Here is a 57,671-nt window from a genome sequence, read left to right on the forward strand (position 1 = left end):
GTACTAGCATTACGTACTGAAGTACAACCGCTTATCGCACAAGGCGATTACACGGCAGTATTAGATAAATTAGCGAACTTACGCGCACCGGTAGACAGTTTCTTTGATAATGTGATGGTAAATGCTGAAGATCCAGCATTACGCCAAAATCGCTTAGCGATTTTAAATACGTTACAAGGGTTATTCTTACAAGTGGCGGATATTTCTGTTTTACAATAAAAACATAAAGGGCAATGAAAATTGCCCTTTCATTTACCCCAAAATAAGAAGGAAAGCACAATGTCAAAAACTGAAATTTTATTTAGCAATAACTGGAATGTTCGCGTGAGTGATCCAGGTGAGGAAGGCAATGTAAACCACTTTTTTGAAACTGTTTATCTTACGCTTGAAGCCAAAATGGAGAACGGCAAAGCAACTTATGAATTCGTGCGTAAAGTGGAAGATGATGTGAAAGTACAACGCCAATTCACTGATTTAGATGAGCTGTTTGAGTTCTTAGGTCAATATTTAAGCCCTATTGCCTTGGGTAATGTGGGCGTGAAGATTGGGCAGTTAAATCTTGCCTAATTTCATGTAGGGTGTGTGAATGAAATTCCACGCACGCAAGCGGTCTATTTTTTCTAAACCTTTGCAAAACGTGGGTAGAATTGCATTTCACAGATCCTACAAGTTGGTAAAATTTCTAAAAAATAAACCGCTTGTATGCTCCATTCTGATAATCCTCTCTTCCAACAAACCTCCCCTTACTGGGACTATCTCCGCCTTGAAAAACAGGTCAGTCCGCATACGCTTAAAAATTACCAACGCCAATTATTCGCTGTTTGTGAGTTTCTTGATTATCAACAAGTGCAATCTTGGTTGGATGTCGATAGTTCAACTGTGCGTTGGGTGTTAAGCCAAAGCCATAAACAGGGCTTAAGTGCAAAAAGTATTGGTTTGCGATTGGTCGTATTGCGGCAATGGTTTGCTTATCTTTTGAAGATGGGCGAAATTAGCGTGAACCCTGCGGTAGGTATAAAAGCACCAAAGCAGCCAAAGCATTTGCCGAAAAATGTGGAAGCGGAACAGCTTTCCCAATTGCTAAATGTCGAGGCAAATTCACCGCTTGAAAAACGCGATTTAGCGATGATGGAACTGATGTATAGCTCCGGTTTGCGTTTGTCTGAATTGCAAGGCTTAGATTTAGATAAGTTAGATTTACAAGCGGGCGAGGTACGTTTGTTGGGAAAAGGAAACAAAGAGCGAATCGTGCCTGTGGGTTCGAAAGCAAAACAAGCGTTAGAAGCTTGGCTTGCTGTACGTGGTGGATTTTCACCTAAAGATAATGCCATTTTTCTGAACCAACGCGGCGGGCGGTTATCGCACCGTTCCATTCAGCTGATTATGGAAAAATGGGGCAAAAAACAGGGGCTAGAAGCCCATCTTAATCCGCATAAACTCCGCCACTCATTTGCAACGCATATGTTGGAAGGCTCAGGCGATTTACGTGCAGTACAAGAACTACTCGGACACAGTAGCCTTTCAACGACCCAAATTTATACCCATTTGGATTTCCAACATCTGGCTCATGTGTATGACCAAGCCCATCCGCGAGCACATCGAAAAAAATCTTAATTTTTTTGAGCAATCTTGCCGTCAATTTCCACAACAAGCGGTATAATTTTCAGCAAAGATTGCTAAATTTGAGACCGCTATGACCGCCTTTATCGAAAACATTTCCAACCATTTTCCACCTCTTTACTTCGTGTTAGCCCTGCTTGGCATGGCGATTGCCTTGTTTATTCAGAATAAATTGCGGATGGACACCGTAGCACTCCTTGTAATGCTCGGCTTTGGTTTAAGCGGTATTTTGACCACCGAAGAAATTTTTGCAGGCTTGGGCGATCCAAATATCGTCTTGCTTGCCTTGCTCTATATTATTGGCGAGGGGCTAGCTCGGACAGGTGTGGCAAATATGATCAGCGATTGGCTGATGAGGGTGGCAGGTGCAAGCGAGACCAAACTATTGGTGCTGTTAATGCTTTCAATTGGCTTGCTTGGATCATTTATGAGCTCAACGGGTATTGTGGCGATATTTATTCCTGTGGTATTGGCAATTTGTGCAAGCATGAACATTTCTCCGCGTCGCCTGATGATGCCACTCAGTATGGCAGGTTTGATTAGCGGTATGATGACCTTAATTGCCACTGCACCGAATCTTGTTACCCATTCCGAGCTAATCAAAGAGGGCTACAAAGGTTTTCACTTTTTCAGTTTTACGCCGATTGGGATTATGGTGCTGATTTTGGCGATTGCTTATATGCTCGTGACTCGTCATTGGTTAAATGATGACAAAATCGCCCCTAGCTCTCCCAATCATAGCGATGATTCTATGGCAAAACTGATTGAGGAATATCAGCTTAACGGGCGTGCCAAGATGGTGATTTTAGCGGCAGATTCGCCTTTCATCGGTAAAACAATTGATGAACTTAAACTGCGTTCGCTCTATCAAATGAATGTGATTGCGGTGCAACGTTTTAAGAATTTTAGCCACCTTACACTTGCCGCCTTCGGTAATACGCAGTTGCAGAAAAAAGATATTCTACTAATGGATATTGGCATCAGTGAGGAGGAATTTGAAGCATTATGCGAAAAGTTAAAACTGCAACATATTGAGTTAAAAGGTAGCTATTTTTCTACTCATGCAAAATCGGTTGGCATGGCAGAGTTGGCAATTAAACCTGAAACCGAAAGTGTGGGACGGAGTATTAACGAGCTTGGTTTTCGCTCACGTTATGGCGTAAGTATTATCGGGATTAAACGCGATAAAGCCATTTTGCAAGATAACCTGCTGACCGAAACAATTAAACCTGGCGATATTCTGCTCGTGATCGGCATTTGGTCGAAAATTGAAATACTGATGCAAAACCGCAAAGATTTCTTCTTGCTCACACTGCCCAAAGAGAGCAAACAAGCCGTACCAGCAGCCAGTCAAGCACCGCATGCGATTTTTTCTGTATTCGTAATGGTTCTGCTAATGGTAACGGGTATTGTGCCAAACGTAATTGCAGCCCTAATTGGCTGTCTATTGCTCGGTAAATTCCGCTGTATTGATATGAAATCGGCGTATGCTTCGATTCATATCCCAAGCCTGATCCTAATTGTCGGAATGATGCCATTTTCGATTGCAATGCAAAAAACGGGAGGGGTAAGTTTGATGGTGGAAGAGTTTATCCGAATGACTGGGGGCGAGAGCACCAGCTCATTCTTTATTTTGCTTGGCTTATTCGCCTTAACCACAGTAGTTGGGCTCTTTATCTCCAACACCGCCACTGCGATTTTAATGGCACCAATTGCAATTGAAATTGCTAAACAGCTCAGCTATTCACCAACTGCTTTAGTGATGGTGGTGGCAATTGCTTCTTCTGCTGCATTTATGACCCCGATTTCCTCACCTGTGAATACGATGGTGATTGGTCCCGCGGGCTACCGATTCGGCGATTTTGTGAAAATTGGCGTGCCATTTACAATTATCGTAATGTTCGCCACAGTGTTGTTGGTGCCAGTGTTGTTTCCATTGCAATAAAACTCCACAGCAGACAAAGCATAATAAATAAAAAGGCAGTTTCTCTAATGAAAAACTGCCGTTTTTTCTATCTAATTGTTAGCTAAAAGCAAAGATTACAACAATCCACCTTGTCCTAAAGCAGGATCAGTATCACGAGCTTTTAACGCATCTTCCACCGTTAAACCTAATGCTTTTGCGATACCTGCACCGTATGCTGGATCGCACCAGTGGCAGTTACGGATGTGGCGATATTTGATAAAATCAGGTGCGTCGCCCATTGCAGCTGCAGTGTTGTTGAATAACGCTTGTTTTTGCTCTGCGCTCATTAAGTTAAATAATGCACGCGGTTGGCTGAAGTAATCGTTATCGTCGTTGCGATAATCCCAATGTGCCGCATCGCCATTGATACGAAGTGGTGGCTCAGCAAAATCTGGTTGTTGTTGCCATTGGCTGAAGCTGTTTGGCTCGTAGTGCGGTAGGCTACCGTAGTTGCCATCTACACGGCCTTGACCATCACGTTGGTTGCTATGCACTGGACAACGTGGGCGGTTTACAGGGATTTGACGATAGTTCACGCCTAAACGGTAACGTTGTGCATCCGCATAGTTGAATAAACGAGCTTGTAACATTTTATCTGGGCTTGCGCCGATACCTGGAACTAAATTGCTTGGTGCAAATGCAGATTGTTCTACATCAGCAAAGAAGTTTTCTGGGTTACGGTTAAGTTCAAACTCACCCACTTCAATTAACGGATAATCTTTTTTCGGCCATACTTTTGTCAAGTCGAATGGATGATAAGCTACTTTTTCCGCATCTGCTTCTGGCATAATTTGTACGAATAGCGTCCATTTCGGGAAGTCGCCACGTTCAATTGCTTCATATAAATCACGTTGGTGACTTTCGCGGTCGTTTGCAATCACAGCTGCCGCTTCCGCATCGGTTAAGTTTTTGATGCCTTGTTGTGTATGGAAGTGGAATTTTACCCAGAAACGTTCGCCTGCTTCGTTCCAGAAGCTGTAAGTGTGTGAACCGTAACCATGCATATGACGATAGCTTGCAGGAATACCACGATCACTCATTACAACGGTTACTTGGTGTAATGCCTCAGGTAATAATGTCCAGAAATCCCAGTTATTGGTTGCTGAACGCATATTAGTGCGAGGATCACGTTTTACCGCTTTGTTTAAATCTGGGAATTTACGTGGATCACGTAAGAAGAACACAGGGGTATTGTTACCCACTAAGTCCCAGTTACCTTCTTCGGTATAGAATTTTAATGCGAAACCGCGAATATCACGCTCTGCATCAGCCGCACCACGTTCACCCGCAACAGTGGTAAAGCGTGCGAACATTTCTGTTTTTTTACCCACTTCACTGAAGATTTTTGCACGCGTATATTTCGTAATATCGTGTGTAACGGTAAAGGTACCAAATGCACCAGAACCTTTCGCGTGCATACGACGCTCAGGAATCACTTCACGCACGAAATCGGCTAATTTTTCATTAAGCCACAAATCTTGTGCAAGTAATGGACCACGCGAACCAGCGGTTAAGCTATTTTGGTTATCTGCAACAGGTGCACCATTGCCCATGGTAAGATTGGTATGCGCAAAAGGGCATTTTGAAGAACTCATAGGAAACTCCTTGTAAAATAAATAGGTAATCGTTAGGTTGAAATAAATTTCGTAAACATCTTACAAAAAGGTTTTAACGATTGAAAGCTATCAAATCAATTCAAGAAAACTATTTTTACCTATTCTTTTAAAGGAAAAACAATTTCCGATTCGCACTATCACTCATAACGTTTCACCAACATCGCCATCATCCTCATCACATAAGCAACGCCAACCAAAATCGCAAAATAATCCATAAAACAATCAATTAAACAACATTAAAAATATTCATAATGAATTAGAAAATTATGAAGTTGCATAATGTATAAAAAAGTTAGAAGATGTGTACCAAGCAGTTTAGACGGCTAAACGTCTAAATAAACTCAATTTAAAATAGCAGGAGTACATTATGACAACAGCACATATCTTAGGCTTTCCTCGTGTAGGGGCAAAACGTGAATTAAAATTTGCACAAGAACGTTATTGGCGTAAAGAATTAGCAGAGCAAGATTTATTAGATTTAGCGAAAGCGTTGCGTGAAAAAAACTGGAAACATCAAGCTGCGGCGAATGCAGATTTCGTTGCAGTGGGCGATTTCACGTTCTACGATCATATTTTAGATTTACAAGTGGCAACAGGGGCAATTCCTGCTCGTTTTGGTTTTGATAGCCAAAACTTAACCCTTGATCAATATTTCCAACTTGCACGTGGTAACAAAGATCAATTTGCGATTGAAATGACCAAATGGTTTGATACGAACTATCACTATCTTGTGCCTGAGTTCCAAAAATCGACCGCTTTCAAAGCAAATCCAGCTCATTACGTGAATCAAATTCGTGAAGCAAAAGATTTAGGCTTAAACTTCAAACCGGTGATTGTTGGCCCATTAACATTCTTATGGTTAGGTAAAGAAAAAGGCGAAGCATTTAACCGTTTCGATTTATTAAATCAATTAGTGCCTGTTTATGTTGAAATCTTAAACGCATTAGTGGCTGAAGGTGCAGAGTGGATTCAAATTGATGAACCGGCATTAGCATTAGATTTACCTGCAGAATGGGTCGAAGCCTATAAATCTGTGTATGCTGAATTAAGCAAAGTGAACGCAAAATTATTATTAGCCACTTATTTTGGTTCCGTTGCACAACACGCTGAGTTATTAAAAGCCTTACCTGTTGCGGGCTTGCATTTAGATTTAGTGCGTGCACCAGAACAACTTACAGCATTTGAAGATTACAGCAAAGTGCTTTCAGCTGGCGTGATTGAAGGCCGTAATATCTGGCGTGCAAACTTAAACAAAGTGTTAGATGTATTAGAGCCATTAAAAGCAAAATTAGGCGAGCGTTTATGGATTGCACCAAGCTGTTCATTATTGCACACCCCATTTGACTTAGAAGTGGAAGTGCAATTAAAAGAGAAAAATCCTGCACTTTATAGCTGGTTATCTTTCACGCTACAAAAAGTAGAAGAATTAAATGTATTAAAACAAGCCTTAAATCATGGTAGAGCGCCTGTACAAGCAGCATTAGATGCAAGCCAAGCGGCAGCAGATGCACGCTCAACCTCAAAAGAAATTCATCGCCCAGAAGTAGCAGAACGTTTAGCAAACTTACCAAAAGGTGCGGATCAACGTAAATCGCCATTTGCAGAACGTATTGTTAAGCAAAATGCTTGGTTAAATTTACCGCTTCTGCCAACTACAAACATTGGTTCATTCCCACAAACGACTGAAATTCGTCATGCTCGTGCAAGTTTCAAAAAAGGCGAGTTATCTCTTGCAGATTACGAAGCAGCAATGAAAAAAGAAATTGAATACGTCGTGCGTCGCCAAGAAGAATTAGATTTAGATGTATTAGTTCACGGCGAAGCAGAACGCAACGACATGGTGGAATATTTTGGGGAATTATTAGACGGTTTCGCCTTCACTAAATTTGGTTGGGTACAAAGTTACGGTTCACGTTGTGTTAAACCACCAGTGATTTACGGTGATGTGACCCGCCCAGAGCCAATGACAGTACGTTGGTCTCAATATGCACAAAGCCTCACAAACCGTGTAATGAAAGGAATGCTCACAGGCCCTGTGACTATTTTACAATGGTCATTCGTGCGTAACGATATTCCACGTTCAACCGTATGTAAACAAATCGGCGTGGCATTATCTGATGAAGTGTTAGATTTAGAAGCGGCAGGCATTAAAGTTATCCAAATTGATGAGCCAGCCATTCGTGAAGGTTTACCACTTAAACGTGCAGATTGGGATGCGTACTTACAATGGGCAGGCGAAGCATTCCGTTTAAGCTCAATGGGCGTGCAAGATGATACACAAATTCACACTCACATGTGTTATTCCGAGTTTAACGACATCTTACCTGCCATTGCGGCATTAGATGCGGACGTGATTACCATCGAAACCTCTCGTTCAGATATGGAATTATTAGATGCCTTCGTAAAATTCAACTACCCGAATGACATCGGTCCAGGTGTGTATGATATCCACAGCCCTCGTGTACCAACCGCAGGTGAAATTGAACACTTATTACGCAAAGCGTTAAATGTCATTCCAAAAGAACGCTTATGGGTAAACCCAGACTGTGGCTTAAAAACACGCGGCTGGACAGAAACTATCGATCAATTAAAAGTGATGGTGGATGTAACCAAAAAATTACGTGCGGAATTAGCGTAAATTTTAAGTTTATTACTTAACTGTAACTTAAGGACTGAGGTTGTATTTTACCATTTCAGTCCTTTATATTTATGGTGAAACATAAAATAGATGATTGTTATAATTATGTTGTTGTGTATAATCCGCGTTCAATTTTTTAATGTAACTATCTAAAGAGGAAAATTATGAATAAAATTTTTAGAATTGTATGGAACGAAGCAGCTCAAGCCTGGGGCGCAGTATCTGAACTGACTAAAAAACACAAAAAACGTGCTTCTGTAACCGCCGTTGCAGCTGCTCTTGTTGCTGGTCTGCTTTCTCCCTTCGCGCAGGCGTCTGTTGGTGCGTCGAGTGGAAAAAATGAGCGTGAGAATGTAGGCCCTGATAATTTGAATACAGACTACTATTTTCGTGTTACGACTACTAACACTGGTGAGCCAGAGGATCTTGAGCATTATAATGGATGCCGCAATGGAAATGCAGATGCTGCGGCCCAAATACAGAGATGAATATAGGCACAGTAGATACAACTAAAGCTGATTCTATAACAGAAGAGAATAGCGATAATTCCAGATTGGTTTTAGAAGGGAATAAAGGGATTAGACTTACAAGAAAGAACGATGAATATACGGCTCATAAAATCACCTTTGATGCGCCAGTTGAGGCTGCACAGGGTAGCAATGCGATATCAATAGAACAGCCTGTGGAAGGTGAAAAAGCAGGTCATACAATTATTAAATCTGAGATCATATCCGGTACTCCAGATAAAATAGGAGTGGAATCTAAAGATGGTATAACCAAAATTACCTGGGTAGGTGGTGATACTGCTGGTGGTGGTGCGGGCGACAAAGGCCCTCAAGGTGACAAAGGTCTTCAAGGCGACAAGGGTCTTCAAGGCGACAAAGGTCTTCAAGGCGACAAAGGTCTTCAAGGCGATAAAGGTCTTCAAGGCGATAAAGGTCTTCAAGGCGATAAAGGTCTTCAAGGCGACAAAGGTCTTCAAGGCGACAAAGGTATTCAAGGCGACAAAGGTATTCAAGGCGATAAAGGTCTTCAAGGCGATAAAGGTCTTCAAGGCGACAAAGGTCTTAAAGGCGACAAAGGTGAAAAAGGTGATACTGGCCGTCGAGTAATTGAGGGTAACGGTATTACTGCTACAGTAGATAGTGTAAATGATACATTAACGATTGCAGCAAAAACCAAACCAAACGGTGGTATTAGCGCGAAAAGCGAAGGTCTTTCTATCGATACTGATAACGCAACGATCAAGGTGGATGATGCAGGCAAAGTCGCCGCGGTAACGGGTACGATCACAGCTGGAGAGACTCCATCTGTTGCTACAGCTGATGCGAATAAACTGGCGAAAGCTGGCGAAGTAGCGGAAGCGATTAAGGCTGCGAAAACTAAAGTAGTTGCTGGTAGTGGCATTAAAGTCACATCTAGTGGCAATGAATATACTGTTTCTGCCGACTTACCGTTTACTAAAAATGCAGATAAGTCAATTAGCTTAAATGAGGAAGGTGTAATCCGTAATGTGGCTAATGGGCGTGTTGCTAAAGACAGTAAAGATGCTGTGAATGGTAGTCAGTTACATGCTGTTGAACGCCGTTTGAGTGGCAATATGGATAAATTAAACCATCGCATCGATAAAGTGGGCAGACGTGCAGATGCTGGTACGGCAAGTGCAATTGCTACAGCAAACTTGCTCCAATCTTATCGGCCTGGTTTGTCAGCTGCTACTGCTGCAGTAGGTGAATATCGTGGCCAATCTGCGGTTGCTGTTGGTTATAGCCGCCTTTCTGATAATGGAAAATATGGGGTTAAACTCTCATTAGGTGCTAATACACAAGGTAATGTTGGTGCTGGTGCTGGTGTAGCATATTTCTGGTAATAACCTGATTTTCCTTTAACTTTCGAATGAAAGGTTGATATTAAAATGTGATGATTGCGTTGTGATCATCACATTTTTTATTATTTGCACATTATTCCTGTTCCTCGTAGAATACGAGCAATCTTACCTTTAAAGTGCGGTGAAAATTGACTGCACTTTTCTTACAGTCAACTATCCTGAGAGAGTTTGAACAAAGCCTATAACTACGCTGGTTACATTACGGTGAATATTTCATCACCAAATACACCAGATTTACGTCAGTTACAATATGGTGACTATTTCGATGGTTTATTGCGAAGCATTAGCATAGATTTGGTTATTTTTAAGTCTTTTTGTCTTATACAGCGACATTTCCACAGTTTTTCAAGCTGTTAAATCCTTGTATGATAGTAATACACATTTCTTATTAGATGATCATTCTCATTAAAGTAAAAAATTGCTTGAGGAAATAATGAAAATTAACGAATTAAGTAAATCTACGCATACTAATATTGAAACTATCCGCTACTATGAAAAGCAAGGAGTATTGCAGCCACCTACGCTATTGGCTAATGGTTATAGATATTATGATGAAGAAAGTGTAGAACAATTAAAATTCATCAAAAAATGTAGAACGTTGGGTTTCTCTTTAGATAATATTAAGGCACTCAATCGTATTAAATTCAGTATGGAAGATCATTATTAAGCGGATCAATTAGTATTGAATCAACTTATTCAAGTGGAAAATAAAATATTTCAATTATTAGAAATTAAAGATTTTTTACAGTCAATTGTTACCGAAAGTGAACATAATGAAGAAGAATGTAAAGCAATAGAAGGATTGAAAAGCGAATGCAACTTGTAAAATAAAGAAGATAGATTAATAAAAATACTTAAAAATTTGATCGCTCTTTGGGAAGAAAAGATGCCGCATAAATTTGATCAGCCCCCAAAAGTTAGACTAATTTAGTTCAAGGACTGAGTTCTGTCATTCACGGGGCTCAGTCCTTTTAGTTTCTCTTGAATTCGCTCATGGTTGTAATAATGAATGTACTCGTGGATCGTTTTTTTCCAGTTGTTCGAACGTTTCAAATCGTTTGCCGTAATAACATTCCATTTTTAATCGTCCAAAGAAGCTTTCCATCTTACTATTATCTAAACCATTCCCCTTCCTTGACATACTTTGTTGAATGCCATTCTCCCTGAGTATGTGCAGCAAGTATTCTAGTAAACAAATTACGTGAAGGAATTGGTGAGAACTTAAGATATACACGTAAAATGGGGTGCAACTTCTGGTTAGGGGCAACCTATAACTGATAATCCTCAACAAGCGGTGAAATTTCTCAAAGCATTTGCAAATATCTGCTAAAATTTCACCGCTTATATTTCTCCTCTCGTTTGGTTAATAAATTCAGGCAAGAGGCTTTTCTTTTTAGGCAAAAACATAAGGAAAAATCATGCGTTTTGCTCTCACAACTTTAGCGTTGTTAATCGCTTCAAATTTTGCGGTAGCGGAAAAATCTGCTCCCGTTCAAGGTCAATTAGATAATGGTTTGAAATACACCATTCTTCCTCTGCACGATGAAAAAGGGCATATCGAAATCAGAATGCGGGTGAATGCAGGATCAGTCGATGAAAATAACGATCAGGCGGGTGTGGCACATATGGTTGAGCGCCTTGTTTTCCGTGGTACAAACGCTCACCCGAATGGCTTAATTCCCTATTTACACGAACAAAAATGGGTGCGTGGTAAAAACTATAATGCGATAACTACTTCCGATAGCACCACTTATATGATGACTCCACCGAACACGGCGGGGTTGTCGAAAAGTTTTGATGCTTTGTCTCAAATGCTGTTTGGGGCAAAATTAACCCAAACAGATTTAGATGATGAACGCAAAATTATCTTAGAAGAGTGGCGTCAAGGTTTAAGCGTTGGGGCAACGATGAACGAACAACGTACCGCCTCCGTACGTGCGAATTCGCGTTATGCCCGCCATCGCGTGATTGGCACAGAGCAGAGCATCAACTCAATGCCTGCCACCCAGTTACAGCAGTTCTACCAAACGTGGTACACACCGAACAATATGAATTTGTTGGTGGTAGGCGATGTGGATCCTAGCAAAGCAAAGGAAGAAATCGACCTCTATTTTGGCAAAGTAGAGAAGAAAAACACGCCTGTGAGGGATTATTTAAACCCAACCTTAGCGGATCGTTTACAGATCAACAAACTGCAAGACCCTCGTAGTAGCGTAAGCCAAGTAGCTTATATTTTGCGTTTTGACGATGGTGCAAGCCGTGCTCAAACGGATGATGGACGTTATCAACGCTTGTTAGATCGTTTGGCACTTGCTAGCATTGTGCAACGTTTACGCAACCAATCGGAAATATTACCGAAAGGCGTTTCAGCGGTAGTACCAAGAAAATCTGACATCGGTACGCAAACTACGGCTCTTGGTTTATTTGCAACCGTTGAACCGACTGGGCATCCGCAAGGGTTGAAACAGATTTTCGAAGAAATCGAACGCCTAAAACGCTTCCCTATTACAGAAGAGGAATTAGCAAAACAGAAAGCACCGATTCAAGCTCAAATTGAGAATGCCAAAAAACACGATGGTGACCGTGAGTTTTCCCGCTGGGTGCAAGCGATGATAGACACTACATTGCTCGATAAACCTTTCCTGACTCAGCCTGAAATTGCTAATTTATCTGAACCGATACTGAAAAAAATCACAGCAGCGGAAGTAAACGCTCGTATTCAGCAATGGCTTGAGGCGAAAGATCGCATTGTGCAATATCAGCCACCGCGTGATACCAAGCTAGAAATCAGCGAAACTCAAGTGGTTCAGTTGCAAGCAGAGGCACAAAAAGCGGAAATTTCTGCACCACAACAAGAGAAAGAGATTGTGCCGATGTCGCTTGAACACGTGCAAGCCAAAGGCTCAATCACTTCGGTAGAGAAATTTGACGCTCAAAACGTGCAGCAGTGGACGCTCTCAAACGGTGATAAAGTGGTTTGGTTAAAATCTCCGCTTGCGAAAGATAAAACTTACTTCCAAGCTCAAAGTTCAGCAGGCTTTAAAGCGAAGGGGCTGGGCGAATGGCAGAGCCAAGTAGCATTGCAATTAATTGCACAAAATGCACCGCTTGATTGGGAACCTGAACAGTTGAAACATTGGAAAGAACTGAACAAAGTCAGTATTTCTCTCAAGCAGACGGCGACTAAATTGATCTTTGATGGTTCGGTCGAAAATGCGAAATTGGCGGATTTCTTGCGCCTGTTCTACGCTTATCAAGCGGAAACCAAAGTGAAAGACGGTTTGGATGAAACCAAAGAAACGCTTGGAAAAATGATAGCAACACAAAATGGTAAAAACAGCGAAAATGAACGCTTAAAAGCAATTTCAATATTGCGTTACAACCAAGAGAAAGTGGATGATATTCTGCCAAACAAAGATTCGCTGGAACAATTAACCGACAAATCTCTTAATGAAGAGTGGGCAAAAATGCTTCAAGCTCCAACCACTTATTATTTCATGAATGATATGAATGAAGACGAAATGAAAGGCTTAGTAACGCAATTTTTAAGCGATTTCCCACGCAGCAAGCGGTTCGATTCTGTCCAAGTTTTACCAACGGAAGGCAAGGCAATTGCCAGCTTTGCGATGAATCCTGAGCCGAAATCAGACGTAAAAATGTGGGCGTTTAGCTCGCATCAATGGCAAGGAAAAGACGCAGTTTTAGTCTCAATCTTACGCAATATTGCGACAAATAAGCTCAAAATGGCGTTAAGAGATAAGGAGTTGGGTATTTACAGCTTGCACTTTGAAAGCTCGCTCAATCCTGAAACTGATCGTATCGAAAGTGAGCTCTCTTTTGTCGCGAATCCTGATAATGCGGATAAGCTCATTGGGCAAGCCCGTGCGGTGTTTTATGCTTTGCCAGAGCAGATCACTGAAGAAGATGTAAAAATTGCGAAGGCACAGTTTGTCACGGCAGAAAAAGACCACTTGCAAGAACCAAGAACGTGGTTGGCACGTTTAATTTTAAGCGAAAACCACACAGGCAATCCGCAATATCTCACAGAGATGCAAAGCCTTGCTGATGGCATCACACTTGATAATGTGAAAGCGATGGCAAAAGAGATATATAACACCAATAATGAGAAGGTGTTTATTACAACGCCGAAGAGATAACTCAGATTAGTGTAGAAAAAACTAATTTCTTCGTTAATTACTACTGCCAAATCTCCCCCACCCCTCTTTGCTAAAGAGAGGGAATTTCCTTTCTGTAAACACGCACATTGGATATTTTGCTCTCAATGTGAAGTTAGATAATTACAATTTGATTTTTAAAGCCCCCCTCTTTAGCAAAGAGGGATAGGGAAGATTTGACAGAATAAAAAACGGAGGAATTCGGAATACAAACCCTAAAATTTTAATATGAAACAATTCCTCAAAAACTTTTATTCCCTTAGCAAACCCTATTGGGGCAGAAAATCGAACTGGTTGGCGTGGTTGATTGTAGGTGTCGTGATCGGCATCGGCTCAGTGATTACTTACCTCAACGTACAAATTTCCGACTGGTCGAAAGGCTTTTATGATGCCCTTTCTAACTTTGAAATCGAGAAATCCTACACGCTTTTGAACGAGTATTTTATTTACATCTCAATTTTTATCGTGATTAACGTTTACCGCACTTGGTTGCGGAAGTTGTTGATTATTCGCTGGCGTGAATTTATGACCAAGCAGTTCTTGGAAAAATGGTTTTCTAAACAGATCTATTACCGCTTGGCACATCGCAAGAAAATGGACAACCCCGACCAACGTATTGCGGAAGACATTAGCATTTTTATTGAGTACACCATTGAACTGACACTTTCGTTGATTTTCAATATTATCCAGCTTTGGGCGTTCTTTATGGTGTTGTGGAATTTAGCAAAATCGCCTGAATTTACCCTATTTGGCAAGAGTTTTGTTGTAGAAGGTTACTTAGTTTGGGTAGCAATGATTTATGCCGTATTAGGCACGATTATTACCCATTTAATCGGGCGAAAATTACACAATTTGAATTACCATCAACAACAATTCGAGGCGAACTTCCGTGCTAGCCTTGTACGTAAGCAGGAAAATGCCGAGCAGATTGCGTTGTATAAAGGGGAAGCGGTCGAAAAAGCCTCTCTTTTTGCTGAATTTAAAGCAATTGTAACCAACTGGCGTGCTTTGATGGATAAAGAAAAACAGCTAGGTTTCTTTACCGTAGGCTACGACCGCTTTTCACTTTTGTTGCCCGTGATTTTTTCAATCCCGCTTTTAGCCACTAAGGCGATTACCTTTGGGGGCATTATGCAAATTCGCACCGCATTTAGCGTGGTGATTGACGCTTTTAGCTGGTTTATTTTTGCCTATTCTAGCTTGCCAAAATGGTCGGCTTCGATTAGCCGTTTGAGCCAATTGCAACGTGAAATGAATGAGCTTGAACAGCTGATCAAATCAGAAGTAGAAAGCTCAGATAAATTGCTGGATATGCAAGAACTTGCAATTTATACCCCAGAAAATAACCGCTTGTTTAGCCATTTATCGCTTGCTATTGATGGACAAAAATGGGTTCGCTTGAAAGGAAAAAGCGGTTTGGGTAAATCGACTTTCCTACGTTTACTCAGTGGTATTTGGGACTATTTTGATGGCGGATATAAAGTGCCACAAGGTAAGAGTTTACTTGTGCCACAACGTAGTTACTTAAATGAAGGCACGCTTGCAGATGTATTGAGTTATCCAGAGCATCAAATTTATTCTGATGACGAGATGAATCAGGTGTTAGCAGATGTAGGATTGAAGCAGTGGCAAAATCGTTTGCAAGAGCAGCAGGCTTGGCATCACGTTTTCTCAGGCGGCGAGCAACAACGTATTGCTTTTGCTCGTATTTTACTCAATAAGCCTGAAGTGATTTATCTAGACGAAGCGACTTCTAGCCTTGACAGCGAATCGGCTCAAGCGATGTTTGGCTTGATTAAGCAACATTTACCGCAATCGTCAGTGGTTTATATTAGTCACCAAGCCGAATTAGAAAAATTTGCAGATCAAGAGATAGATTTAACCGCTTACAAAGAGTAAGATGCTGTTACTTACAACAAGGAAAAACAGAGAGGTAACGATGTTTGTTGAAATTTATGGGCGTTTAACTTGTCCATATTGCATTCGTGCAAAAGCATTAGCAGAAAAAATGAAATCAGAATTAGCCGATTTCGATTTTAAATTTGTGAATATGCCTGAAGAAGGGATTACCAAAGAAGATTTAGTGCCACGTGTTGGCAAGCCAGTTGAAACTGTGCCACAAATTTTCTTAGATAACATTCATGTTGGCGGTTGCACCGATTTCCAAGCGTTAGTGAAAGAGAAGTTTGGGATTGAGGTGTAATTAAACCAAAAGAAAAAGTCTAGCGTTTGCTAGACTTTTTTGTTATGCATCAACTTTTAGTATTATCAAAATCCATCGCAATCGTTTGCGTAAAGCGGTATAATTTGCTCAATTTTTTACATTCACTTCAAATAGGACCTCAAAATGCAAATCAGCTTAAAAAAAATCTACTCTGGCAAAGTGCGTGATTTATACGAGATTGACGACAAACGTATGCTTATGGTGGCAACGGATCGTCTGTCTGCCTTTGATGTTATCTTAGATGAGCCGATTCCGCACAAAGGCGAAATCTTGACCCAAATTTCGAATTTCTGGTTTAATAAATTAGCCGATATTATGCCAAATCACTTCACGGGCGATTCTGTATTTGATGTGTTACCAAAAGAAGAAGCGGAAGCAATCCAACATCGTGCGGTAGTGTGTAAGCGCTTAACTCCTGTGAAAATTGAGTCTATCGTGCGTGGTTATTTAACCGGTTCTGGCTTAAAAGATTATAAAAAAACGGGGACGATTTGCGGTTTAGCCTTGCCTGAAGGCTTGGTGGAAGCAAGCAAATTACCAGAACCGATTTTCACACCATCAAGCAAAGCGGAAGTGGGCGATCACGACATCAATATCAGCTATGAAGAATGCGAACATCAAATCGGAAAAGCATTAGCTAAACAAGTGAAAGAGGCAGCACTTGCACTTTACACTAAAGCGGCTGAATATGCGTTAACAAAAGGCATTATTATCTGCGACACAAAATTTGAATTTGGATTAGATGAGAATGGCGTACTCACTTTGATGGACGAAGTGCTCACGCCAGATTCAAGTCGTTTCTGGGCAGTAAAAAACTACAAAGAGGGCACAAACCCGCCATCTTTCGATAAGCAATTTGTGCGTGACTGGCTAGAAAACAGCGGTTGGAACAAACAAGCTCCTGCACCGAAAATTCCACAAGAAGTGATTGAAAAAACCGTGGCAAAATATCAAGAAGCGTTGGATTTATTGACTAAATAAAACGAAGGACGTGAACTTAAATTCACGTCCTGATTTTACCTTACTTAAATTCCACACGCCCAGAAGCCGTTGCTGAAATAGTCTCTTTGCCTGCTTCCAATGGCATCTCTTCTGTCGCATAACTTGCTGATTTTGCCATTGCCATCATTGGGTGAATATCATCGCGGTTACCCACTCCATTTGGCGTATTCAATTGCACATCTACAAGCTGATAGCTTTTGGCATTCAAGCCTTTTTGTACCACTTCCGCTTTGTGTTGAAATTGTTTAATGACCGCTAATGTCATCTCATCTTCTAACGCTTTCATCGTTTCTGGTGAAACGCTAAAGCCGATATTGTTAATCGCCACATTGTTACCTAAGTTTTCCAACACTTTTTCGATAGAAGCAAAATTTTTGCTTTTAAGGTTGATGTAACCTTCTGCCACCCAGCCATCCACTTTACCTTTATCGTTGTAGTTCACTCGGTTTAAAATACCATCTGCTTGCACCTCAATGTCAGGATATTGTTTTGCAACGTCTAATACTTTGTTTAAATTCGCTGATACTTCATTTTTAAGGCTATTCAGCGAATTACCTAGCTTACGACTGTAAAGGCTGACTTCCATTAAATCTTTTTGCACCGTGCGGCTCACTTCCGTTGTGAATTGGAAAGTCGTTGCTTGCTTGATTTCACTTAATCCTTCTGCTGAAACGCTAAAGCTTGCACCTACAAGCGGTAAAATAATAAAGAGTTTTTTCAAATTCATTTTTAAATCCTGCTTATATTTAAAGTCCAAGTTAGAAAATCATCGTTCTCAAAAGTTCCCTTCATCCATGCCAATTACTACAGCTTTCGTGAAATCTTGCTCATCAATTTCCCATCGCACGTTATAGCCCGCCAAATTCATCCCATAAATCCGATCTGATTTTTTCCCTTGTTGATAAGCAGGGCGTGGGTCTTGCGCAATTACCTCGTGAATAAACGCAAGCGGTTGATTTATACCAAACTTTGCAAAATTTTTAGCTTTTTTGACCGCTTGTTCCGCTTCAGGCAGAAATGTAACGCTTAATTTTGCTTGCGGTTTTTCTTGGGCAAAGCCAGAAATGGCTTCAGGTTCGCTGTCGGCGTAGTGAATATAGGGCTTGATGTCGAAGATAGGCGTGCCATTTACCAAATCAACGCTGCCCAGATGTAACAACACTTCGCCATCTTTGCATTCAACCCGTTCTAATTTTACTTTAGACAACCCAAGAGGATTAGGGCGATGCGTGGCACGAGACGCAAACACACCCACACGTTCATTACCGCCTAAACGCGGTGGGCGAACAGTCGCGTGCCATTCACGTTCGGGGATCTGGTGAAATTGAAAAATCAGCCATAAATGGCTAAATTGCTCAATTCCTCGCACTGCATCGGGCGTGTTGTAAGGCGGAAGTAGGCGTAAAATGCCCTTACCTTCTTGCACTAAATTAGGCTGGCGAGGCACGGAAAATTTCTCGTCATACGGGCTTTCAACCACCGCTACAGGGCTTAAACTGATTGGATTACACATCATTTCTCTTTTTTGCTAAACTACGTTTTTCTTTTATCTATTCTAAACGAAACCACCAAAATGAACAAAAATTCCACCTTTGCCATCTGGTTTAGCACGGCTCGTCCGAAAACGTTACCACTTGCGTTAGCTTCTATTATTATCGGCTCAGCGCTTGCCTATTGGGCAGGCAAATTTGATTTAATCACCACCCTACTTGCCTTTATCACGACCATTTTATTGCAAGTACTCTCTAATTTTGCAAACGACTACGGCGACCATGTAAAAGGCTCTGATACCGCTGAGCGAATTGGTCCACTGCGTGCGATTCAGCACGGAGCAATTACGGGCGAACAGCTCAAAATAGCGGTCATTGTGCTGAGTGCACTCTCCTTTATTTCGGGAGCAGCATTAAGTTTCTATGCGTATGAAGGAATTGAGGATCTGCTGGTATTTCTAGGCTTAGGCGTGATTTCGATTGTTGCCGCAATTACCTACACGGTTGGCAAGAAAGCTTATGGCTATTTAGGTTTAGGCGATTTATTCGTGCTGATTTTCTTTGGTTTTGTGGCGGTAATTGGTGTGTTCTATTTGCAAGCCCACAGCTTGCCACTAATAATTTTTATCCCGGCATTTGGCTGCGGTTTGCTCTCGGTTGCCGTGCTTAACATCAATAATCTCCGTGATATTAACCAAGATCGTAAAGCGGGGAAAAACACCCTTATCGTACGCATTGGCTCGAAAAACGGACGCATTTACCACACGATTCTATTAGCACTAGCGGTCGTTTCTTACCTGATTTTTGCGATTCTCAATTTCGAGCATTGGTATAACTACCTATTCTTGCTTGCCGTACCACTTTTAGTCAAACATGGCTTATTTGTTTATCGCCATCAAGATCCGATTGAGCTTCGCCCAATTTTAGGGCAGATGGCAGGCTTAGCGTTAATCACCAATTTGCTATTTAGTTTGGGGATTTTCTTAGGATAGAAATTCGCCATACAATAAGCAAGATTCCTCTGAATATAGGCTAAAACCTCAATATATAAGGTTCTAGCCTTTTTCATTTCTGGATGAGCTCTACACTATATTTTATTGCTTCGGGTATCGAGTTCCCGTGATTTTTATTTAAAATCCAAAGAAAGTGAACATTATTGCCCTGCGATTTTAATTTTTCGCTCAACTGCTCTGCATTAAATGGGCGTATTTGTTGGCGCTGCTGAATGCGTTGTTTCTGTTCAGATGTTATTTGCGGATCTTTTTCTGGAAACTCTTCATACTCACCAAGAGTAATTAAAATATGCTCCGGTTTATGTGCAATCCAATCACTCTTTTTAGGTAAAAATTCACCCTTTCCCCACCAAAGCGATGGGCTGGCAAGAGTGTAATACTGAAATAAATTAGGTTGATGGAATAGAATATAAAGCCCAAAAAGTCCGCCAAAAGAGTGCCCAAAGAAGTGCTGTTTTTTGTTATGAATACGATAATGTTGTTCAATATAAGGCTTTACTTCGGTTTGAATAAAACGTAAAAAATCGGCAGCACCTCCGCCATTTTTGAAGGTTTCGTCTTGAACCGAGAAAGTGTAATCTCTGCGACGTTCATTAATCGAATAAGCATTATCGGAAACATAGCCGATGCCTACAATCAGCGGAAGCGGTAAATCAGGATTTACCGCATTTACCGCCAATGGAAAATGTGCATTGCCATCAAGCAGGTAAAGCACGGGTAAAGGCTTAGGTTGCTGCTTCGGCTTGGCAATAAATAAGCGATAAGCCTTATTTTCAAAGTGCATATCTTGTTGGTGGATATGATAATAAGCGGTCATTTTAGAGCTAAGTTTTGCAATGGTGAAATCAGGCTCGGCATAACTTTTTGCTATTAATAACAAGCCCAACCAAAAGTAAAGAAAATATCGTGACATAAAATGCTCAGCAACATTTAGAAAGCCTAAATGTTGCTAATTCCCAACTGATTAAAAGGTAACGTTAAGGTTAGTCCATAAACGGCGTCCATCTTCTACTGTCCAGCTGCCCCCATTGGTGTTCACACGCTCTCCAATGTGATTGCCGATATTTAACACTGCCATAGTAAGAGCAACATTCGGGTTAAATTGGTAAGTTGCACCTAAATCAACAGTAGTATAAGCCTTGCGGGTACGGAATGGATTTTTATTATCGCCATTACGTGGATTTGCCCAAATTTGTTTGCCTTTATATGCCACACGAGTATAGGCTGTGAAGGCATCGCTCATATCCCAATTTAGCTTCGCACTAGCAGAATGTTTTGGTGTGTTATCCAACGGTAAACCGCGCAAACTGACTTTAGAGGCAGAGACATCTTCATCAGATTGGCGTTTAGAGTGTTGGTAAGTGTAGCTTAAATCCGCATTCCAATGTTCGTTGAAAGGAATATGAGCAGCCATTTCCACCCCTTTCACATTCGCACGTCCTACATTGGCATATTCATACAATTTAGCTCCTGTTACAGGATCAGCCTTACCTGTGTAGTGGCTAGTTAATTTATTTCTGAAATCAGTATTAAACAAGGTAATGCTTGAACTATAGCCGTTATTATTGCTGTAAGCGAAAGTAACCTCTTGGTTTACACTCGTTTCAGGTTTGAGATTTTTATTCCCATAAATGACACCTGCACCGGCTTCGGTAGAGGTTACATAGCTTTCGCTGATTTCACGAATGCTTGGTGCTTTAAAGGCTTTAGCTACCCCAGCTTTAAAGGTAAAGTTATCATTGAAGTGGTAGATCGCATAAGCTCTAGGCGTCCAATGTGTGCCATATTTTTCGTGGTTTTCAAAGCGAGAGCCGAGAGTAAGCAACAGATGTTCACCAATATCAATGCGATCTTCTAAGAAGAATGCCGATTGCTTGATGCTATTTTTGCTGTTTTCAAACATCGCTTGTGATGCCTTTTTGCCATTTGATAATGTTCTAGTTTGCACTTTTGTCACAGAATCATCTTGTAATTTTGCTTGTTGTGCTTGTCCACCAAAGACGAAGAAATGGTTAGAAAGTGGCAACATAAATTTCGCATCAAATACATTGTTTTTGATTTCTGGCTTACGGCTGTTCATCACATCATTCACCATCACCTCACGTTTAGCCACTTCTTGCGAGAAGCTAAGTTCCGAGGTCATAAAATCCCAATCTGCTTGGTGAGTGAAAGACCAATGGTTGCGGGTTGCACGGGTAGTGCTTGGGCTGTTTTTTGTTACTGAAGCCCCACGTGTTGTGGTTAAATCAATGGTTTTTCCTGGGGTTTCATCTTTAGATAGGCGATGACGACCTGCTTCAAAGATAAAGGTTTGTTTATCCACAGGGGTAAAGGTTAATTTGGCGTTAAGGTTGCCATCTTTGTTTTTGTTTGATGCTCCAATCAGGCGATCTTCTTGACGATAGTTACCGCCACCATAAACTTGCAACCCCAATACATTGCTAATTAGCGGACCTGAAACAAAGAAATCGCCGTGATAGCCATCACCAAATTCAGATTTATCGTGAACGGTAAAACCGCTAGAAAATGAGCCAGTCCATTCTTTTGTCGCATTTTTAGTAATGATATTGACGACACCACCCATTGCATCAGAACCATAAAGTGAAGACATTGGTCCACGCACGACCTCAATACGTTCAATTGCACTCACAGGCGGAATGAATGCCCCTTCAAATCCACCATTACCATTTGGACGAGATTCACGCGTATTTTGGCGGTGTCCATCCACCATAATTAAAGTGTAATCGGCAGGTAGACCACGAATAGAAATGTCTGATTTATTCGCATTACTGCCACTTACATTTACCCCTGGAATATCTTGGAGTGCATTTTCTAAACGATTGGAAGGGTGTTTTTTTAGCTGGGCTTGGCTGATTACACTAATGCTTGCAGGTGCATCACGCAATTCTTGTACAGCTCCTGAAGCGGTTACTACAATCGGGGCAAGTTCGAGTGATTGCTCTTCTGCCATTGCATTGCTTACTAATGCTGTAAGCATAGCAAGGCGTAAAGGTGAAAGTTTCATTTTTATAGATTTCATACATTATCCTTAACCAATTTGGTCAAAATTTGAGAAAAGCTGACCGCTTGTAAGCTATTATGCTAATTAAAACGTTCAGTTGAATTTTATGATCACCGTACAAGGGCGAGTTTAGATGCTATGTGTTTCATAAGTGTGATTGTTTTCGTGTGAAGGAATGTTAGATTATAAAAACTAAAATATCCGAATAAGAAAGTAGGAGATATAGGAAATGATAATAACTCTTATACTCAATGTAAAGAGTTAGTAAAAAAATTTGGGGAGCTGTACTAGATAACCAGCCCCCTTAACTAATTGTTTTAAAATTGAAATTTGAGATTTTATTTCACTGTTGTTAAAACGTCATTCACATTCCTTTAAATACAGCTCAAAATGCTCCTTAGAAATGCCATTAAGCTTACGTAAATGACGTTTTACTTGATTCCCAAAATGCTCAATTCCGTTTATGTAGTTATGATTTTCAGCAAAATTTTCCAAAACGTGGGCTTGTTTGATAGATGAGTAAGCGTAATCGATAAAAGTAATAAGCGGCTGTATTTTTGTTTACATTAACCAATTCACTGGCTGTTCTTGCTGTGACACCTACGACAAACAGTTCAATGAGTTTATTTTGTTTATGCTGACTTAAGCGACTTTTTCTCATTGGTTTATTCTAACCTAAATGGGATTTTTAGTCGTTATCTAGTACAGACCCTTGTTTTTTAGCACCAAATGCTGCGCCAAAATGGTTATCGTGAGATTCAGCAATACCGCCTAACTCTTTAGCGTTTTCACCAAAGAATTTACCTTGCACTTCAACTTTTGCATCAGCTTTAAAGTGGTTTGATGTTGCTGATCCAACGAATGCATTGTTGATAATATCAGCATTGATATTAATCACTTTTTGGTTCGGTGTTGTTAACGAGCCTGAGAGTTTTTTCTCTCCGAAATTGACAGTAAATTCTGATTTTCCTACTGGGTATCCAATTTTATTATCATCCTTACCATCAAAATCGCCCATAAAGATCACATCCCCCGAATATATTGCTTTTCTTGTTGGCATTACTTGAGTTGGATTACCGTTATAGAACATATAGGTTGGGATATCCTCCGAATCAACAGAACTAATAATACCAAAACGGACATCTGAGTTTTTTTCACAACAGACGTTTACTTCTCTATCTTTATCTTTTGTTTCCCCTTTTTTAGAAAAACTTGCCCAAGTATTGTTTAGGTATTCATCAGACGGAATTTCAATTTTTATGCCATCAATATCAATCGTATTCATATTGAAACTGGTTAAAGAATAGATAGGAATGTCTTTTTCAAAACCTGAAACATTGCCTTCTATTTCATTAATGAAACTATAAGCTCCTGTGCCACTTGTATTTACTTTGGGTTTCTCTGGTTTTGGTTCAATTTTAGGCTGAACTGGTTTTTGAGTTTCTGTAGATTGCTGAGATTTTACTGTTTGAGCAGGTTGATTTGATTGTTGCTGTTTAGAAGGCTGTTGTACTTGTGGTGCTGGATTTTCAGCAGGTGCTGAACTATTATTTCCGCCACCACTACTTTGCTGAGGTTTTACTGTTTGAGCAGGTTGATTTGATTGTTGCTGTTTAGAAGGCTGTTGTACTTGTGGTGCTAGATTTTCAGCAGGTGCTGAACTATTATTTCCGCCACCACTACTTCCACAAGCGGTTAAAATAAATGCCGATAATGCAGTTAAGCCAAACTTGGCGAGAGATTGTGTAGTCAATGCCATATTTTTCTCCTTTTTAATGTTTTATACCTTTATACCGATAAAAGCGTAACAAAAAGTGTCCATAAAAGATAGAGGCTGATATACTGAAAACCTTAGAAAAATTAAGCAAAATCAAACAATGAAGAAAAATACCGAAAATCAATCAGATAACGAAGTGCGCCTTGATAAATGGCTTTGGGCAGCACGTTTTTACAAAACGCGTTCGATTGCCAAAGCAATGATTGAGGGCGGAAAGGTGCACTACAACGGTCAACGAGCCAAAGTCAGCAAAGCGGTTGAAATCGGTGCGACAATCAAACTACGTCAAGGTAATGAAGAAAAAGAGATTATTGTTACCGCCTTAAGCACTCAACGCCGAGGTGCACCAGAAACACAACTGCTTTATCAAGAAACTGAAAAAAGCGTGAAACAGCGTGAAGCGATTACGTTTGCTCGCAAGGCAAATGCCCTCTCAATGCCGCATCCTGAGCGTCGCCCGAATAAGAAAGAGCGTCGAGAGTTAGTCAAATTTAAAGAGCACATCTTGTAATTTGCAAAAGTACCTCCATATTGTGTGCAACATACATTCCCCTTTATGTAAGGGGCTTTTTTATTTTAAGGAACATTATGTACAAACAAGACAACGATAAACTCTATCGCTACTTATTCCAAAACCGTGCTGTGCGTGGCGAATGGGTACGCTTAAATGATACTTTTACCGAAACATTAAATACCCATCACTACCCAATCGTAGTGCAAAATTTATTGGGCGAAATGTTGGTCGCAACCAGCCTTTTAACCGCAACAATGAAATTTGAAGGCACCATTACCGTACAAATTCAGGGCGATGGTCCGTTAAAATTAGCGGTGGTAAATGGCAATGAGCAACAGCAATTACGTGCATTAGCGCGCGTAGAAGGTGAAGTAGCAGAAACCGCCACTTTACACGAAATGATCGGCAATGGTGTGTTAGTGATTTCTATCATTCCAACCGATGGCGAACGCTATCAAGGCGTGATCGGCTTAGATAAACCGACAATTCGCAAATGTTTAGAAGATTATTTCGTGCGTTCCGAGCAGTTGCAAACGCATTTAGTGATTCGCACTGGCGAATATGAAGGCAAAGCGGTGGCTGGCGGAATGTTGCTCCAAATTATGCCAGACGGCACAGGAACGCCTGAAGATTTTGAGCATTTAGCCACTTTAACTGAAACCGTGAAAGATGAAGAGCTATTCGGCTTAACCGCAGAAGAACTACTCTATCGCTTATACCACGAAGAGCACGTGCAAGTTTATGAACCGAAAAATACCGAGTTCAAATGTGGTTGTTCACGCGAACGCTCTGGTAATGCCATTTTATTATTGCCAACGGAAGAAATTGAAGAAATGTTAGCCGAAAAGAATGGCGTGATTGATATGCAATGCGAATGTTGTGGCACACAATATTTCTTCGATAAAAAAGCGATTGAAGAGTTTAAAGCGGAAGCGGATAAATTAAACCAATTAGGGCTATAAAACAAAAATAGGGCGGATCATTTCCGCCCATTTTTATGCTTATCGGTAAGATTATCTAATCACACCACACGCCATACGCGCACCGCCACCGCCAAGAGCTGCAGGGTGATCGGAATGGTTATCGCCGCCTGCGTGAATCATAATCGCGTGATTTTTCACTTCATCTAATTTTTTCAAGCGTGGGGCAAGTACAGGTTGTGTTGCTGTGCCATCATGTAACACAGTTAAGGCTGGAAGGTCGCCTAAGTGTGCATCGTCAGACCACGGGAAACCGTGACCTTTCGCATTGGTTGGGTTCCAGTGACCGCCTGCTGCTAAACCAGCGGTAAGTTTGCCGTCTTTCTCTTTTGGCTCACAGCTTGGGTTTTCGTGAATATGGAAACCATGTAAACCTTCTGCTAAACCAGTTAGATTTGGAGTGAACACTAAACCGTAAGGAGACTCGGTAATTTCAACCGTACCCACATCTTTGTTGCCGTGTTGTACATCCAATTGTTGCACTTTCACCACTAATTTTGCAGGCTCATTTGCGTTTGCCACAGAAGTTGCAAATAATCCGCCTAAAATGACCGCTAATGCTGTTTTGATTTTCATCCTAATTTCCTCTTAAAAAAGCACCGTTATCGGTGGTTATATTCTAACCACTTTTATTTTATTTTATCTAGAATAAAGTAATCGGCAAAAACATTGCATTTTTGCATTGCATTTTCATCAAAAATCTTGTATTTATGCAAGCTATCACTCAAAACAACATTATTTAATTATTCAGGAGCAACACAATGCAAAATGTCGGTTTTATCGGTTGGCGTGGAATGGTAGGGTCTGTGTTAATGGATCGTATGGTTCAAGAAAATGACTTTGCAAACATCAACCCCGTTTTCTTCACTACTTCACAAGCGGGGCAAAAAGCTCCTGTGTTTGCAGGTAAAGATGCAGGCGAGTTAAAAAACGCTTTCGATATTGAAGACTTAGCCAAATTAGACATTATCGTAACCTGCCAAGGTGGCGATTACACCAATGAAGTTTATCCAAAATTACGTGCAGCAGGCTGGAATGGCTATTGGATTGATGCGGCCTCTGCCCTTCGTATGGAAAAAGATGCCATCATCGTATTAGACCCAGTGAACCAACACGTGATTTCTGAAGGCTTGAAAAACGGCGTGAAAACCTTTGTGGGTGGTAACTGCACAGTGAGCTTGATGTTAATGGCAATCGGTGGTTTATTCGAAAAAGATTTAGTGGAATGGATTTCGGTGGCAACCTACCAAGCCGCTTCAGGTGCGGGTGCGAAAAATATGCGTGAATTGCTCTCACAAATGGGCTTATTAGAACAGGCGGTTTCAAGTGAATTAAAAGACCCTGCTTCATCTATTTTAGATATTGAACGTAAAGTGACGGCAGAAATGCGTTCTGATAGTTTCCCAACCGAAAACTTTGGTGCAGCATTAGGCGGCAGCTTAATCCCTTGGATTGACAAACTTCTTCCAGAAACAGGACAAACTAAAGAAGAATGGAAAGGTTATGCAGAAACCAACAAAATTCTTGGTTTAAGCGACAATCCAATTCCTGTGGATGGTTTATGCGTGCGTATCGGTGCATTACGTTGCCATAGCCAAGCGTTCACCATTAAGCTTAAAAAAGATTTACCATTAGCGGAAATTGAGCAAATCATCGCTTCACATAACGAATGGGTAAAAGTGATTCCAAACGACAAAGAAACCACATTACGCGAATTAACGCCTGCGAAAGTAACAGGTACATTAAGCGTACCAGTGGGACGACTTCGCAAATTGGCGATGGGTCCTGAATACTTGGCAGCCTTCACCGTAGGCGATCAATTATTATGGGGTGCCGCAGAGCCAGTACGTCGTATTTTGGTTCAATTAACCAAATAATTTCTCCTCGCAACAAGCGGTAGATTTTGATAAGCAGTTTGCAAATGCTCAACAAGATTCTACCGCTTTTATCATTCGGCTAATCTTATGAAAAAACCAACAGCCCCCATTAAAATTGTCTTTTTCGACATCGACTATACCCTTTACATCAAAGACGAAACTCGTATTCCTACCTCAATTACGGAACAGGTACTTCCACGCCTCAAAGCGAAGGGCATTATTCCCGCCATTGCCACAGGGCGAAATTATGAGGGCTTTCCCGAAGCACTGAAACCTCTGATGAACAAAGATGGCTTTGAGCTTTTTGTAACCATCAACGGGCAAGATAATCTTTACCAAGGCAGGCAGGTTTCAGACTATCGCTTAAGCGTGGAACGTATTCAACAAGCGGTCGAAAAGCTGGAAAAATTGGGAATTACTTACGCTTTTGTTAGCCGTAACACAATTGCCGTGTCGGAAAATAATGAAATCGTTTGGAATACTACCTCGCCAATTACCAAAGATTACATTGTGGATCCGAAGTTCTATCTTAAAGACACCACCGTGCAAATGTTGGCTTATTACTCTGAAGAGCGAGCACAAGAAGTGATAGATGCAGGCGTATTGGGCTCGGATTTAAAAGCAGTGCGCTGGAATGAAAATGCAGTAGATATTTTGCTTAAAGACAACTCCAAAGCTCGTGGTATTCAAGATATCATCAACCATTTCGGTTTTAGCATTGAAAATGCAATGGCATTTGGTGATGGGCTAAATGATGTGGAAATGTTGGAAACGGTTGGCTTTGGCGTGGTAATGGGCAATGCCGAACCAGAGCTCAAACCTTTTGCGGATTTTGTGACCAAAGATATTCGTGAAGATGGGATTTTATATGCGTTGGAAGCCCTAGAGGTGATTTAAAAAATTGGCGGATACTATCCGCCAAATATAAATCGCAAATTATGCCAACAAATACACCGCTTAATACAGTTTCAATACCACTGTATTTTCCCGCATTTTCAATTCATCATTATTATTCATCAACACTTCGCCTTTCACGCTCAATTCAATTTTTTGCGCTTGGTTGCTCAAATTCGCTAACACGGTTAAAGTTTGCCCGTTCGCTTGTCGTCGATATACCCAAACGCTTTCGTGTGATGGGAGTAAATCAGTGTAGTTGCCCTCGGTTCAAATCGGCAATTCCTTGCGAAGTTTAATCAACGCTTGGTAAGATTCCCATCACGATGCCGAGATTTGCCATAAGAAAAACCTTCTGCTTAGTATAAAAAATAGGCTGTGGCGAATTATACGCTTTTATGGCTTGAAGTAGATCGGAGCGTTCCCAATTAAGGGGAGTTATTTAGAAAATGTGAAGTTGATCACAAAATATCTTTGTTTTTCATATCATTTCGTTATAAAGACAATCAAATCATTCTTTACACACCTTAAGATTACAGATACTCTCTCCTCAATTTTTCACTCATTAAATTTGAGGTCTTTATGAAATTTACCAAATTAACCGCCATCTCTACCGCTTTAGTTGCTGCCTTTGCACTTGCGGCTTGTGATGATAAAAACGAAAATAAAACCACCATGAAGCCTGCTGCAGAAAAAACATTTGTGAACTGCGTGAGCCGTTCGCCACAATATTTCAGCCCAGCATTAGCGATGGATGGCATCTCTTACAATGCCAGCTCACAACAGGTTTACAACCGCTTAGTTGAGTTTAAACGCGGTTCAACCGAAATTGAGCCTGCTTTAGCAGAAAATTGGGAAATTTCAGATGATGGCTTAACTTATACTTTCCATTTACGTAAAGGCGTGAAATTCCACTCAAACAAAGAATTTACCCCTAGTCGTGAGTTGAATGCGGACGATGTAGTGTTCTCATTTAACCGCCAGCTTGATCCCAACCACCCATATCACAATGTATCGAAAGCAACTTATCCGTACTTCAAAGCGATGAAATTCCCAACGCTGTTAAAAGCAGTTGAAAAAGTAGACGACAACACGGTGAAATTTACACTAAACAAGCCAGATTCAACCTTCCTTTCAAGCTTAGGGATGGATTTTACCTCCATCTATTCAGCTGAATATGCCGATGCTATGTTGAAAGCGGGCAAACCTGAAACCGTAGATACCACGCCAATCGGCACAGGACCATTTGCGTTTACAGGTTATGTGTTAGATCAAGCAAGTCGCTATATCGCATTTAAAGATTATTGGAATGGCAAGGCAGATTTCGACCGCTTGATCTTTGAAATCGTGCCAGATGCGACCACGCGTTATGCGAAATTGCAAGCAGGACAGTGCGATTTTATCGATTTCCCGAATGCAACCGACATCGAAAAAATGAAAACCGATCCGAAAGTGAACTTGCTTTCAAACCCAGGTTTAAATATCGCTTATGTTGCTTTCAACACGGAAAAAGCCCCATTTGATAATGTAAAAGTGCGTCAAGCCTTGAACCTTGCAGTCGATAAAAAAGCGATTATTGATGTGGTTTATCAAGGTGCGGGCGTGGCTGCGAAAAGTCCATTACCGCCAACAATTTGGGGCTATAATGCAAGTTTACCTGAGTCTGAGCAAAATATCGAAAAAGCGAAACAGCTTTTAGCCGAAGCGGGTTATCCAAACGGTTTTGAAACCGAGCTTTGGGTACAGCCTGTAGTGCGTGCATCTAACCCAAATCCACGCCGTATGTCAGAAATTATTCAAGCAGACTGGGAAAAAATTGGCGTAAAAGCGAAATTAGTGACCTACGAATGGGGGGACTACATTAAACGTACTAAAGCAGGCGAATTAACGGCAGGGACTTACGGCTGGTCTGGCGATAATGGCGATCCTGATAACTTCTTATCGCCTTTATTTGGTTCATCAAACATAGGCAACAGCAACTACGCACGTTTTAATAGCCCAGAGTTAGATGCTTTATTAGATAAAGCGATAGGTTTATCGGACAAAGGCGAGCGTACCAAACTTTACGAACAAGCTCAGGTGCTTTTAAACGAGCAAGCACCGTGGATTAACGTGGCTCACTCGATTAACTTTGCCCCAACCAGCAAACGCGTGCAAGGTTACAAACAAAGCCCATTTGGTTACACTTACTTATATGGAACCAAATTGGTGGATTAATTTGAAGATTGGGCATATTCATCAAAGTGAATATGCCTTCATTTCGTCTATGACATCAGCTAATAAAATCACATTTTAATTCGAATTGATAAATTAAATATCATATCTATTATTACTTCAACATAAACATCGGCGTACTACTCACCGGATCGCGGTGAATTTCTACGTCTAAGTCAAACACCTGTTTGAGGAGTTCTACGCTCATCACTTCATCAGGGGAACCTTGTGCCATCAGGTTACCGTCCTTGAAAATTATGAGGTGATCGCAATAGCGGCAGGCTTGGTTGAGATCGTGCAACACGGTGATCACGGTTTTGCCGTTTTGTTGCATTTGACGCATCATCGCCATCAAATCCGCTTGGCGGTTGAGGTCGAGATAGGTTGTCGGTTCATCCAGCAACACAATTTCCGCATCTTGTGCCAAGGTCATTGCCAAGAACACCCGTTGCTGTTGCCCTCCTGAAAGGTCGGAAACCAATTTGTCGGCAAGCTCAGTGGTGCGGGTTTGTTGCATCGCCCAATTTACTAAATCTTCATCTTTTTGGCTGAGTTTGCCCCACAAATTAAGATAAGGCGAACGCCCGTAAGCCACCAATTCGCGTACGCTAATGCCTTCAGGCACCAAATGCTGCTGCGGTAGAAAAGCAAGCGATTTTGCATATTCTTTCGGAGTTTTTTGCCAAATATCATAGCCTTGATAAGTAATGATGCCTTGTTTTGGTTTGAGCAAACGTGCTACCGCTTTTAGTGTGGTTGATTTACCGCAGCCGTTTGGACCGAGAAGCCCAATCACTTTATTTTTCGGGAAGCTGAGCGACAAATTATGCACAATCGGGCAGTCTCCATAGGCAAGTTGTAAATTTTTAATCTCAATTGTCATTATTTGGTTCTCATCAATAAATAGAAGAAATACGGTGCACCGATAATGGCGGTGAGAACGCCCGCAGGTAGTTCGGTAGGTGGCGTGATTACGCGTGCCAAAATATCCGAAACTTGCAATAAAATTGCTCCAATAAAGAGTGCAGCGGGCAATAAATTACGGTGACGACCGCCTACTAAACGGCGTGCCAAGTGCGGGGCGACTAAGCCTAAAAAGGCAATCGAACCGCAAATTGCCACGGCAGTGGTGGAAAGGGCAACGGCGAGAACCAGCACGATAATTTGCACTTTATTCACGCCCACGCCCAAGGTGGAGGCTTTATTTTCGCCTAAGCCGAGGGTGTCTAAATCACGACATAAGAAAAACGCCATCGGCAATAGCACCAGCAACCACGGCAACACTACATTAGCATACGCCCAGCTTCTGCCCCACAGGCTGCCGGTGAGCCATAACATCGCAGTGTTGATTTCCACAGGATTGGTGAGCATTAAATAATGGCTGATTGCCGCCCACAGGGCAGAGATCGCCACGCCGATAATTGCCATTTTAATCGGGCGAAATCGAAAACCGCAGACAACCCATAACAACACAAAAGACAAGGCTCCGCCTACAAAGGCGAATACGGGAACCCAATAAAAGGCAAGGTTTGGCAAGAAAATCAGAGCCGACACGGCAACCAAGCCTGCTGCGTTGTTAATTCCCAAAATATCAGGTGAAGCCAGCGGGTTACGTACCACACTTTGCACTAATACGCCTGACATTGCCAGGGCGCCGCCAATCACAATCGCGAGCAAGGCACGTGGCAGACGGTATTCCATCAGGGTGAAATAGTTTTTATCGTTCGGGTGGAAGGCGGCTTGAATTTCCGCAAAAGAGAGCGTATAAGCCCCTGCTTGAAGGCTGAACACAAACAGACCCGCCACCATCAACAACGCGATGCCATAAAACAGGAGAATTTTTCCATTCGATAAGCGGTGCATTATTTTCTCCCTCTTGCAAATAATACAAACACAGGTGCACCCACTAGGGCAAGCACTGCCCCCGCAGGGACTTCACTCGGAAAATTGACCGCTCTTGCAATCAGATCCGCAGCGAGCATCAAAATCGCCCCAAGTAACATCGCCATCGGCAAGGCTTTGCGTAAGTCGTAACCCACCCAATAACGTGCCAAATGTGGCACGAGCAAGCCGATAAAGGCAATCGGACCCGCTACACTCACGGCTGCACCGACAATCAGCAACGCCATAATGTTGGCATACCAACGCAGGCGGAGTAGATTCACTCCTAAAGAGCGGGCGGATTCATCGCTTAAACTTAACAGATTGAGCTGCCCAGCAAACACAAGGCTGAAAAGTGCGGTCAAAATCAAGAATGGATAGAGAATTTGCCATTCCCCCCAACGAGCGTGGGAAATGCCCCCGGCCAGCCAGCTCATAATGCCGAAGGCGTGATCTTCCGCCACAATTAGCGTGAGTTTGGTCAATGCGGCACATAATAGCGAAACTGCAATCCCTGCTAAAATCATGCGGCTGCGGTCGCCTTGGTTGTCTCGCCAACCGTTACTGATTAACATCACTGTCAGCCAGCTTAAGCCACCGCCAAGTGCCGCAACAAAGGCAATGCTATAACCTTTCGCCAAGGCAGGGCTGATGGTTGTGACCAACACCATCGCCAACGCTGCCCCTGAGTTCACACTCAGTAAAGAAGGCGAAGCCAATGGATTGCGAGTGATGGTTTGCAACAACGCACCCGCCACAGCAAGGGTTGCCCCCAACGCTATTCCAACCAAGGCTCGCGGGAAGCGTAAATCTACCACCGTGATTTTCGCCAGCTCATCGCCATCAGGCAGGAAGGCCTGTAGGGCTGCAAGCGGTTGAATTTCGATAGGATAATACAAAAACAGGCTTCCCCACAGTAGGGAAGCCAATAATAGAAGGGGCAACGCCCAACGGAAAGTTGTGCACCACATTATTTTTGATTCACAAATTGTTCAACTTGTTGTGCCATAATTTTACTTGCTTCAATACCGCGACCGCGTGCCCAAACGTATTGATCCACAGGGTAAACGTGGTTCGCTTTCACCGCAGGAATGGCTTTCCAAAGCGACTCTGCTTCCCATTTGCGGGCGATACTTTCATCACGATAGTGAGAAATAAACAACCATTTCGGCTGTAAAGTTACGAGTTGCTCAAGGTTGATTTCCACCAAGGCTTTATCATTGTTTGGCAATGCCGCAGGTTTAAAACCAAGCTCTGCCAAGAAAGTTGGCACATAAGCAGTATTATTTTGGAAGGTGAATTTATCTTCGCGAGACGTGCCGTAAATCACGCTATCGCTGTTTACTTTAATGTTGGCTTTTACTTTTGCGATAAAAGCGTTATGTTCCGCAATTTTTGCTTTCATTTCTGCACTTTTGCCAACCACATCACCGATTTTCTGAGCGGTTTGTAGGTTGTCTTGATAGCTCTCGTGGCGAGAATCAAACATCATCGTTGGTGCGATTTTTTTCAATTCTTCATACACGGCGGTGTGGCGAGAAGGATCCGCAATAATTAAATCAGGTTTAAGAGATGCAATCACTTCAAGGCTCGGCTGTGAACGGCTACCGACTGATTGCCACGGCTGAATTTTTTCACGCACTTCTTTTAAAATGCGGTTCATATCATTGTCATCCGCTACACCTACAGGGCTTACGCCTACTTGTGCTAAGGCATCCACAAACGAATACTCCAATGCAACCACACGCGTTGGGGTTTTATTAATTGTAAATTCCCCTTTCTCATCCATTACCGTGACCGCCTGTGCAACAGATGCACCGAATAAACAAAGGGAAGCTAAAATGGCTTTAGTGGTTTTTTTCATACATACTCCTGTTTAACGAAAACGTTTGTATTATACGGAAATTTTAGAAAATGAGAATAGTTCTTTTTTGTTAATTGTATCTGGGCAGAAGTAAATGAAAAAGTATATGAAAGCGAAATTAGTGACCTACGAATGAGGGGACTACATTAAACGTACTAAAGCAGGTGAATTAACGGCAGGGACTTACGGCTGGTCTGGCGATAATGGCGATCCTGATAACTTCTTATCGCCGTTATTTGGTTCATCAAACATAGGCAACAGCAACTACGCACGTTTTAATAGCCCAGAGTTAGATGCTTTATTAGATAAAGCGATTGGTTTATCGGACAAAGGCGAGCGTACCAAACTTTACGAACAAGCACAGGTACTTTTAAATGAGCAAGCGCCGTGGATTAACGTGGCTCACTCGATTAACTTTGCCCCAACTAGCAAACGTGTGCAAGGTTACAAACAAAGTCCATTTGGTTACACGTACTTATATGGAACGAAGTTGGTGGATTAATTAGCTTTAATAAAAAACGGCATATTATAAAATTTGCTCTGCATCCCAAAATTTAATATGCCGTTGTTATATATTCATTTCTATTAAAGTATCTTTTTACAAATTCCAGTTCTTGTCATTTCAGGTAATTTTTGCGTAATTACAAAACTTTGATCAGTAAAATCACTCACCACAAGTGAAACAGATTTTGCATTTGATTTGTTCATTTGAGCAGAAAGCCCATCAAAAGTTGCATTCTCTTCTGCATTCAGATTCTTATCTGTTTTAATTTTCTTCAACATATCAAAAGTATGCGCTCGTGTGAAATTACTTTTGCTGAATTGATAAGTCAGAATATCATTTGCAAAAGCCCAAGTGCCAATACGTTCTAATTGATATTGAAATAGAGGATCCTCTTTTGGAATAGTGAATGTTCCGACATAGTCCGCATAACCATCTTTCGCTAGTTTTACCGTATTTGACGAACCAATATTGCCACCATTCATTTCACACGCCCATTTCCCGACAAAATAGTGGCGTGAAACAGAAGAGTTTTCTGATGGCGCCGATTTACCTCCTGCGGTAAAAATATTGTTAGTGCAAGCGGTTAAAAAAAGTGAAAAAATTACCGATAAACGTTTTAGCATTTTGATTTCCTTAAAATTTTATGCCCTCTAAATGAGGGCAAATTTCATTATGCATTTTCAGATAACGCAGCTAATTGGTCAGCTTGATATTCGGTAATGATTGGTTGAATCAACTCATCAATTTTGCCGTTCATCACTTCATCTAAGCGGTAAACAGTAAGGTTGATCCGGTGATCCGTTACACGACCTTGCGGGTAGTTATAAGTACGGATTTTATCTGAACGGTCGCCCGAACCAAGTAAGTTACGTCGGGTGTCCGCTTGCTCTGCCGCTTGGCGTTCTTGTTCTACTTGTACAATGCGTGAAGCCAATACCGCCAATGCTTTTGCTTTATTTTTGTGTTGTGAGCGTTCATCTTGACATTCCACTACAATCCCTGTTGGAAGGTGGGTAATACGCACTGCAGAATCGGTGGTATTAACGTGCTGACCACCCGCACCTGATGAGCGGTAAGTATCAATACGCAAATCTGCAGGATTGATTTCTGGCATTTCCGATTCTGGTAATTCTGGCATCACCGCCACAGTACAAGCTGAGGTATGAATACGTCCTTGCGATTCGGTTTTTGGTACGCGTTGTACGCGGTGACCACCTGATTCAAATTTAAGCTGACCATACACGCCTTCGCCTGAAATTTTCACGATGATCTCTTTGTATCCGCCCTGCTCGCTTTCATTAGCAGAAAGCTCTTCGATACGCCAGCGTTTGCTTTCACAATAACGGCTATACATACGATATAAATCACCTGCGAAAATACCCGCCTCATCACCGCCCGTTCCTGCACGGATTTCTAAGAAGGCGTTGTATTCATCGTTCGGATCTTTTGGCAGTAAGAGAATTTGCAAGTGTTGCTCAAGCTGCTCGATCTCTGTTTTATTTTCGGCGATCTCTTCTTCGGCAATTTCTTTCATATCAGGATCGTCTAAGAGGATTTGTGCATCTTCAATATCGTTGTTGAGCTTTTTCCAGCGATTGAAGGTGCTAACCACCTCTTCTAATTGAGAATATTCTTTAGAATAAGCACGGAATTTGTCTTGATCTGAAATCACAGAAGCATCGCCTAACAATGCCTGCAACTCTTCGTGGCGTTCACTTAAACTTTCTAACTTGCTAATGATCGATTCTTTCATTGTTCTCTTTTAATGTAATGGATGTAAATGAAGCGAATTATAGCGGAAATTTCCGCAAATTGCTTGAAGAAAAACAAGCGGTGATTTTTTCTGAAAAATTTGCAAGATTTCCACAAGATTTTAAGGTATTATAGATAACCTTTTTCACAAGTTTTTGGAGTAAATCGTGTCTTCTCTTTGGGCGGATTGCCTTAATCATTTACAATCAAAAGTATCGCCTACGGACTATAGCACTTGGCTACGCCCGTTACAGGCGAGTTTTAGCGATGGAGAATTAACACTTTATGCTCAAAATCAGTTTGTTGAGAAATGGGTAAAAGACAACTTCTTGAGCGAGATCATTGATCTTACCCGTTTTTTGTCCAAAAATGAGGCCTTGATCGTCACCACTCGAGTGGGGATCCGCCCGAATGAAAAACGTGCGGAAGCAACGCAAAATGCTCAGCAAGATCCGACAACTAGCACCTTTAAAACGGGAATTAACCCTGGTCAGCACTTTGATAACTTTGTACAAGGTCGTTCAAACCAGCTCGCTAAAGCGGTAGCACAGCAAGTGGTAAACGAGCTGGGGCAAAGCCACTGCAACCCGCTTTCGCTTTATGCCAATACGGGTTTAGGCAAAACCCACTTATTACACGCGATCGGCAATGCATTGCTGAAAAAAATGCCAAATTTACGCATTCTTTATATTCATTCGGAACGTTTTTATCGCGATATTTTGAAAGCGATCAACACCAACAGCCAAGAGGCAGATAAACTCAAAAAATTCTACCGCTCATTGGATGTGTTGATGATTGACGATATCCAGTTTTTAGCAGATAAGCCGAAAGTACAAGAAGAGTTTTTGCACTTATTAAATGCTCTGTTCGATCAAGGTAAACAAGTGATCTTAACCTCAAATGTTTATCCGAAAAATATTGAAGGCATTGATCCGCTGATCAAGTCGCGTTTAAGCTGTGGCATTAGCTCCACGATCGAACCGCCAGAATTAGAAACACGCGTGGCAATTTTGCGTAAAAAAGCGGAAGAACGAGGCGTAGAATTATTAGAAGATGTGGCGTATTTAATCGGACAAAAATTACGCACACACGTGCGTGAGCTAGAAGGAGCACTAAACTCGGTTATTGCGTGGCAAACCGTTACTCATCGCCCAATTACCATTGATATGGCTCGCGAAGTATTACGCGATCGTTTTGCGGCTTATGAGCAGCTGATTACGATCGAAAATATTCAACGTATTGTTGCAGATCATTACAACATTAAATTGGCGGATATTAAATCGAAAAGTCGCACACGAACCATTGCACGTCCACGCCAAATCGCGATGGCATTGGCAAAAGAGCTGACCAATCATAGCTTGCCTGAAATTGGACGAGAGTTCGGCGGACGCGATCACACTACCGTGATGCACGCTTGCAAAACCATTGCAGAATTACGTGATTCTGATACCAGCATCCAAGAAGATTACACACTTTTAACACGCAAATTATCATCATAAAAACGACGATTAGGAACGGTTATGTTATTTTCGATTACCAGAGAACATTTACTTAAACCCTTGCAACAAGTGTGCGGTGTACTTGCAAGCCGTCCAACGTTGCCTATTATTAACAACATTTTACTTAAAGTAGAAGGCGATCGTCTTTCTCTTACGGGAACCGACTTAGAGGTGGAATTAAGCACCGAAGCTCAACTGGCTCAAGCGGTCGATTTTTCAGGAAAATTTACTATTCCAGCAAAAAAATTCTTAGATATTTCAAAGAGTTTACCTGAAGATAGTCTCATTTCGGTACAGTTCGAAGAAGATAAAGCTATAGTTAAAGCAGGTCGCAGTAAATTTAGCTTAGCGACTTTACCCGCAAACGACTACCCAAACTTAATGGATTGGACGCCAGAAGTGGATTTCAGCATTGAACAAGCGACTTTTGCCCGCTTAATTGATGCAACCCAATTCTCAATGGCGAACCAAGATGCTCGTTACTTCTTAAATGGGATGAAATTCGAAACCGAAGGCAATTTATTGCGTACAGTTGCAACCGATGGTCATCGTCTTGCAGTCTGCACAATGCCACTCACGCAAGAACTGGTTTCGCACTCTGTGATCGTTCCTCGTAAAGCGGTGTTAGAACTCTCCCGCTTGTTAAGCGTAAGTAACGAAATCGTGCGTTTAGAGATTGGCTCAAGCAATATCCGCATGACAATGAATGGCATAGTCTTTACCTCAAAATTGATTGATGGACGCTTCCCAGACTATCGCCGTGTATTGCCGCGCAATGCTGATCGTATTTTAGAAGCTGATACCGAAGTGCTTCGCCGAGCGTTAATGCGTGCCGCGATTTTATCAAACGAAAAATTCCGTGGTGTGCGTTTATCGCTCGATAATGATGTACTCAAAATCAATGCAAACAACCCAGAGCAAGAAGAAGCGGAAGAGATCATTGATGTGAACTATCGAAGCCCTGCAATGGAAGTTGGTTTCAACGTAAGCTATGTGTTAGATGTATTAAATACACTCAAATGCGAACGCGTGCGTTTTAGCCTAGTGGATGCAAGCTCAAGTTGTTTAATCGAAGATTGCGATAACAATACGGCAGAATATGTAATTATGCCGATGAGGTTATAGTTGTTTATCCTAGCAACAACATTGCTCTTTGCGTAGTGGCGGGATTTATCCCCGCCCAATATTCTTTAATTGGGAGGGAATAACCCCTTTCCTACGAAAGTGATGTTAATCATCCTTTTAATCATCAGAACTTTCTATGCCCCTATCTCGCCTTATCATTCAAAATTTCCGCAACATTTCCTCAGCTGAGCTTGATCTCAGCCCGAATTTTAACTTTATCATCGGACACAATGGAAGCGGCAAAACCAGCTTGCTTGAAGCGGTTTTTTACCTCGGACACGGTCGTTCGTTTAAAAGTCATATCAGCAACCGTGTAATCAATTACGAGGCAGAAAATTTTGTTTTGCACGGTAAAATTGATGAGGAAAAACATAGCTGGACGGTCGGATTGCAAAAACAGCGTTCGGGCAATACTACACTTAAAATCAACAGTGAAGATGGCAATAAAATTGCCGATCTTGCTCATCTGCTACCTATGCAAGTCATTACCCCCGAAGGTTTAACCTTGCTCAATGGTGGACCGATCTACCGCCGTGCTTTTTTGGATTGGGGCTTATTCCACCAACAGAGTGATTTTTATCCACAATGGGTAAATCTCAAACGCCTACTTAAACAGCGCAATGCCGCATTACATCAAGTTCGAAGTTACAATGAGTTGAAACATTGGGATATTGAATTGGTAAAAACCACCCAAAATGTGACCGCTATGCGAGCCGAATATGCTGCCGCCATCACGCCTGAAATTGCTCGCCATTGTGCCTTTTTCTTGCCTGAATTAGAGATTTCGGTCAGCTTTTATCAAGGTTGGGAAAAAGGGACAGATTATGCGGAGATCTTACAACAAGGCTTCGAGCGAGACTGCTCATTAGGCTACACAATGTTAGGAGCACAAAAAGCGGATTTCCGTTTCCGAGCCAACGGCTTGCCTGTGGAAGATGTGCTTTCTCGTGGGCAGTTAAAGCTCTTAATGTGCGCCTTACGATTAGCCCAAGGCGAATATTTAACCGCCCAAAAAGAGAAACCTTGTATTTTCTTGATTGACGATTTTGCTTCAGAGCTTGATCCCGTCAAACGTGAATTGCTCTCACAACGCCTGCGCGAAAGCCAGTCGCAAGTATTCGTTACCGCCATTACCCAAGAGCAATTAAGCCAGATGCAGTGGCAGAAAAATTCGCAAGACCAACTATTTGAAATTCAACAAGGAGAGATTTGTAAATGAAAACCAAAATTCCACCGCCTGTTATCTGCCTAATTTGCATGACGATAATGTATTGCTTGCCGAGCATCCTTGCCTTTCCAAAGGCAACGTGGTTGGTTGTGATGTTGGTTGGATTAAGTGGCATCATTGGCATAGCAAGCGTTATCTTATTCCGCCTTGCTAAAACGACTATCAGCCCACTTCATCCAAATCAAACTAGCCATATTGTTCAAACGGGCATCTATCGCTTTAGCCGTAATCCGATGTATCTCAGCATCGCCATTTTTCTTGTCGCATTTGCAATTTATCTTGAAAATGCCACCGCTTTATTGGTAATTCCGTTATTTATCTGGAGCATCAATTATTTACAAATTCATCCAGAAGAACAGATGTTAGAACAAAAATTTGGCGAGGAATATTTAGCGTATAAAAAAGCGGTAAGACGTTGGGTGTAGTAATCGAATTTTACATAGAAAAATGGCTGAAAATTTCTTCAGCCATTTCTTTGTTCAATTTTTGAAATTAATACACATCTCTCATCAATCGTCCTTCAGCAATGAGCGTGGCAATGATGTTATTGAAGTCGTCCACGAAAGGCTGCCCACCAATTTTATCTGCGATCTCCAATAGTACTTCATCTACTGCTTTACTCATTGATTTGCTGCCGCAGATGTAGAAATATGCCCCTTGCTGAATCAATTTCCAAAGCAATTCGCCTTGCTCACACATTGCATCTTGCACATAAAATTTGACTGCTTGATCGCGTGAAAAGGCAGTGAAAAGTGTGGTGAGTACGCCTTGTGTTTGATAGGCGTTGAGCTGTTCTTCATAAAGAAAATCTTTGGCTTGATGGCGTTCACCAAAGAAGAGGTAGCTCTCTACTTTATTTGGTTGTTGTGCTAAATAATCCAAGAAACCAATATGCGGTGCAATGCCTGCACCCGATCCAATCATCACTACTGGTGCGTTGAGATTTTCAGGTAAGTGGAATGTTGCGTTCGATTTGATGAAAATCGGTAATCTTTGCCCTTCTTTGAGGTGTGCAAGCTGATCGCTTGCTGTGCCTTGGTAACTACGTTCATTGAGCTGATAATGAACGTGACGTACGCAGAGATCGACATATTCAGGGTGCGTTTTACCACAAGAGCTGATGGAATAGGCACGAGCGGTTAAATTTGGTAAGCATTCTGCAAGATCTTGTAGAGAAATGCGTTTTTCTACATCAAAATCACGCAAAACATCAAGCAAATCACGTCCATATAAATAGGTTTCCAACGCTTTTTTATTGGAAATTTTGAGCAAGTTTTTCAGCTCAGCATTATCTAAAATTTTATTTAAATCACGCAATACATTTTTGCTTAATAGGCGTAATTCCTTGTTGCGTAAGCCTTCTGCTGATTGCTCAAACCAGTTTTCATAAAGAGCTAATGCCTCATCAGGTTGTCTGACTTGCACATAAACTAAATCGCCTGCTTGGTAGAAAATTCCGCTGTTTTGTAGTGATAGACGTAAGTGGTAAACGGCAGGTTCAGATTGTGCCAAATGTTTGATTTCCAACACTTCTGCTTCATACACGGTTTTTTCGTTATAAACTTTAACGGAAAGATCGTGGGCTAACGTTTCGTTTGCAGGTGTTTGTAGAACTTGTTGCAAGAGTGGCAGCCATTGTTTGAATATAGATTGATAGTTGAGATCCGCATCTACACGAGCAATCAGAGCTTTCGCTTGTTTTTGATTAAGCAAGGCTTCGATTTGTTGGCTGAAACCGCAGAATTTATCATAACTGGTATCGCCCAAACCGAATAGGGCATAACGGCACGGGAAAGCGGTCAAATTTTCCAAAGAATTTGCAAATTCATCGGCATTGGCTGGTGGTTCGCCATCACCGAACGAGCTGGTTAAAATCAGCAATAAATCGTCCGCTTGTAGGCAAGAAAAATCTAGTTCATCCAGGGTGCAAAGGCTAGGTTGGTGGCCTTGTAGCCAATCAAGCTGATGGAGTTGCTTGGCAAGTGCTTCGGTATTGCCCGATTCAGAACCGTAGGCGATATGAATATGAGAAATGGGTTGAGACATAGCAGTTCCTTTCATATATCAAGAAAGAAAAGGCGTGCCAAAGCACGCCCGAAAAGAGAATCGTTGATTATTTATCGTAGTAGTCGTCGAATACTTCTTTTGATAATTCTACAGCATCGAAGTTTTGCATTAAATCGTTGATTACACGACGCACGCTGATGTAGCTGGTGATGTTGCCCGCTTCGTCAAAAATTGGCTGAACGGTGGTATCTACCACATAAACCACACCACCTTTACCTACGTTTGGCACGATACCTGTCCAAATTTTACCTGCTTGGATAGTATCCCACATATCTTTGTACACTTCTTTTGGCACAGAAGGGTGACGCACAAGATTGTGTGGTTGACCGATTAATTCTTCACGAGAATAGCCTGTTAATTTGCAGAAAAGATCGTTTGCGTAAGTGATCACGCCTTGTAAATCAGTAGTTGAAATCACTAAAGTGTCTTGCACTGCTTTAAGAATAACATCATTAGAAGGGACGATTTGTTCAGCCATAGTTAAACTCCGTTGGTCTGATTATCATTGAATGGAATTAAAATCACACCTTCTCTGTGAGAAGGCTACAATAAAATACCTGATTATTCCAGTAAAGTAAATAACCGAGCAAGAAGTTAAACTATTATTTGCTTTTTACCAAATCTCACTCTTCAACTACGCTCGAGCTGCACAAATGTTCTTCCATTGTAAAAGCGGCTTAGAAATAAGCCGCTTATCATCGTTATTTTTCAGCAAACACTCGGATTTGTTCAGCTCCTAAATGCCCTGGTACGGTTTTTTTCAGGTTTAAATCACTATCTAAAAAGAGATTGAACGGATAGCCTCGCACTCTTGCTTTATCAATGATTTCGCCTTTTTCATCTAAAAGCACTGTGATATTTTTATATTCCAATCCTTTGTACCACTCAATAAAATCAGCAGTGCCTTTTTCGCCTTTGTGATCGGGCGAAACAATGGTAATCACTTCAAAATTGCGATCTTTTTCCGCACTTAAATCATCAATTTCAGCTAATCCTGCCAAACAGATCGGACACCAAGATGCCCACATTTTTACATACACAGGTTTGCCTTTATATTGGCTTAAAGTAACTGGCTGATTGTTTAAATCTTTGAGTTGCACATCCGCTAAATTAGTTTGTGCAAAAGCGTTTAAGCTGAATGCCATTAGAAATATTGATAGTAGTTTTTTCATTGTTTTTTCCTTTTATAGATTTATTTTGTTGAGGTTATGTTTTACGAAAAATTATTCGTAATCAATAAAATGCCCATCACGATAATTAAAATTCCGCCACCGATTTTAAATTTGTCTAAGTGTTTATTTAACCCTTTAGCACGTTTTAGTAAGCTGTCAGAGAAGAACGAAAACAGTACAAAAGGCGTTGCCAAGCCTAAAACATAAACAAACATCATCGATGCACCGTAAAGTGCAGAGCCTTCATCGCCTGATAAAGCTAACACGGAAGCCAGAATCGGGCCAATACAAGGTGTCCAACCAAGACTAAACGTTAAACCAAGCACAAATGCCTCAAGGGCGGTCGATTTTCCTGATGTTTTGATTTCCACCAATTTCGTGCGTTCCAACAAGCCAATTTTGAAAATGCCAAGTTGATGAATACCCAAAATAATCACGATAACGCCAGCGATAATGCGGGTGGTGTTACTAAATAAAATATTCCCTAAAAAACCAAAACTAAAGCCTAAACTTACAAACGTAAGGGAAAGCCCTAAAATAAATAAAAAAGTATTTAGGACTTTTTTACCACCTTTACTCAAAATACCAAAATAAATTGGAATAATCGGGAAAATACAAGGCGAAAGAAAAGAAGCAAGTCCCGCTAAAAATACCGTTCCAATAAGGAGTTGTTGATCTAACATCCTACACCTCCTTATTTTTTAATTGATTGAATCAAATATCCGTATCCTGCCTTTTCCATTTCGGCTAACGGAATAAATTTAATTGATGCGCTGTTAATGCAATAACGCAAACCACCTTTATCTTTCGGACCGTCGTCAAAAACGTGACCCAAATGGGCATTGCCCGCACGGCTTAACACCTCGGTACGTTGCATATTAAAACTATTATCCGTTTGATAATGCACTACCTCTTTTGCTATTGGTTTCGTAAAACTCGGCCAGCCACAACCCGATTCAAATTTATCATTTGAAGAAAAAACAGGCTCGCCTGTGGTGACATCAACATAAATACCCGGTTGGAAATTATCCCAATATTCGTTACTGAAAGAGCGTTCAGTATGTTTATTTTGAGTAACGGAATATTGCAATGGTGTTAATTTCACTTTGAGTTCTGCATCACTCGGTTTCGGATAATCTTTCTCATCAATCACAGGTTCATCTGCTTTGGTAATATCAATATGGCAATAACCATTTGGATTTTTCTTCAAATAATCTTGATGATATTCTTCCGCTACAATGTAATTTTTAAGCGGTTGCACCTCAATTTGCACTGGTTTTTTATATTTGGTTTGAAGCTGGGCGAGAGCTTGTTCGATCACCGCTTTATCTGCCCCATCTTGATAATAAATCCCTGTGCGATATTGTCTGCCACGATCGTTTCCTTGTTTATTTACACTCGTTGGATCAATCACTTTAAAATAATATTGCAATAATTTATCGAGCGAAATTTGATTTGCATCGTAAGTGACTTTTACCGTTTCTGCGTGATCGGTTACCCCAATCATCTGATAACTGGTTTTCTCCGTATTACCATTGGCATAGCCAGAAATCGCATCTTTCACACCGTGAATACGCTCCATATATGCTTCCATACCCCAGAAACAGCCACCAGCAAGATAAATTTCTCGAATGTTTTGCGTATTTTCCATTGCCATTTTTTGTTCTCCAGATGATGATATTGAATTTTGTATTGCTAAAGTTGGTGTTGCACAGCAAAGTGCGGTAATGAATAGAAATGTTTTTGATAGTTTCATTGTTTTTCCTTATGATGTGAAAATTAACGTTACATAAGGTTAGACGGCGAAGAATCAGATTTCTTACAGATTTTTTTACTTAAGTTTGAATTGTGGTTGGAATAAGAGGGGAATTTTAAATAGAAAAGACTAAGTCTAAATTAGATATAGACTTAGTCTTGTTTAAATAAAATAATATTGTTAGAGCAGAATTCTAATGGCTTACTGCCATATTTAGTTTAGAAATATCCTTCTTACCTTCTTCTTCAGAAACTTGTTCTAAATTTGCACCGCCTACAAATACACCAAATTTAATATATTGACGAATAAAATAGTTTTTACCACTTTCAGTTTTAATGTTTAAATCATTATTGCTGAATTCGGATTCAGTTGAAATTTTATGATCTCCAGCTTTAACTGTTTTATAAAAAAAGACATCAGGAGCAGACTCACCTATAAATTTATCATCAATATAAAGATCTTTCTTTAAAGCTTTTCCTATAAAAGAATCACGGTAGATATATAATCCTGAATTGCCTTTTTCGGGAGATCTGAATTGTTTGGCGGTATTACTTTCTTCAACAGAAGCCATAGGAACGGTTGCACAAGCTGAAAGTAATAAAGCTAACCCTATAATTGATGCTCTTGCAAATAACTGTTTCATAAAACACCCATTAGAAACTAAAACGTAAACCAGCCTTAACACCCACATCAGAAACATCTGAGGCTAAACGGTTATATTCAATATTAGTATTAAGTGCCACGTTATCAGCTAATTTATATTGAACACCAGCTAATGCACCAATGCCTGTTCTCGTTTCGGTTGCAGAAGCTTCTACGCTATAATATCTTGAACGTGCATTTGCAGTTACATCCGCTTTATTGGTAGATACACGGACACCAACATAAGGTTTGAAATCGGCTAAGTCAAAATCATAAAAACCAGTGAAGCCTAATGATTTAACTTTAAGAGATACATCTGCAACATCAGCATAATTTGCAGTTACTTTCCCGTAGTTTGTATAATCTACGGCTAAACGAAAGTTCTTATCAAAAGCATATCCAACACTAATTCGTTGAGTAAAAGATGAACTGCTTGAACTATTTGCATCAGTAATGTCAATTTTTGAAGCACCTAAATCGCCTTGAACATACCATTGAGCTTGAGCTGATAGCGCTAAAGTAGATAACATAGTTACAATAAGTAATTTTTTCATAGATTAAGACCTCTAAATGTGTGAAAATACATCAGTTGCATAAGTAAATGCGGATAAATTTTATGGAAGTTTAACCATTAAAAACAGCAACAAAAAGGACAAAATAGCACCTAATTTCGGCAAAAATTGCTCAATTTGGAAAGGATTAAATTTAGATGGGAATGCATGATAAAATTCGTATGATGAGAGAGTTTCGTCAATTATCGCAAGAAGATATGGCTGAGAAAATGAATATGTCGCCAAGTGGTTATGCCAAGATTGAACGAGGTGAAACTCGCCTACAATACGATAAATTAGTGCAAATTGCTCAGATATTTAATATGAATTTGTCTGAATTAGTGGATGAGAATAGAGGTATTATATTTTTATTAAATGAAAATGGAAATAATACATCAACTAACTATTATGGAAATAACGACTCTTTAATAATTGAAATTGAAAAATTAAAATTACAACTTATTCATAAAGATGAATTATTAGAGCAGAAAGAAAAAGAATTAGAAATGCTTAGAAAAATGATTTCATTATTAGAAAAAGTAAAATAAAGTATTTTTAACAATAAGCGGTTGAAGTTGTAAAATATTTTGCAAATTCAACCGCTTATTTTTTGCTACCCATCAGTTTATTCTATAGATGGTTTTCAGCATCCCTAAATTGCTTCATCATCTCGCTTAAGGTTTCGCAATTTCTTTGAAAACGGCGGCAATGTGGACAGGTAACTAAATGAACTTTTAACCCAACTTTTTCTTGTATATCTAATGAACGTTCGTGCGATTCGGAAATCATTCGAGTGGCTTGGCGACAACGCATAATTTTCTCCTAAAGTTTTTTTGATAGACAATTTTGCAACTGCAAACGGGCCCGATAAAGTGTGGTATGCAAGTTGGATGTGGTAAGCTGAGCTTCTTGACAAATTTCATCCGATGACAATTCTAAAAACTCTCTCATCATAAAAATTTTGGCATGTTTAGCGGGTAAACAAGTCAGGCAGGTTTCGAAAATCAACCAAAACTCATCAGAATACACCGTTTCCTCTTCGCCCTGTAATTCGCTCGGATAATATTCTATTTTCCAATGCCCTGTATCATCAAAAAATGTATTAGTTGACTGTTCATCTTCAATCTCGCTTTCTAATACAAAGCGACCTTTCTGGCGAAAGTAATCAATAATTTTATTTTTTAGAATAGCAAAAACCCAAGTTTTAAAAGCGGCTTGATGTTTAAAATTCGCGAGATTGTTAAATGCACTTAAAAATGCTTCTTGTACTAAATCCTCAGCAAGATCGGTATGGTGCAGCTGTAATTCGGCAAATTTCAGCATTTGCACACGAATTTGCTCAAGTTCCCTTTCTGAAATAACGGTCATTTTAATTCCTTTAAAATTTTTTTTGTAAGAAATGAAAGAGTTTTTCGTCTAATAACATGAAAGAAACAATTTCTTTCAATACTATTTTTACCACTCAAAAAAGGAAATTTAAAATGAAAAATATTACATTGAAAAGCGCAATCTTAGGTATGACTATGTTATTTGGTGCAACAACCGTTTATGCAGAAGAAATGAAATCTGACGCCATGCCAATGAAATCAGAACCCATGATGGCAGAGCCAATGAAGTCAGAACCAATGATGAAATCTGATGCGATGAAAATGGATCAGATGAAAATGCCATCAGATAAGATGATGAAATCAGAGAAAAAAATGAAGGCGGATAAAAAAATGAAACAAGCGAAAATGATGAAGAAAGAGAAAATGTAGTCGTTTTATTAGAAAATAAGGGGGATGAATGATCAGAATCCCCCGTCTATTTTTAGGTATATCTCAGTATTAGAAACGGTACCCAACATTTGCACTAAAATCGTTACCTTTGAGTTTAGTGCCACTACGTTTCAGGTTATTGCGAGTATATTCTGCACCCACTTCAATATTGCTTGAAACAGCATATTTAGCACCCGCTCCGTAGCCAAAACCACGATAGGTTTCATCTCCGATTTTGCTTGAGCTTGTATCAACTTTTACGTATGGAAGCAAGTCAGAACCTACGCGGTAGCCCTGTTGATAACCGATGGTGTATTTGTTTTTTTGTTTCACATCACCAGTGACTTTTGTGCTGCCAATTTTAGATTTTGCTTGAGCAACACCTACTAGATTGTTGCCGTAGTCCATACCGTAATCAACAACCAGTACAGGACCTGTCGATTGTTTACCAGTAACACCGTTTGCTTTATATTTTGCAGTGGTTAAATCTGAGCTTACGCCTATACCTGTAAAGGTTTCGCCAACAGGTGCTGAGAATGCTGATGCAGAAAATGCACCAGCGATAGCTAATACGAGTAATTTTTTCATTCTTTATCCTCTTTAAGTAGGGTTCACAATGGATTAACAATTAATGTAGCAACTTTGTTGCTCAAGTGTAGGGGCGTGTTGAACACACCCTTATAAATTTTCAACTATTTTAAGATAAGCTTCTCACTATTCCAATTCACCACAAAAACGGTAGCCTTCACCGTGGATCGTCACGATAATTTCAGGTGTGTTTGGATGATCTTCAAAATGTTTGCGAATACGACGAATCGTCACATCCACGGTTCTATCGTGTGGCTTAAGTTTACGCCCAGTCATTTTGAGCAATAAATCTTCACGGGTTTGAATTTTGCCAGGATTCTCACAGAAATGCAGTAGTGCCCTAAATTCGCTACGTGGAAGTTTATTCTCTTCGCCCTCTGGAGTAATTAGGCTACGGCTGTTGATATCAAGTGTCCAGCCATTAAAGCGATATTGATCAATATTTTGTGATGTTGAGATTGTCTCTTTCTCTTCCACCATCGTGCGGTTAAGTAAATTTCTTGCTCGGATAGTCAGCTCTCGGGGGTTAAATGGTTTGGTGATGTAATCATCCGCCCCGATTTCCAAGCCCAAAATTTTATCAATTTCGTTATCTCGCCCTGTTAAGAACATCAACGCAACTTCAGTGTCTTCACGCAATTCTCTGGCAAGCATTAACCCATTTTTACCAGGTAAATTAATGTCCATAATAACAAGGTTAATTGTTTGCTGTTCAAGCACTTCGTGCATTTGAGAGCCGTCCGTTGCTTCATATACTTGATAGCCTTCTGCTTCGAAGATGTTTTTTAACATATTTCGGGTTACCGCTTCATCTTCAACAATTAAAATTTGTGGATTATTTTGATGCATACTAGGTTTTCCTAATTTTTAAAATTATGTAACCGCTTGTTTGTAATTTGTTGCGATTGTAACTGATCAATTGTTACCTCAAAAGGATTATTCGCACTTTCCTTATGCTGAATCAAATTTTTTAGGGTTATTTTTTGTCGCGATCATCAACACCTTTTAACAAATAATTTCCCTCAATATCGGCAAGACTTCGAAAGCCAATATTGAAAATATCACAATATTTATTTCGATTGATTAGCGTGTAATCAAAATTATCGTGATGATGTCCGTGGAAAATTTTGCTCACTCCCATTTTTCTTGCCAATTGATTTATCACCGCAAAGCCTTGCGGATGTGGGCGTGGCGCTTCGTGCGTAATTAAAATATCCGCTTTTTCGCTTTCTAATGCTTCCATATCAGAAGGGAAAATCGAGGTACGATGTCTTAATGGTAAACCACCACGCCAGATTTTCTCTTGAGGCGTATATTGGCAATAGTGAATGGGGTCAAAAAACATCGGCCGATTAGGTGGCATCCAAATATGCCCACGGAACACGCCACCTAAGCCCGCAATTCTTACCCCTTGAATATCCACCACTTTACCGTGAATATTGCGATCTTTCCATTCACTACCCCAAATAGCATCAAAGGCGGCAACTGTTTTGCTGTCATGATTGCCGTGAATAAACCAGATATCGCAATACTTGGCAAGTTCATCTAATTCGTGCGGATTGGTTAGTTGCAAATCGCCTAAAATAACCAACGCCACATTTTTCTGTTCTTTCACAAAAGGGTAGAGGTGTTCATAGCTCCCATGTGGATCGCCTGCAAAAAGAATCATACCTCGCCTTCCGTTTCGTGATCGACGTTGTATTGCTTAAATTGAAGCGGAATCAGCTCATCATTTAAAATTGCTTCAACGACTTCTTTGGTTTGATTATAGCGATCTAAATAGCTTGGAGATTCAATTTCAATATACGGAATATGGTGTTTTTCAAGCAATTTCTTGAGTAGTGCTTGAAAGCGCTGGCGTTGCTTGAGTGAGCCTAAACTACGCAAACCATCATCCACCCATTTCGTATTATTATTGAGCAAAATTGTCACATCAAATGGATATTCTTTAATCATTGAATCCAAGAACGGATGAGCTCTACCTTCATACTGAATACAAAAGGCTTGCGTGGTAATGTAATCGGTGTCAATAAATGCTACTTTGTGGGCGTGTTTCATTGCATAATCAACATAGCGTTTATGCCCAAGTGCCATTTGTGGATAATCCGAATATTGCATCGCTTGCTCATCACCACCGAGCTGTTCAAACACAAATTCACGCCCATATTCCCACGCAGAAGTAGTGTTAAATACATTCGCTAATTTGCTCACAAGCACCGATTTACCGCTACTTTCGCCACCTAAAATTGCAATCGTTTTTACGAAAAATGGACGCACTTCTTTTGGAATAAAACGCCAATATTGGAACGGGTTGTTGCGAATTTTGGTCGCAGATACATTAAAACGTTCGCGTTCAGGATCGACCAAATTAACCTCTAAATTAAGGTATTTTTCATAAGGGGCTTTATCTTGAATCTCGCTACTAAATACAATACTTGGATGGATATTTTTCTCCGCGAAAAGTTCTTTAACACGAGCTGCCCAACTTTCCCAACCGTTCGGATAGCTTGGAATGCCATCTTCATTTAAATGATGAATAAAAATCTGCTTTTGCTGATATTTAAAGATCTGCTGTACCCAACGCAAACGATCTTCATTAGTCGGCATCTGTTTCATTTTACTCTCTTTAAAGAGTTGCAAATCACGCTCGGTATCGGTGCAGACAATCACGTGCAGAATATCCACTTTACTGAATGCCTCATACACCATATTGATGTGCCCCGTGTGAATCGGGTAGAACTTGCCGAAAATGACGCCCACGCGTTGATCTTGAGTTTCAACAATATTCAATACTCTATGCAATGCTTTCAGCTTACCAGCACTTGGATTTTTAATTTTACCGCTAACTAACTGATTAAAATAAGCACGTGTAACATTCGCTTGCATACAAACATCATTCACTTTGAGTTTGAGCTGTTTGCGTTTTGATTGAAGATAACTAAAGTCCGTCATGATTGGAAATGAGATGAGAAATCAATGATGCTATGATAAATCAAAATGTAGCATTTGAATAATATTTCTTTCGAAAAATTTAATTAAATGCACTATTCACTAGGCAAAAACACCAAATTTTATCCGTTTAATCTTTTCGATGTAAAAAATTTGGATAATCTGACCGCTTTTATTTCTTCTTTGCCCAGAAAAGGCTATAATCACAAGAATTTTCTATTTTAAATTTAGTGAAAAGTCCCAAAATAATGCAATTAATTCGAGGTTTCTACAATTTAGCCAATCATTCTGTTTTAGCGAACGGTTGTATCCTTTCTATCGGTAATTTCGATGGCGTACACTTAGGGCATCAACAAATTCTCGCTCGCTTGATTAACAAATCGGCTGAATTGGGTTTACCTTCGGTCGTTATGCTGTTTGAACCGCAACCCCGTGAGTTTTTTGCAAAAAAAGCGGGCGATTTAACCGCTTGCAATGTGCCTGCTCGCTTAATGCGATTACGCGATAAATTAAAATATCTGGAAAAATCAGGTGTAGATTTCGTACTTTGTGTCCGTTTTTCTGAAAGGTTCGCCAAGCTTACCGCAGAAGAGTTTATCCAAGATTTATTAGTAAAACAGCTCAAGGTTCGCTATTTAAGCGTGGGGGATGATTTCCGTTTCGGCGCAAAACGTGCTGGCGATTACCACACGCTGCAAGAAGCAGGAAAGTCCTTCAATTTCACGGTAGAAGAGAGCCACACGCACAGTTTTGAACAAAATCGTATTAGCAGCTCGCTTATTCGTGAACTACTACAAAAAGATGAATTATCGCTGGTGAAAAAACTGCTTGGCAAACCGTATTCCGTCGCAGGTCGCGTTGCCCACGGTAACAAACTCGGCAGAACGATAGGCTTTCCCACGGCAAACATTATGTTGAACCGTCTAGTTGTACCCATTCATGGTGTGTATGCAGTTAAGGTTGAAACAAAAACGGGAATACATCAAGGCATCGCCAATATCGGCAACCGCCCAACGATTAACGGCACAAAGCCGCTACTAGAAGTGCATATTTTTGATTTCAACCGCTCTATTTACGGCGAAGCCATTGAAGTAAGTTTCGTGAAAAAGCTCCGAGATGAGGTGAAATTCTCCAATTTTGAAGCCTTAAAGCAACAAATTCAAAGAGACAAAACACAAGCGGTTGAATTTTTTGAGGGATTTGCCGATGCCTAGGGCTTCACCCTAGGTTACACATAATTCAGCCCCGTTGAAGCTGGAAGTTAGAAAACCAAATTCAAAAACAATTTTATTAACTGGAAACAAAAAAAATGACTGATTACAAAAACACCTTAAATCTGCCTGAAACAGGCTTTCCGATGCGTGGGGATTTAGCAAAACGCGAACCTGCGATGTTAGAAAACTGGTATAGCAAAAACTTATACCAAAAAGTGCGTGAAGCCTCTAAAGGCAAAAAATCCTTTATTTTGCACGATGGTCCTCCGTATGCGAACGGTAATATTCACTTAGGTCATGCGGTTAATAAAATTTTAAAAGATATAATTATGAAATCGAAAACCGCATTAGGTTTCGATACGCCTTATGTACCAGGTTGGGACTGCCACGGTTTGCCGATTGAGTTAAAAGTAGAAGGTTTGGTGGGTAAACCAAACGAGAAAATTTCTGCAGCGGAATTCCGTCAAGCATGCCGCGAATATGCAAAAGAACAAGTAGAAGGACAAAAAGCAGACTTTATCCGTATGGGGATTCTCGGTGACTGGGATAATCCATACTTAACCATGAACTTTGAAACTGAAGCCAATATTATCCGCACGTTGGGTAAAGTTATTGCTAACGGTCATTTATACAAAGGTTCAAAACCGGTTCACTGGTGTTTAGATTGCGGTTCTTCTTTGGCAGAAGCGGAAGTCGAATATGAAGACAAAGTTTCCCCTTCTATCTATGTACGTTTCCCTGCAGTCAATGCACAAGAAATAGAGCAAAAATTCGGTGCGGAAGGCAAAGGAAGCGGTCAAATTTCTGCGTTAATTTGGACAACCACGCCTTGGACATTACCATCTAACCGTGCGATTTCATTAAACGAAAATTTTGATTATCAATTAGTCCAAATGGGCGAAGAACGCTTGATTTTAGCCAAAGAATTAGTTGAGGCTGTTGCTAAAGCGGGAGAGATTGAACAGGTTGAAGCATTGGGCGAGACTAAAGGCAGCGAATTGAATTTACTTCGCTTCCAACACCCATTCTATGATTTTAGCGTGCCATTTATTTTAGGCGACCACGTTACCACGGACGGCGGTACAGGTTTAGTTCACACCGCACCAGACCACGGTCAAGACGACTATATCGTTTCACGCAAAAACGGCATCGAAATGGCAGGCTTAATTGGCAACGATGGCAAATTCAAATCTGATGTGCCATTCTTTGCGGGCAAAGGAGTGTTTGAATCGAATGAATTAGTGTTAGACAAACTCAAAGAAGTAGGCGCATTGTTCAAATTAGAACGCATTAAACACAGCTACCCACACTGCTGGCGTCACAAAACCCCGATTATTTTCCGTGCGACACCACAATGGTTTATTGGGATGGAAACCCAAGGCTTACGCCGCCAAGCATTAGGCGAAATTAAATCAGTGCGCTGGATCCCAAGCTGGGGGGAAGCACGCATCGACACCATGGTGGCAAATCGTCCAGACTGGTGTATCTCACGCCAACGTACTTGGGGCGTGCCGATGACGATGTTCGTGCATAACGAAACCGAAGATCTGCACCCTCGCACACTTGAGATTTTAGAAGAAGTGGCAAAACGTGTAGAAGCGAAAGGTATTCAAGCGTGGTGGGATTTAGACCCTGTTGAAGTGTTAGGCGAAGCCGATGCGAAAATCTACCACAAAGTGCCAGATACTTTAGATGTATGGTTCGATTCAGGATCGACCTACGCTTCAGTGGTGGAAGCACGCCCAGAGTTCAACGGCAACAGCGCAGATATGTATTTAGAAGGTTCAGACCAACATCGTGGCTGGTTTATGTCATCACTGATGCTTTCAACCGCAACGAATGGTAAAGCTCCTTACAAACAAGTATTAACTCACGGCTTTACCGTTGATGAAAAAGGCAGAAAAATGTCTAAATCATTAGGTAACGTGATTGTGCCAAGCGAAGTTTGGAATAAAAACGGGGCAGATATTTTACGTTTATGGGTCGCTTCAACCGACTACACAGGCGAAATTACCGTTTCACACAACATTTTAAACAGCGCAGGAGAAGCGTATCGTCGTATTCGTAACACAGCGCGTTTCTTGCTGGCGAACTTAAACGGATTCGATCCGAAACGTGATCTTGTTCAACCAGAAGAGATGATCGCTCTCGATCGCTGGGCGGTAAGCTGTGCCTTAGAAGCACAAAACGAAATCAAAGAAGCATACGATAACTATCAATTCCATACGGTAGTACAACGTTTAATGCGTTTCTGCTCAATCGAAATGGGCTCGTTCTATTTAGACATCATCAAAGACCGCCAATACACCACCAAAGCGGACAGCCTTGCACGCCGTAGCTGCCAAACTGCCTTATGGCACATTGCTGAAGCCTTGGTTCGTTGGATTGCACCAATTCTTTCGTTCACGGCAGACGAAGTTTGGGGTTACTTACCGCAAGTCGAAGGTCGTTCAGAATTCGTCTTTACCGAAGAATTCTACGAAGGCTTATTCGGCTTAGGCGAGAACGAAAAATTAGACGATATCTACTGGCAAAAACTGCTTGCAGTCCGTGCTGAAGTGAACCGTGTATTAGAACAAGCACGTAAAGACAAAGTCATCGGCGCAGGCTTAGAAGCAAAAGTGACGGTATATGCGAACGACGAAATTCGTCCATTGTTAGAACAACTTGGCAACGAATTACGCTTCGTTCTCATCACTTCACAAGCGGTCATCAAACCATTAAGCGAAGCGGATGTGGCTGAAGGCGAACTTGCTGGCTTAGCTGTGAAAGTAGAACGTGCTGAAGGCGAAAAATGCCCACGTTGCTGGCACTACTCAACCGACATCGGCACACACGCAGAACACGCTTCAGTGTGTGGACGCTGCGTTGAAAATGTAGCAGGCCGTGGCGAAGTTCGTCATTTTGCGTAAAACAAATAAAATGTGGGAATACACTTCCCATATTTTATTAGACTAATTTCTTCGTTTTTTTCTTTTGTCAAATCTCCCCTACCCCTCGAGGCTCAAAGAGGGGATGCTTTAATGAAGAATAAAGCCCCCCATTTTGTAAAAATAAAATCCTCTTTAGTAAAGAGAAAGAGGGAAAAATGGAGTGCTATTGATTAACAAAGAAAATAGCTATCTTTCCAATATTTTCTCTCAGGAGGATATATGAAATTCCGATGGTTACAACATGGTTTTATTTTTCTAATAAGCATTTTGTTGTCAGCTTGCTTAACAACAAATTTATGGAAAGAAGATGAAACAGAAATAGTATATTCTCCAATTGATGGAGATAGCCTCATTGCATTAGGAGAAAATTCAAAAACAGGACAATTAGTCATTATAGGAGAAAAGTATTGGTTTGTATTAACACAAAAAAGCAGTGAAAAAATCAGACCAATTATTTCAGCAAAGCTTTCCGCACCAGTAAAAACTAATGAAACTATAAAAATAACATTATCAAATTACAAGAAGAATGAATTTGATGCTTTCGTTACCTTATATTATTCACCAATCAATGAAACTGAAAAAGAAAAGGTAAAAAACATTGGTTTTCAATGTTTACCAAATTATTGCCAAAAAATATTTGGAAGCATTTATGGTGAAATCTATAAAAATAATGAAGTTAAATTAACACCAAAAGATCAATTAAAACAAAAATTACCAATAGAAATAAAAGCTGAAAGTAAAACTAGAACTTCTGTAGTAAAAGGGGGTAATGTTATCAGAAAAATATTGCAAACCCCTGCAACTTTAATAGGAGATGTTCTGCTTTTGCCATTCCAGTTTTTATATGTTGCAGAAATATCATCAGATAAATAAATCTTAAATATGTAAGCAATTAAATTTGCAAAACGATCACTTATTTTCTGATAAACTAAATGCCCTTTAAATTCATCACTATCCTCATTTATAGGATTCGTAAAATGCTAATTTTAAATAAACCCAATCACGCCAGAAAACAACTGGAAAAACTGGCTTTTATCCCACAGAGTGCGGAAAAAGTAGAATTTCTTGCGGATAGCCGTGCGTTCAAAACTCGCATTTTACAGCTTATCCATTCTGCAAAATCCCGCATTTATTTGACCGCTTTATATTTTGAAAAAGATGAAGCGGGGCAAGAAATCTTAGCAGCCCTCTATCAAGCTAAACAAGCTAACCCCTCTCTTGAAATTAAAATTCTAGTCGATTGGCACCGTGCACAACGCGGACGAATTGGTGAAGGGA

At 40.7% G+C, this 57,671-nt stretch carries 53 protein-coding genes and 7 pseudogenes (2 of these 60 cut by a window edge); 31 read left to right on the forward strand and 29 right to left on the reverse strand.

Annotated features, from left to right (window positions below):
* The 4 genes from glyS to DPV92_RS06145 form a co-directional block, all read left to right on the forward strand.
* On the forward strand, window positions 1–219 hold the 3' end of the coding sequence (gene glyS / locus DPV92_RS06130) for a glycine--tRNA ligase subunit beta (protein ID WP_111354121.1). 1,845 nt of this gene lie to the left of the window's left edge; the window shows 219 of its 2,064 coding nt (coding positions 1,846–2,064); its start codon lies beyond the left edge, outside the window; the stop codon is at window positions 217–219.
* 60 nt (window positions 220–279) lie between these two features.
* Window positions 280–567: a DUF5377 family protein gene (locus DPV92_RS06135; RefSeq protein WP_111354122.1), complete on the forward strand. Its 288-nt coding sequence runs from the start codon at window positions 280–282 to the stop codon at window positions 565–567.
* A 135-nt stretch (window positions 568–702) separates the two neighbouring features.
* The gene (xerC, locus tag DPV92_RS06140; RefSeq protein ID WP_111354123.1) at window positions 703–1,614 is read left to right on the forward strand and encodes a tyrosine recombinase XerC; all 912 of its coding nucleotides are present in this window, start codon (window positions 703–705) and stop codon (window positions 1,612–1,614) included.
* A 79-nt stretch (window positions 1,615–1,693) separates the two neighbouring features.
* Window positions 1,694–3,565: an SLC13 family permease gene (locus DPV92_RS06145; RefSeq protein ID WP_111354124.1), complete on the forward strand. Its 1,872-nt coding sequence runs from the start codon at window positions 1,694–1,696 to the stop codon at window positions 3,563–3,565.
* Between the two features lie 95 nt (window positions 3,566–3,660).
* Here DPV92_RS06145 and DPV92_RS06150 read toward each other — a convergent pair whose 3' ends face one another.
* Window positions 3,661–5,181, reverse strand: a complete 1,521-nt coding sequence (locus DPV92_RS06150) for a catalase (protein ID WP_111354125.1) — start codon at window positions 5,179–5,181, stop codon at window positions 3,661–3,663.
* 388 nt (window positions 5,182–5,569) lie between these two features.
* Between DPV92_RS06150 and metE the strand changes: the two genes are divergently transcribed.
* From metE to DPV92_RS06180, 6 genes and pseudogenes are all read left to right on the forward strand, one after another.
* Window positions 5,570–7,840, forward strand: coding sequence for a 5-methyltetrahydropteroyltriglutamate--homocysteine S-methyltransferase (gene metE / locus DPV92_RS06155; protein WP_111354126.1), 2,271 nt, complete (start codon window positions 5,570–5,572; stop codon window positions 7,838–7,840).
* A 164-nt stretch (window positions 7,841–8,004) separates the two neighbouring features.
* Window positions 8,005–8,328, forward strand: a complete 324-nt coding sequence (locus tag DPV92_RS06160; RefSeq protein WP_111354127.1) for an ESPR domain-containing protein — start codon at window positions 8,005–8,007, stop codon at window positions 8,326–8,328.
* Complete coding sequence (locus DPV92_RS06165) at window positions 8,325–9,710, forward strand: YadA family autotransporter adhesin (protein WP_115041280.1); 1,386 nt, start codon at window positions 8,325–8,327, stop codon at window positions 9,708–9,710. Before DPV92_RS06160 ends, DPV92_RS06165 begins: the two co-directional genes overlap by 4 nt.
* A gap of 186 nt (window positions 9,711–9,896) precedes the next feature.
* Window positions 9,897–10,013: pseudogene (locus tag DPV92_RS06170) on the forward strand (dihydroorotate dehydrogenase (quinone)); the annotation flags it as partial.
* Between the two features lie 19 nt (window positions 10,014–10,032).
* Window positions 10,033–10,137: pseudogene (locus tag DPV92_RS10005) on the forward strand (cation diffusion facilitator family transporter); the annotation flags it as partial.
* Window positions 10,138–10,161: 24 nt separating this feature from the next.
* Window positions 10,162–10,554 (forward strand): annotated as a pseudogene (locus DPV92_RS06180) (MerR family transcriptional regulator).
* Window positions 10,555–10,655: 101 nt separating this feature from the next.
* On the opposite strand, the pseudogene DPV92_RS06185 reads toward DPV92_RS06180, so the two are convergent.
* A pseudogene (locus DPV92_RS06185) lies at window positions 10,656–10,899 on the reverse strand (transposase); the annotation flags it as partial.
* A 247-nt stretch (window positions 10,900–11,146) separates the two neighbouring features.
* On the opposite strand from DPV92_RS06185, the gene DPV92_RS06190 reads away from it, so the two are divergent.
* The 4 genes from DPV92_RS06190 (at window position 11,147) to DPV92_RS06205 (ending at window position 17,108) form a co-directional block, all read left to right on the forward strand.
* Window positions 11,147–13,885: a M16 family metallopeptidase gene (locus tag DPV92_RS06190; protein WP_111354129.1), complete on the forward strand. Its 2,739-nt coding sequence runs from the start codon at window positions 11,147–11,149 to the stop codon at window positions 13,883–13,885.
* 246 nt (window positions 13,886–14,131) lie between these two features.
* Window positions 14,132–15,802: an ABC transporter ATP-binding protein/permease gene (locus DPV92_RS06195; protein WP_111354130.1), complete on the forward strand. Its 1,671-nt coding sequence runs from the start codon at window positions 14,132–14,134 to the stop codon at window positions 15,800–15,802.
* A 40-nt stretch (window positions 15,803–15,842) separates the two neighbouring features.
* Complete coding sequence (locus DPV92_RS06200) at window positions 15,843–16,106, forward strand: GrxA family glutaredoxin (protein ID WP_111354131.1); 264 nt, start codon at window positions 15,843–15,845, stop codon at window positions 16,104–16,106.
* 144 nt (window positions 16,107–16,250) lie between these two features.
* Window positions 16,251–17,108 (forward strand): phosphoribosylaminoimidazolesuccinocarboxamide synthase, encoded by an 858-nt coding sequence (locus tag DPV92_RS06205; protein ID WP_111354132.1) that lies wholly within the window; start codon window positions 16,251–16,253, stop codon window positions 17,106–17,108.
* Window positions 17,109–17,148: 40 nt separating this feature from the next.
* Here DPV92_RS06205 and DPV92_RS06210 read toward each other — a convergent pair whose 3' ends face one another.
* Window positions 17,149–17,856 carry an SIMPL domain-containing protein gene (locus tag DPV92_RS06210; RefSeq protein WP_111354133.1) on the reverse strand — a complete coding sequence of 236 codons (708 nt, stop codon included), beginning with the start codon at window positions 17,854–17,856 and terminating at the stop codon, window positions 17,149–17,151.
* 48 nt (window positions 17,857–17,904) lie between these two features.
* Entirely contained in the window at window positions 17,905–18,642 is a 738-nt protein-coding gene (gene tsaA / locus DPV92_RS06215; protein WP_111354134.1) for a tRNA (N6-threonylcarbamoyladenosine(37)-N6)-methyltransferase TrmO, read from the reverse strand.
* 60 nt (window positions 18,643–18,702) lie between these two features.
* Here tsaA and DPV92_RS06220 point away from each other — a divergent pair, with 60 nt between their 5' ends.
* Window positions 18,703–19,611, forward strand: a complete 909-nt coding sequence (locus DPV92_RS06220) for a 1,4-dihydroxy-2-naphthoate polyprenyltransferase (protein ID WP_111354135.1) — start codon at window positions 18,703–18,705, stop codon at window positions 19,609–19,611.
* A 73-nt stretch (window positions 19,612–19,684) separates the two neighbouring features.
* Here DPV92_RS06220 and DPV92_RS06225 read toward each other — a convergent pair whose 3' ends face one another.
* From DPV92_RS06225 to DPV92_RS06240, 4 genes and pseudogenes are all read right to left on the reverse strand, one after another.
* Window positions 19,685–20,545, reverse strand: coding sequence for an alpha/beta hydrolase (locus DPV92_RS06225; protein WP_111354136.1), 861 nt, complete (start codon window positions 20,543–20,545; stop codon window positions 19,685–19,687).
* A gap of 51 nt (window positions 20,546–20,596) precedes the next feature.
* Window positions 20,597–22,672, reverse strand: coding sequence for a TonB-dependent receptor domain-containing protein (locus DPV92_RS06230; RefSeq protein ID WP_111354137.1), 2,076 nt, complete (start codon window positions 22,670–22,672; stop codon window positions 20,597–20,599).
* Window positions 22,673–22,915: 243 nt separating this feature from the next.
* Window positions 22,916–23,315 (reverse strand): annotated as a pseudogene (locus DPV92_RS06235) (hypothetical protein).
* Window positions 23,316–23,342: 27 nt separating this feature from the next.
* Window positions 23,343–24,413 carry a Slam-dependent surface lipoprotein gene (locus tag DPV92_RS06240; RefSeq protein WP_111354138.1) on the reverse strand — a complete coding sequence of 357 codons (1,071 nt, stop codon included), beginning with the start codon at window positions 24,411–24,413 and terminating at the stop codon, window positions 23,343–23,345.
* A gap of 118 nt (window positions 24,414–24,531) precedes the next feature.
* Here DPV92_RS06240 and hslR point away from each other — a divergent pair, with 118 nt between their 5' ends.
* Both hslR and hslO read left to right on the forward strand, forming a co-directional pair.
* Window positions 24,532–24,942, forward strand: a complete 411-nt coding sequence (hslR, locus tag DPV92_RS06245; protein ID WP_111354139.1) for a ribosome-associated heat shock protein Hsp15 — start codon at window positions 24,532–24,534, stop codon at window positions 24,940–24,942.
* Window positions 24,943–25,016: 74 nt separating this feature from the next.
* Entirely contained in the window at window positions 25,017–25,907 is an 891-nt protein-coding gene (gene hslO / locus DPV92_RS06250) for an Hsp33 family molecular chaperone HslO (RefSeq protein ID WP_111354180.1), read from the forward strand.
* 51 nt (window positions 25,908–25,958) lie between these two features.
* On the opposite strand, the gene sodC is transcribed toward hslO, so the two are convergent.
* Window positions 25,959–26,501 (reverse strand): superoxide dismutase family protein, encoded by a 543-nt coding sequence (sodC, locus tag DPV92_RS06255; RefSeq protein WP_111354140.1) that lies wholly within the window; start codon window positions 26,499–26,501, stop codon window positions 25,959–25,961.
* Between the two features lie 185 nt (window positions 26,502–26,686).
* On the opposite strand from sodC, the gene asd reads away from it, so the two are divergent.
* Both asd and DPV92_RS06265 read left to right on the forward strand, forming a co-directional pair.
* Window positions 26,687–27,802: an aspartate-semialdehyde dehydrogenase gene (gene asd, locus DPV92_RS06260; RefSeq protein ID WP_111354141.1), complete on the forward strand. Its 1,116-nt coding sequence runs from the start codon at window positions 26,687–26,689 to the stop codon at window positions 27,800–27,802.
* 87 nt (window positions 27,803–27,889) lie between these two features.
* The gene (locus DPV92_RS06265) at window positions 27,890–28,699 is read left to right on the forward strand and encodes a Cof-type HAD-IIB family hydrolase (protein ID WP_111354142.1); all 810 of its coding nucleotides are present in this window, start codon (window positions 27,890–27,892) and stop codon (window positions 28,697–28,699) included.
* Between the two features lie 60 nt (window positions 28,700–28,759).
* Here DPV92_RS06265 and DPV92_RS06270 read toward each other — a convergent pair.
* A pseudogene (locus DPV92_RS06270) lies at window positions 28,760–28,948 on the reverse strand (alpha-glucosidase C-terminal domain-containing protein); the annotation flags it as partial.
* Window positions 28,949–29,278: 330 nt separating this feature from the next.
* Here DPV92_RS06270 and DPV92_RS06275 point away from each other — a divergent pair.
* Window positions 29,279–30,913: an ABC transporter substrate-binding protein gene (locus tag DPV92_RS06275; RefSeq protein WP_111354143.1), complete on the forward strand. Its 1,635-nt coding sequence runs from the start codon at window positions 29,279–29,281 to the stop codon at window positions 30,911–30,913.
* A gap of 112 nt (window positions 30,914–31,025) precedes the next feature.
* Here the strand turns inward: DPV92_RS06275 and fecE are convergent, their stop codons facing one another.
* The 4 genes from fecE to DPV92_RS06295 are packed head-to-tail and all read right to left on the reverse strand — an operon-like array spanning window position 31,026 to window position 34,655.
* Entirely contained in the window at window positions 31,026–31,793 is a 768-nt protein-coding gene (gene fecE, locus DPV92_RS06280; protein ID WP_111354144.1) for a Fe(3+) dicitrate ABC transporter ATP-binding protein FecE, read from the reverse strand.
* Window positions 31,793–32,773: a Fe(3+) dicitrate ABC transporter permease subunit FecD gene (fecD, locus tag DPV92_RS06285; protein ID WP_111354145.1), complete on the reverse strand. Its 981-nt coding sequence runs from the start codon at window positions 32,771–32,773 to the stop codon at window positions 31,793–31,795. Before fecD ends, fecE begins: the two co-directional genes overlap by 1 nt.
* A complete protein-coding gene (gene fecC / locus DPV92_RS06290; protein WP_111354146.1) occupies window positions 32,773–33,762 on the reverse strand; it encodes an iron-dicitrate ABC transporter permease FecC in 990 nt (329 codons plus the stop codon). Before fecC ends, fecD begins: the two co-directional genes overlap by 1 nt.
* On the reverse strand, window positions 33,762–34,655 hold the full coding sequence (locus tag DPV92_RS06295; RefSeq protein ID WP_111354147.1) for a Fe(3+) dicitrate ABC transporter substrate-binding protein: 894 nt from the start codon (window positions 34,653–34,655) through the stop codon (window positions 33,762–33,764). Before DPV92_RS06295 ends, fecC begins: the two co-directional genes overlap by 1 nt.
* Window positions 34,656–34,761: 106 nt before the next feature.
* Here DPV92_RS06295 and DPV92_RS06300 point away from each other — a divergent pair.
* Window positions 34,762–35,157: pseudogene (locus DPV92_RS06300) on the forward strand (ABC transporter substrate-binding protein); the annotation flags it as partial.
* Between the two features lie 83 nt (window positions 35,158–35,240).
* Here the strand turns inward: DPV92_RS06300 and DPV92_RS06305 are convergent.
* Window positions 35,241–35,783 carry a hypothetical protein gene (locus DPV92_RS06305; protein ID WP_111354148.1) on the reverse strand — a complete coding sequence of 181 codons (543 nt, stop codon included), beginning with the start codon at window positions 35,781–35,783 and terminating at the stop codon, window positions 35,241–35,243.
* Between the two features lie 47 nt (window positions 35,784–35,830).
* Window positions 35,831–36,913, reverse strand: coding sequence for a peptide chain release factor 1 (gene prfA, locus DPV92_RS06310; RefSeq protein ID WP_111354149.1), 1,083 nt, complete (start codon window positions 36,911–36,913; stop codon window positions 35,831–35,833).
* Between the two features lie 166 nt (window positions 36,914–37,079).
* Between prfA and dnaA the strand changes: the two genes are divergently transcribed.
* The 4 genes from dnaA (at window position 37,080) to DPV92_RS06330 (ending at window position 41,189) form a co-directional block, all read left to right on the forward strand.
* On the forward strand, window positions 37,080–38,411 hold the full coding sequence (gene dnaA / locus DPV92_RS06315; RefSeq protein WP_111354150.1) for a chromosomal replication initiator protein DnaA: 1,332 nt from the start codon (window positions 37,080–37,082) through the stop codon (window positions 38,409–38,411).
* Window positions 38,412–38,432: 21 nt separating this feature from the next.
* Window positions 38,433–39,536 carry a DNA polymerase III subunit beta gene (dnaN, locus tag DPV92_RS06320; protein ID WP_111354151.1) on the forward strand — a complete coding sequence of 368 codons (1,104 nt, stop codon included), beginning with the start codon at window positions 38,433–38,435 and terminating at the stop codon, window positions 39,534–39,536.
* Between the two features lie 136 nt (window positions 39,537–39,672).
* Entirely contained in the window at window positions 39,673–40,755 is a 1,083-nt protein-coding gene (recF, locus tag DPV92_RS06325) for a DNA replication/repair protein RecF (RefSeq protein ID WP_111354152.1), read from the forward strand.
* Entirely contained in the window at window positions 40,752–41,189 is a 438-nt protein-coding gene (locus DPV92_RS06330) for a methyltransferase family protein (protein ID WP_111354153.1), read from the forward strand. The genes recF and DPV92_RS06330 overlap by 4 nt, the downstream gene beginning before the upstream one ends.
* 67 nt (window positions 41,190–41,256) lie before the next feature.
* On the opposite strand, the gene DPV92_RS06335 is transcribed toward DPV92_RS06330, so the two are convergent.
* From DPV92_RS06335 to DPV92_RS06365, 7 genes are all read right to left on the reverse strand, one after another.
* Window positions 41,257–42,810: a diflavin oxidoreductase gene (locus DPV92_RS06335; RefSeq protein ID WP_111354154.1), complete on the reverse strand. Its 1,554-nt coding sequence runs from the start codon at window positions 42,808–42,810 to the stop codon at window positions 41,257–41,259.
* A gap of 67 nt (window positions 42,811–42,877) precedes the next feature.
* The gene (locus DPV92_RS06340; RefSeq protein WP_005709513.1) at window positions 42,878–43,309 is read right to left on the reverse strand and encodes a PAS domain-containing protein; all 432 of its coding nucleotides are present in this window, start codon (window positions 43,307–43,309) and stop codon (window positions 42,878–42,880) included.
* Between the two features lie 223 nt (window positions 43,310–43,532).
* Window positions 43,533–44,003, reverse strand: a complete 471-nt coding sequence (locus tag DPV92_RS06345; protein ID WP_111354155.1) for a redoxin family protein — start codon at window positions 44,001–44,003, stop codon at window positions 43,533–43,535.
* 41 nt (window positions 44,004–44,044) lie between these two features.
* On the reverse strand, window positions 44,045–44,686 hold the full coding sequence (locus tag DPV92_RS06350; protein ID WP_005628783.1) for a cytochrome c biogenesis protein CcdA: 642 nt from the start codon (window positions 44,684–44,686) through the stop codon (window positions 44,045–44,047).
* 11 nt (window positions 44,687–44,697) lie between these two features.
* Window positions 44,698–45,759 carry a bifunctional peptide-methionine (S)-S-oxide reductase MsrA/peptide-methionine (R)-S-oxide reductase MsrB gene (gene msrAB / locus DPV92_RS06355; RefSeq protein WP_111354156.1) on the reverse strand — a complete coding sequence of 354 codons (1,062 nt, stop codon included), beginning with the start codon at window positions 45,757–45,759 and terminating at the stop codon, window positions 44,698–44,700.
* Between the two features lie 193 nt (window positions 45,760–45,952).
* A complete protein-coding gene (locus DPV92_RS06360) occupies window positions 45,953–46,402 on the reverse strand; it encodes a DUF2846 domain-containing protein (RefSeq protein ID WP_111354157.1) in 450 nt (149 codons plus the stop codon).
* Between the two features lie 10 nt (window positions 46,403–46,412).
* Complete coding sequence (locus DPV92_RS06365; RefSeq protein ID WP_111354158.1) at window positions 46,413–46,955, reverse strand: opacity family porin; 543 nt, start codon at window positions 46,953–46,955, stop codon at window positions 46,413–46,415.
* 155 nt (window positions 46,956–47,110) lie between these two features.
* On the opposite strand from DPV92_RS06365, the gene DPV92_RS06370 reads away from it, so the two are divergent.
* Window positions 47,111–47,500: a helix-turn-helix domain-containing protein gene (locus DPV92_RS06370; protein ID WP_111354159.1), complete on the forward strand. Its 390-nt coding sequence runs from the start codon at window positions 47,111–47,113 to the stop codon at window positions 47,498–47,500.
* A gap of 82 nt (window positions 47,501–47,582) precedes the next feature.
* On the opposite strand, the gene DPV92_RS06375 is transcribed toward DPV92_RS06370, so the two are convergent.
* Complete coding sequence (locus tag DPV92_RS06375) at window positions 47,583–47,765, reverse strand: anti-sigma factor family protein (protein WP_111354160.1); 183 nt, start codon at window positions 47,763–47,765, stop codon at window positions 47,583–47,585.
* Window positions 47,766–47,774: 9 nt separating this feature from the next.
* Window positions 47,775–48,320 (reverse strand): sigma-70 family RNA polymerase sigma factor, encoded by a 546-nt coding sequence (locus DPV92_RS06380; RefSeq protein ID WP_111354161.1) that lies wholly within the window; start codon window positions 48,318–48,320, stop codon window positions 47,775–47,777.
* 113 nt (window positions 48,321–48,433) lie between these two features.
* On the opposite strand from DPV92_RS06380, the gene DPV92_RS06385 reads away from it, so the two are divergent.
* Window positions 48,434–48,709: a hypothetical protein gene (locus DPV92_RS06385; protein WP_111354162.1), complete on the forward strand. Its 276-nt coding sequence runs from the start codon at window positions 48,434–48,436 to the stop codon at window positions 48,707–48,709.
* A 69-nt stretch (window positions 48,710–48,778) separates the two neighbouring features.
* Here DPV92_RS06385 and DPV92_RS06390 read toward each other — a convergent pair whose 3' ends face one another.
* The 4 genes from DPV92_RS06390 to nadR form a co-directional block, all read right to left on the reverse strand.
* Window positions 48,779–49,297: a porin family protein gene (locus tag DPV92_RS06390; RefSeq protein WP_111354163.1), complete on the reverse strand. Its 519-nt coding sequence runs from the start codon at window positions 49,295–49,297 to the stop codon at window positions 48,779–48,781.
* A gap of 126 nt (window positions 49,298–49,423) precedes the next feature.
* The gene (gene arcA, locus DPV92_RS06395) at window positions 49,424–50,146 is read right to left on the reverse strand and encodes a two-component system response regulator ArcA (protein ID WP_111354164.1); all 723 of its coding nucleotides are present in this window, start codon (window positions 50,144–50,146) and stop codon (window positions 49,424–49,426) included.
* Window positions 50,147–50,273: 127 nt separating this feature from the next.
* Window positions 50,274–50,966, reverse strand: a complete 693-nt coding sequence (locus DPV92_RS06400; RefSeq protein WP_111354165.1) for a metallophosphoesterase family protein — start codon at window positions 50,964–50,966, stop codon at window positions 50,274–50,276.
* Window positions 50,963–52,249 (reverse strand): multifunctional transcriptional regulator/nicotinamide-nucleotide adenylyltransferase/ribosylnicotinamide kinase NadR, encoded by a 1,287-nt coding sequence (gene nadR / locus DPV92_RS06405; RefSeq protein ID WP_111354166.1) that lies wholly within the window; start codon window positions 52,247–52,249, stop codon window positions 50,963–50,965. The genes DPV92_RS06400 and nadR overlap by 4 nt, the downstream gene beginning before the upstream one ends.
* 245 nt (window positions 52,250–52,494) lie before the next feature.
* Between nadR and ribF the strand changes: the two genes are divergently transcribed.
* The 4 genes from ribF to pssA form a co-directional block, all read left to right on the forward strand.
* The gene (ribF, locus tag DPV92_RS06410) at window positions 52,495–53,460 is read left to right on the forward strand and encodes a bifunctional riboflavin kinase/FAD synthetase (protein WP_111354167.1); all 966 of its coding nucleotides are present in this window, start codon (window positions 52,495–52,497) and stop codon (window positions 53,458–53,460) included.
* A 95-nt stretch (window positions 53,461–53,555) separates the two neighbouring features.
* On the forward strand, window positions 53,556–56,372 hold the full coding sequence (ileS, locus tag DPV92_RS06415) for an isoleucine--tRNA ligase (RefSeq protein WP_111354168.1): 2,817 nt from the start codon (window positions 53,556–53,558) through the stop codon (window positions 56,370–56,372).
* A 240-nt stretch (window positions 56,373–56,612) separates the two neighbouring features.
* Window positions 56,613–57,266, forward strand: a complete 654-nt coding sequence (locus DPV92_RS06420; protein ID WP_111354169.1) for a YidX family protein — start codon at window positions 56,613–56,615, stop codon at window positions 57,264–57,266.
* A 104-nt stretch (window positions 57,267–57,370) separates the two neighbouring features.
* Window positions 57,371–57,671: the 5' portion of a CDP-diacylglycerol--serine O-phosphatidyltransferase gene (pssA, locus tag DPV92_RS06425; protein WP_111354170.1), read on the forward strand. Its footprint extends 1,058 nt past the window's final position; only the first 301 of its 1,359 coding nucleotides appear in the window; its start codon is at window positions 57,371–57,373; its stop codon lies off the right edge, out of view.

Origin of the sequence: Pseudohaemophilus paraphrohaemolyticus (assembly GCF_003253115.1) — a bacterium.
Classification (GTDB): Bacteria; Pseudomonadota; Gammaproteobacteria; order Enterobacterales; family Pasteurellaceae; genus Haemophilus_A; species Haemophilus_A paraphrohaemolyticus_A.

Coding starts and splice junctions, on each gene's coding strand:
- DPV92_RS06135 (WP_111354122.1), top strand. CDS start 280: ATGTCAAAAACTGAAATTTTATTTAGCAATAACTGGAATGTTCGCGTG.
- xerC (WP_111354123.1), top strand. CDS start 703: ATGCTCCATTCTGATAATCCTCTCTTCCAACAAACCTCCCCTTACTGG.
- DPV92_RS06145 (WP_111354124.1), top strand. CDS start 1,694: ATGACCGCCTTTATCGAAAACATTTCCAACCATTTTCCACCTCTTTAC.
- DPV92_RS06150 (WP_111354125.1), bottom strand. CDS start 5,181: ATGAGTTCTTCAAAATGCCCTTTTGCGCATACCAATCTTACCATGGGC.
- metE (WP_111354126.1), top strand. CDS start 5,570: ATGACAACAGCACATATCTTAGGCTTTCCTCGTGTAGGGGCAAAACGT.
- DPV92_RS06160 (WP_111354127.1), top strand. CDS start 8,005: ATGAATAAAATTTTTAGAATTGTATGGAACGAAGCAGCTCAAGCCTGG.
- DPV92_RS06165 (WP_115041280.1), top strand. CDS start 8,325: ATGAATATAGGCACAGTAGATACAACTAAAGCTGATTCTATAACAGAA.
- DPV92_RS06190 (WP_111354129.1), top strand. CDS start 11,147: ATGCGTTTTGCTCTCACAACTTTAGCGTTGTTAATCGCTTCAAATTTT.
- DPV92_RS06195 (WP_111354130.1), top strand. CDS start 14,132: ATGAAACAATTCCTCAAAAACTTTTATTCCCTTAGCAAACCCTATTGG.
- DPV92_RS06200 (WP_111354131.1), top strand. CDS start 15,843: ATGTTTGTTGAAATTTATGGGCGTTTAACTTGTCCATATTGCATTCGT.
- DPV92_RS06205 (WP_111354132.1), top strand. CDS start 16,251: ATGCAAATCAGCTTAAAAAAAATCTACTCTGGCAAAGTGCGTGATTTA.
- DPV92_RS06210 (WP_111354133.1), bottom strand. CDS start 17,856: ATGAATTTGAAAAAACTCTTTATTATTTTACCGCTTGTAGGTGCAAGC.
- tsaA (WP_111354134.1), bottom strand. CDS start 18,642: ATGTGTAATCCAATCAGTTTAAGCCCTGTAGCGGTGGTTGAAAGCCCG.
- DPV92_RS06220 (WP_111354135.1), top strand. CDS start 18,703: ATGAACAAAAATTCCACCTTTGCCATCTGGTTTAGCACGGCTCGTCCG.
- DPV92_RS06225 (WP_111354136.1), bottom strand. CDS start 20,545: ATGTCACGATATTTTCTTTACTTTTGGTTGGGCTTGTTATTAATAGCA.
- DPV92_RS06230 (WP_111354137.1), bottom strand. CDS start 22,672: ATGAAATCTATAAAAATGAAACTTTCACCTTTACGCCTTGCTATGCTT.
- DPV92_RS06240 (WP_111354138.1), bottom strand. CDS start 24,413: ATGGCATTGACTACACAATCTCTCGCCAAGTTTGGCTTAACTGCATTA.
- hslR (WP_111354139.1), top strand. CDS start 24,532: ATGAAGAAAAATACCGAAAATCAATCAGATAACGAAGTGCGCCTTGAT.
- sodC (WP_111354140.1), bottom strand. CDS start 26,501: ATGAAAATCAAAACAGCATTAGCGGTCATTTTAGGCGGATTATTTGCA.
- asd (WP_111354141.1), top strand. CDS start 26,687: ATGCAAAATGTCGGTTTTATCGGTTGGCGTGGAATGGTAGGGTCTGTG.
- DPV92_RS06265 (WP_111354142.1), top strand. CDS start 27,890: ATGAAAAAACCAACAGCCCCCATTAAAATTGTCTTTTTCGACATCGAC.
- DPV92_RS06275 (WP_111354143.1), top strand. CDS start 29,279: ATGAAATTTACCAAATTAACCGCCATCTCTACCGCTTTAGTTGCTGCC.
- fecE (WP_111354144.1), bottom strand. CDS start 31,793: ATGACAATTGAGATTAAAAATTTACAACTTGCCTATGGAGACTGCCCG.
- fecD (WP_111354145.1), bottom strand. CDS start 32,773: ATGCACCGCTTATCGAATGGAAAAATTCTCCTGTTTTATGGCATCGCG.
- fecC (WP_111354146.1), bottom strand. CDS start 33,762: ATGTGGTGCACAACTTTCCGTTGGGCGTTGCCCCTTCTATTATTGGCT.
- DPV92_RS06295 (WP_111354147.1), bottom strand. CDS start 34,655: ATGAAAAAAACCACTAAAGCCATTTTAGCTTCCCTTTGTTTATTCGGT.
- DPV92_RS06305 (WP_111354148.1), bottom strand. CDS start 35,783: ATGCTAAAACGTTTATCGGTAATTTTTTCACTTTTTTTAACCGCTTGC.
- prfA (WP_111354149.1), bottom strand. CDS start 36,913: ATGAAAGAATCGATCATTAGCAAGTTAGAAAGTTTAAGTGAACGCCAC.
- dnaN (WP_111354151.1), top strand. CDS start 38,433: ATGTTATTTTCGATTACCAGAGAACATTTACTTAAACCCTTGCAACAA.
- recF (WP_111354152.1), top strand. CDS start 39,673: ATGCCCCTATCTCGCCTTATCATTCAAAATTTCCGCAACATTTCCTCA.
- DPV92_RS06330 (WP_111354153.1), top strand. CDS start 40,752: ATGAAAACCAAAATTCCACCGCCTGTTATCTGCCTAATTTGCATGACG.
- DPV92_RS06335 (WP_111354154.1), bottom strand. CDS start 42,810: ATGTCTCAACCCATTTCTCATATTCATATCGCCTACGGTTCTGAATCG.
- DPV92_RS06340 (WP_005709513.1), bottom strand. CDS start 43,309: ATGGCTGAACAAATCGTCCCTTCTAATGATGTTATTCTTAAAGCAGTG.
- DPV92_RS06345 (WP_111354155.1), bottom strand. CDS start 44,003: ATGAAAAAACTACTATCAATATTTCTAATGGCATTCAGCTTAAACGCT.
- DPV92_RS06350 (WP_005628783.1), bottom strand. CDS start 44,686: ATGTTAGATCAACAACTCCTTATTGGAACGGTATTTTTAGCGGGACTT.
- msrAB (WP_111354156.1), bottom strand. CDS start 45,759: ATGAAACTATCAAAAACATTTCTATTCATTACCGCACTTTGCTGTGCA.
- DPV92_RS06360 (WP_111354157.1), bottom strand. CDS start 46,402: ATGAAACAGTTATTTGCAAGAGCATCAATTATAGGGTTAGCTTTATTA.
- DPV92_RS06365 (WP_111354158.1), bottom strand. CDS start 46,955: ATGAAAAAATTACTTATTGTAACTATGTTATCTACTTTAGCGCTATCA.
- DPV92_RS06370 (WP_111354159.1), top strand. CDS start 47,111: ATGGGAATGCATGATAAAATTCGTATGATGAGAGAGTTTCGTCAATTA.
- DPV92_RS06375 (WP_111354160.1), bottom strand. CDS start 47,765: ATGCGTTGTCGCCAAGCCACTCGAATGATTTCCGAATCGCACGAACGT.
- DPV92_RS06380 (WP_111354161.1), bottom strand. CDS start 48,320: ATGACCGTTATTTCAGAAAGGGAACTTGAGCAAATTCGTGTGCAAATG.
- DPV92_RS06385 (WP_111354162.1), top strand. CDS start 48,434: ATGAAAAATATTACATTGAAAAGCGCAATCTTAGGTATGACTATGTTA.
- DPV92_RS06390 (WP_111354163.1), bottom strand. CDS start 49,297: ATGAAAAAATTACTCGTATTAGCTATCGCTGGTGCATTTTCTGCATCA.
- arcA (WP_111354164.1), bottom strand. CDS start 50,146: ATGCATCAAAATAATCCACAAATTTTAATTGTTGAAGATGAAGCGGTA.
- DPV92_RS06400 (WP_111354165.1), bottom strand. CDS start 50,966: ATGATTCTTTTTGCAGGCGATCCACATGGGAGCTATGAACACCTCTAC.
- nadR (WP_111354166.1), bottom strand. CDS start 52,249: ATGACGGACTTTAGTTATCTTCAATCAAAACGCAAACAGCTCAAACTC.
- ribF (WP_111354167.1), top strand. CDS start 52,495: ATGCAATTAATTCGAGGTTTCTACAATTTAGCCAATCATTCTGTTTTA.
- ileS (WP_111354168.1), top strand. CDS start 53,556: ATGACTGATTACAAAAACACCTTAAATCTGCCTGAAACAGGCTTTCCG.
- DPV92_RS06420 (WP_111354169.1), top strand. CDS start 56,613: ATGAAATTCCGATGGTTACAACATGGTTTTATTTTTCTAATAAGCATT.